49 protein-coding genes and 1 pseudogene (1 of these 50 only partly in view) are annotated in these 57,311 nt (G+C 70.6%); 17 read left to right on the top strand and 33 right to left on the bottom strand.

All coding sequences use genetic code 11. The features are described from left to right. Positions 1-36 precede the first annotated feature (36 nt). Positions 37-894 carry an alpha/beta fold hydrolase gene (locus CW362_RS09440; RefSeq protein ID WP_103548924.1) on the top strand — a complete coding sequence of 286 codons (858 nt, stop codon included), beginning with the start codon at positions 37-39 and terminating at the stop codon, positions 892-894. Between the two features lie 150 nt (positions 895-1,044). Here CW362_RS09440 and CW362_RS09435 read toward each other — a convergent pair whose 3' ends face one another. Then, positions 1,045-1,920: a LysR family transcriptional regulator gene (locus tag CW362_RS09435; RefSeq protein ID WP_103548923.1), complete on the bottom strand. Its 876-nt coding sequence runs from the start codon at positions 1,918-1,920 to the stop codon at positions 1,045-1,047. A gap of 70 nt (positions 1,921-1,990) precedes the next feature. On the opposite strand from CW362_RS09435, the gene CW362_RS09430 reads away from it, so the two are divergent. Continuing rightward, positions 1,991-2,356 (top strand): nuclear transport factor 2 family protein, encoded by a 366-nt coding sequence (locus CW362_RS09430; protein WP_103548922.1) that lies wholly within the window; start codon positions 1,991-1,993, stop codon positions 2,354-2,356. Positions 2,357-2,591: 235 nt separating this feature from the next. On the opposite strand, the gene CW362_RS09425 is transcribed toward CW362_RS09430, so the two are convergent. The 3 genes from CW362_RS09425 to CW362_RS09415 form a co-directional block, all read right to left on the bottom strand. Continuing rightward, positions 2,592-3,812, bottom strand: coding sequence for an esterase/lipase family protein (locus CW362_RS09425; RefSeq protein ID WP_103548921.1), 1,221 nt, complete (start codon positions 3,810-3,812; stop codon positions 2,592-2,594). Positions 3,813-4,356: 544 nt separating this feature from the next. Next, the gene (locus tag CW362_RS09420; RefSeq protein WP_162684020.1) at positions 4,357-5,043 is read right to left on the bottom strand and encodes a DUF4232 domain-containing protein; all 687 of its coding nucleotides are present in this window, start codon (positions 5,041-5,043) and stop codon (positions 4,357-4,359) included. 191 nt (positions 5,044-5,234) lie between these two features. Next, positions 5,235-7,370, bottom strand: coding sequence for a glycoside hydrolase family 6 protein (locus tag CW362_RS09415; RefSeq protein ID WP_103548919.1), 2,136 nt, complete (start codon positions 7,368-7,370; stop codon positions 5,235-5,237). Between the two features lie 749 nt (positions 7,371-8,119). Between CW362_RS09415 and CW362_RS09410 the strand changes: the two genes are divergently transcribed. Beyond that, entirely contained in the window at positions 8,120-9,937 is a 1,818-nt protein-coding gene (locus CW362_RS09410) for a cellulase family glycosylhydrolase (protein ID WP_103548918.1), read from the top strand. Between the two features lie 190 nt (positions 9,938-10,127). Here the strand turns inward: CW362_RS09410 and CW362_RS09405 are convergent, their stop codons facing one another. Beyond that, on the bottom strand, positions 10,128-10,808 hold the full coding sequence (locus CW362_RS09405) for an SMI1/KNR4 family protein (protein ID WP_103548917.1): 681 nt from the start codon (positions 10,806-10,808) through the stop codon (positions 10,128-10,130). Between the two features lie 84 nt (positions 10,809-10,892). Here CW362_RS09405 and CW362_RS09400 point away from each other — a divergent pair, with 84 nt between their 5' ends. Continuing rightward, complete coding sequence (locus CW362_RS09400; protein ID WP_103548916.1) at positions 10,893-11,822, top strand: ADP-ribosylglycohydrolase family protein; 930 nt, start codon at positions 10,893-10,895, stop codon at positions 11,820-11,822. 205 nt (positions 11,823-12,027) lie between these two features. On the opposite strand, the gene CW362_RS09395 is transcribed toward CW362_RS09400, so the two are convergent. Beyond that, positions 12,028-12,402 carry a VOC family protein gene (locus CW362_RS09395; RefSeq protein WP_103548915.1) on the bottom strand — a complete coding sequence of 125 codons (375 nt, stop codon included), beginning with the start codon at positions 12,400-12,402 and terminating at the stop codon, positions 12,028-12,030. Positions 12,403-12,548: 146 nt separating this feature from the next. Between CW362_RS09395 and CW362_RS09390 the strand changes: the two genes are divergently transcribed. After that, positions 12,549-13,085 carry a GNAT family N-acetyltransferase gene (locus tag CW362_RS09390; protein ID WP_103548914.1) on the top strand — a complete coding sequence of 179 codons (537 nt, stop codon included), beginning with the start codon at positions 12,549-12,551 and terminating at the stop codon, positions 13,083-13,085. A gap of 232 nt (positions 13,086-13,317) precedes the next feature. On the opposite strand, the gene CW362_RS09385 is transcribed toward CW362_RS09390, so the two are convergent. From CW362_RS09385 to CW362_RS09375, 3 genes are all read right to left on the bottom strand, one after another. Continuing rightward, positions 13,318-13,713 carry a hypothetical protein gene (locus tag CW362_RS09385; protein ID WP_103548944.1) on the bottom strand — a complete coding sequence of 132 codons (396 nt, stop codon included), beginning with the start codon at positions 13,711-13,713 and terminating at the stop codon, positions 13,318-13,320. A gap of 191 nt (positions 13,714-13,904) precedes the next feature. Continuing rightward, entirely contained in the window at positions 13,905-14,945 is a 1,041-nt protein-coding gene (locus CW362_RS09380; protein ID WP_103548913.1) for a CU044_5270 family protein, read from the bottom strand. Continuing rightward, positions 14,942-15,559, bottom strand: coding sequence for an RNA polymerase sigma factor (locus CW362_RS09375; protein ID WP_103548912.1), 618 nt, complete (start codon positions 15,557-15,559; stop codon positions 14,942-14,944). The genes CW362_RS09380 and CW362_RS09375 overlap by 4 nt, the downstream gene beginning before the upstream one ends. A 388-nt stretch (positions 15,560-15,947) precedes the next feature. Between CW362_RS09375 and CW362_RS43230 the strand changes: the two genes are divergently transcribed. Further along, positions 15,948-16,253: a hypothetical protein gene (locus tag CW362_RS43230; RefSeq protein ID WP_162684019.1), complete on the top strand. Its 306-nt coding sequence runs from the start codon at positions 15,948-15,950 to the stop codon at positions 16,251-16,253. Between the two features lie 84 nt (positions 16,254-16,337). Here the strand turns inward: CW362_RS43230 and CW362_RS09360 are convergent, their stop codons facing one another. From CW362_RS09360 to CW362_RS09325, 8 genes are all read right to left on the bottom strand, one after another. Then, the gene (locus CW362_RS09360) at positions 16,338-16,940 is read right to left on the bottom strand and encodes a sarcosine oxidase subunit gamma (protein WP_103548909.1); all 603 of its coding nucleotides are present in this window, start codon (positions 16,938-16,940) and stop codon (positions 16,338-16,340) included. Beyond that, positions 16,933-20,190, bottom strand: coding sequence for a sarcosine oxidase subunit delta family protein (locus CW362_RS09355; RefSeq protein ID WP_103548908.1), 3,258 nt, complete (start codon positions 20,188-20,190; stop codon positions 16,933-16,935). The genes CW362_RS09360 and CW362_RS09355 overlap by 8 nt, the downstream gene beginning before the upstream one ends. A gap of 11 nt (positions 20,191-20,201) precedes the next feature. Then, positions 20,202-21,452: a sarcosine oxidase subunit beta family protein gene (locus CW362_RS09350; RefSeq protein ID WP_240657730.1), complete on the bottom strand. Its 1,251-nt coding sequence runs from the start codon at positions 21,450-21,452 to the stop codon at positions 20,202-20,204. Between the two features lie 30 nt (positions 21,453-21,482). Continuing rightward, entirely contained in the window at positions 21,483-23,945 is a 2,463-nt protein-coding gene (locus CW362_RS09345; protein ID WP_103548907.1) for a GcvT family protein, read from the bottom strand. Between the two features lie 216 nt (positions 23,946-24,161). Then, positions 24,162-25,130, bottom strand: a complete 969-nt coding sequence (locus CW362_RS09340; protein ID WP_103548906.1) for an ABC transporter substrate-binding protein — start codon at positions 25,128-25,130, stop codon at positions 24,162-24,164. 13 nt (positions 25,131-25,143) lie between these two features. Next, the gene (locus CW362_RS09335; protein WP_103548905.1) at positions 25,144-27,153 is read right to left on the bottom strand and encodes an ABC transporter permease; all 2,010 of its coding nucleotides are present in this window, start codon (positions 27,151-27,153) and stop codon (positions 25,144-25,146) included. Continuing rightward, a complete protein-coding gene (locus CW362_RS09330; RefSeq protein WP_103548904.1) occupies positions 27,153-28,241 on the bottom strand; it encodes a quaternary amine ABC transporter ATP-binding protein in 1,089 nt (362 codons plus the stop codon). The genes CW362_RS09335 and CW362_RS09330 overlap by 1 nt, the downstream gene beginning before the upstream one ends. 20 nt (positions 28,242-28,261) lie before the next feature. Further along, complete coding sequence (locus tag CW362_RS09325; RefSeq protein ID WP_103548903.1) at positions 28,262-29,731, bottom strand: aldehyde dehydrogenase family protein; 1,470 nt, start codon at positions 29,729-29,731, stop codon at positions 28,262-28,264. Between the two features lie 124 nt (positions 29,732-29,855). On the opposite strand from CW362_RS09325, the pseudogene CW362_RS45585 reads away from it, so the two are divergent. After that, positions 29,856-30,053 (top strand): annotated as a pseudogene (locus tag CW362_RS45585) (hypothetical protein); the annotation flags it as partial. 27 nt (positions 30,054-30,080) lie between these two features. On the opposite strand, the gene CW362_RS09320 reads toward CW362_RS45585, so the two are convergent. Then, positions 30,081-30,917, bottom strand: coding sequence for a methylenetetrahydrofolate reductase (locus CW362_RS09320; RefSeq protein WP_103548902.1), 837 nt, complete (start codon positions 30,915-30,917; stop codon positions 30,081-30,083). Between the two features lie 3 nt (positions 30,918-30,920). Then, positions 30,921-32,588, bottom strand: a complete 1,668-nt coding sequence (gene betA / locus CW362_RS09315) for a choline dehydrogenase (RefSeq protein WP_103548901.1) — start codon at positions 32,586-32,588, stop codon at positions 30,921-30,923. A 201-nt stretch (positions 32,589-32,789) separates the two neighbouring features. Between betA and CW362_RS09310 the strand changes: the two genes are divergently transcribed. Then, positions 32,790-33,536, top strand: coding sequence for an IclR family transcriptional regulator (locus tag CW362_RS09310; RefSeq protein ID WP_103548900.1), 747 nt, complete (start codon positions 32,790-32,792; stop codon positions 33,534-33,536). 6 nt (positions 33,537-33,542) lie between these two features. Here the strand turns inward: CW362_RS09310 and CW362_RS09305 are convergent, their stop codons facing one another. From CW362_RS09305 to CW362_RS09295, 3 genes are all read right to left on the bottom strand, one after another. Next, entirely contained in the window at positions 33,543-34,676 is a 1,134-nt protein-coding gene (locus CW362_RS09305) for an aromatic ring-hydroxylating oxygenase subunit alpha (protein ID WP_103548899.1), read from the bottom strand. A gap of 130 nt (positions 34,677-34,806) precedes the next feature. Then, complete coding sequence (locus tag CW362_RS09300; protein ID WP_206300908.1) at positions 34,807-36,009, bottom strand: NAD(P)/FAD-dependent oxidoreductase; 1,203 nt, start codon at positions 36,007-36,009, stop codon at positions 34,807-34,809. Next, positions 36,006-36,368 (bottom strand): bifunctional 3-phenylpropionate/cinnamic acid dioxygenase ferredoxin subunit, encoded by a 363-nt coding sequence (locus CW362_RS09295; protein ID WP_103548897.1) that lies wholly within the window; start codon positions 36,366-36,368, stop codon positions 36,006-36,008. The genes CW362_RS09300 and CW362_RS09295 overlap by 4 nt, the downstream gene beginning before the upstream one ends. Positions 36,369-36,871: 503 nt before the next feature. On the opposite strand from CW362_RS09295, the gene CW362_RS09290 reads away from it, so the two are divergent. Both CW362_RS09290 and CW362_RS09285 read left to right on the top strand, forming a co-directional pair. Next, positions 36,872-37,918: a hypothetical protein gene (locus CW362_RS09290; protein WP_103548896.1), complete on the top strand. Its 1,047-nt coding sequence runs from the start codon at positions 36,872-36,874 to the stop codon at positions 37,916-37,918. A 293-nt stretch (positions 37,919-38,211) separates the two neighbouring features. Then, entirely contained in the window at positions 38,212-38,532 is a 321-nt protein-coding gene (locus CW362_RS09285; RefSeq protein WP_162684018.1) for a hypothetical protein, read from the top strand. A gap of 120 nt (positions 38,533-38,652) precedes the next feature. Here the strand turns inward: CW362_RS09285 and CW362_RS09280 are convergent, their stop codons facing one another. Continuing rightward, a complete protein-coding gene (locus CW362_RS09280) occupies positions 38,653-39,303 on the bottom strand; it encodes an HAD family hydrolase (protein ID WP_103548894.1) in 651 nt (216 codons plus the stop codon). 200 nt (positions 39,304-39,503) lie between these two features. Between CW362_RS09280 and CW362_RS09275 the strand changes: the two genes are divergently transcribed. The 3 genes from CW362_RS09275 to CW362_RS09265 all read left to right on the top strand — a co-directional run bounded on the left by CW362_RS09275 (position 39,504) and on the right by CW362_RS09265 (position 42,681). Continuing rightward, positions 39,504-40,409: a hypothetical protein gene (locus tag CW362_RS09275; protein ID WP_162684017.1), complete on the top strand. Its 906-nt coding sequence runs from the start codon at positions 39,504-39,506 to the stop codon at positions 40,407-40,409. After that, positions 40,406-41,857 carry a hypothetical protein gene (locus tag CW362_RS09270; protein WP_103548892.1) on the top strand — a complete coding sequence of 484 codons (1,452 nt, stop codon included), beginning with the start codon at positions 40,406-40,408 and terminating at the stop codon, positions 41,855-41,857. The genes CW362_RS09275 and CW362_RS09270 overlap by 4 nt, the downstream gene beginning before the upstream one ends. Positions 41,858-42,030: 173 nt before the next feature. Beyond that, the gene (locus tag CW362_RS09265; RefSeq protein WP_162684016.1) at positions 42,031-42,681 is read left to right on the top strand and encodes a hypothetical protein; all 651 of its coding nucleotides are present in this window, start codon (positions 42,031-42,033) and stop codon (positions 42,679-42,681) included. Positions 42,682-42,883: 202 nt separating this feature from the next. Here CW362_RS09265 and CW362_RS09260 read toward each other — a convergent pair whose 3' ends face one another. Both CW362_RS09260 and CW362_RS09255 read right to left on the bottom strand, forming a co-directional pair. Beyond that, positions 42,884-43,528, bottom strand: a complete 645-nt coding sequence (locus CW362_RS09260; protein ID WP_103548890.1) for a GAP family protein — start codon at positions 43,526-43,528, stop codon at positions 42,884-42,886. A gap of 423 nt (positions 43,529-43,951) precedes the next feature. After that, positions 43,952-45,187, bottom strand: a complete 1,236-nt coding sequence (locus CW362_RS09255) for an FAD-dependent oxidoreductase (protein ID WP_103548889.1) — start codon at positions 45,185-45,187, stop codon at positions 43,952-43,954. 138 nt (positions 45,188-45,325) lie between these two features. On the opposite strand from CW362_RS09255, the gene CW362_RS09250 reads away from it, so the two are divergent. After that, positions 45,326-45,901, top strand: a complete 576-nt coding sequence (locus CW362_RS09250) for a TetR/AcrR family transcriptional regulator (protein WP_206300909.1) — start codon at positions 45,326-45,328, stop codon at positions 45,899-45,901. Between the two features lie 176 nt (positions 45,902-46,077). Here the strand turns inward: CW362_RS09250 and CW362_RS09245 are convergent, their stop codons facing one another. The 3 genes from CW362_RS09245 to CW362_RS09235 form a co-directional block, all read right to left on the bottom strand. Continuing rightward, positions 46,078-46,476, bottom strand: a complete 399-nt coding sequence (locus CW362_RS09245) for a hypothetical protein (protein ID WP_103548887.1) — start codon at positions 46,474-46,476, stop codon at positions 46,078-46,080. Between the two features lie 260 nt (positions 46,477-46,736). Continuing rightward, on the bottom strand, positions 46,737-47,411 hold the full coding sequence (locus CW362_RS09240; protein ID WP_103548886.1) for a response regulator transcription factor: 675 nt from the start codon (positions 47,409-47,411) through the stop codon (positions 46,737-46,739). Continuing rightward, entirely contained in the window at positions 47,408-49,360 is a 1,953-nt protein-coding gene (locus CW362_RS09235; RefSeq protein ID WP_162684015.1) for a sensor histidine kinase, read from the bottom strand. Before CW362_RS09235 ends, CW362_RS09240 begins: the two co-directional genes overlap by 4 nt. Positions 49,361-49,764: 404 nt before the next feature. On the opposite strand from CW362_RS09235, the gene CW362_RS09230 reads away from it, so the two are divergent. Then, positions 49,765-50,070, top strand: coding sequence for a hypothetical protein (locus CW362_RS09230; RefSeq protein ID WP_103548884.1), 306 nt, complete (start codon positions 49,765-49,767; stop codon positions 50,068-50,070). Positions 50,071-50,287: 217 nt separating this feature from the next. Here the strand turns inward: CW362_RS09230 and CW362_RS09225 are convergent, their stop codons facing one another. Further along, positions 50,288-51,223 carry a LysR family transcriptional regulator gene (locus CW362_RS09225; protein ID WP_103548883.1) on the bottom strand — a complete coding sequence of 312 codons (936 nt, stop codon included), beginning with the start codon at positions 51,221-51,223 and terminating at the stop codon, positions 50,288-50,290. A gap of 203 nt (positions 51,224-51,426) precedes the next feature. Here CW362_RS09225 and snpA point away from each other — a divergent pair, with 203 nt between their 5' ends. Further along, positions 51,427-52,107: a snapalysin gene (gene snpA, locus CW362_RS09220; protein ID WP_240657729.1), complete on the top strand. Its 681-nt coding sequence runs from the start codon at positions 51,427-51,429 to the stop codon at positions 52,105-52,107. A gap of 350 nt (positions 52,108-52,457) precedes the next feature. Next, on the top strand, positions 52,458-53,651 hold the full coding sequence (locus tag CW362_RS09215; protein WP_103548881.1) for a cytochrome P450: 1,194 nt from the start codon (positions 52,458-52,460) through the stop codon (positions 53,649-53,651). 49 nt (positions 53,652-53,700) lie between these two features. On the opposite strand, the gene CW362_RS09210 is transcribed toward CW362_RS09215, so the two are convergent. The 4 genes from CW362_RS09210 to CW362_RS09195 form a co-directional block, all read right to left on the bottom strand. Then, positions 53,701-54,162, bottom strand: a complete 462-nt coding sequence (locus CW362_RS09210) for an SHOCT domain-containing protein (RefSeq protein WP_206300907.1) — start codon at positions 54,160-54,162, stop codon at positions 53,701-53,703. 199 nt (positions 54,163-54,361) lie between these two features. Further along, positions 54,362-55,279, bottom strand: a complete 918-nt coding sequence (locus tag CW362_RS09205) for an RNA polymerase sigma-70 factor (RefSeq protein ID WP_103548880.1) — start codon at positions 55,277-55,279, stop codon at positions 54,362-54,364. Continuing rightward, a complete protein-coding gene (locus CW362_RS09200; protein ID WP_103548879.1) occupies positions 55,276-56,469 on the bottom strand; it encodes an NAD(P)/FAD-dependent oxidoreductase in 1,194 nt (397 codons plus the stop codon). Before CW362_RS09200 ends, CW362_RS09205 begins: the two co-directional genes overlap by 4 nt. Before the next feature lie 685 nt (positions 56,470-57,154). Next, positions 57,155-57,311, bottom strand: partial view of a hypothetical protein gene (locus CW362_RS09195; protein WP_103548878.1) — the final stretch only. It continues 641 nt past the right edge of the window; only the last 157 of its 798 coding nucleotides appear in the window; the start codon falls outside the window, past its right edge; its stop codon occupies positions 57,155-57,157.

Genomic DNA, 57,311 nt, shown 5'->3' with positions numbered 1-57,311 from the left:
GAGAGAATACGTCATGCGATCTCCCGAGGAGCCGGTGTGTCCGAGACATTCTTCGCCGCCTATGACGCGCTGCTGGCCCGTTGGCCGGCCGGTACCGCCGAGCTGACGGTGTCCACGCCGTACGGCCCGACCCGGGTGCACGCCTACGGCCCGCCGGACGGCCCGCCGCTGGTCCTGCTGCACGGCGGAGGAGCCACCGGCACGGCCTGGTTCACCAACGCCCCGGCGCTGGGTGCCCGGCACCGGGTGTACGCGGTCGACATCCTCGGCGACGTCGGCCGCAGCGAACGCGCGGGCCTGCCGCTGCGCGCGCCGCGGGATCTCACGGCGTGGCTGGATGCCGTGCTGGACGGGCTGGGGCTGCCGACGGCCGCCCTGTGCGGGCACTCGTACGGCGGCTGGGTGGCCACCGCGTACGCGCTGCACGCGCCGCGGCGGGTGCGGCGCCTCGCGCTGCTCGACCCGACCCAGGTGTTCGGTGGGTACCGGCCGGGCTACCTGCTGCACGTGCTGCCGATGCTGCTGCGGCCCACCGCGCGGCGGGTCGGCGCGTACCTCGACCGGGAGACCGCGGGGACGGGCGTGGACGAGGACTTCAAGCGCCTGTACGTGCTGGGTGCGACCCTGCGGGGGCGGGGCCGGCCGGTGGTGGGGCGGACGCTCGACCCGGCACCGCTCGCCATGCCGGTGCTGGTGCTGTTCGCCGGGCGCAGCCGGGTGCACGACGCCGGAGCGATGGCGGACCGGGCTCGCCGGCTGCTGCCGGGGGCCCGGGTCGAAGTGCTGCCGGGGCTGGGCCACCACGTGCTGCCCACCGCCGGTGCCGCGGCGGTGGACGCGATCGTGCTGGAGTTCCTCGGGGCGCCGCCCGCAGGGTGCCGTCCGCCCCGTTGAATTCCCCCTTCGGCCGATCGGCGGCTTCGGGTCCATGAACTCCTTTTCCGCATCCGCCGGTTGCGCTCGCTCGTACAGCCCGGCGCGCTGGATCGAGATGCGGCGAGAGAGGAAGGCCCGCAGGTCGGCCACCGTCCGGCACATGCACACCTAGCCGGTCCGCAGAGCGGCGAGGAGCCTGGCCAGCAGGAGTTGCACGGCCGGGGGGTGCTGACCCCGGCGGGTGACGAGTCCGAGCCGGGCGTGCGTGGCGGCGTCGGTGAGCGGGGCGGTCCGCAGGCCGGTACCCCGCGCGGAGGACGCGCTGAGGACGGCGACGCCCGCGCCGCGCTCGGCGAGGCGGAGCAGGGTGACCGGGGAACTGGCGTCGATGTCCACGCGCGGGTCGAGACCGATCCTGCGGCAGGAGTCCTCGTAGGCGGCGCGGATGCCCGTACCCGGGGAGAGGCAGAGAATCTTCTCGTCCCGCAGGTCGCCGAGGCGCAGTTCCGGCCGGTCGAGGGGGTGTCCGGCCGGGACGACGGCGGTGACCGGCTCGTCGACGACGACGCTCACCTCCAGGCCCGGGACGACGTCGCCCGCGTAACCGATCAGGGCGAGGTCGAGAGAGCCGACGAGGACCTGGGCCTGGAGGTCCTCGGAGTAGCCCTCGTGAAGGCTGAGTTCGATGCCGGGGTGGGTGCGGCCGAGACCGGCGACGGTGTCGAGGAAGGGCGGGATCGAGCAGCCCATGATCATGCCGAGACGGACCCGGCCGCGGACGGCGTCGGCGAACTCGGCGGCGGTGTGCTTGATGGCCTCGAGAGCGGCGAGGACGTTCTTGGCGAGGGGGAGAACGGCCTCACCGACCGGGGTGAGGCGGACGTGACGGCCGGAGCGGTCGAACAGCTGCTGGCCCAGTTCCAGTTCCAGCTTGGCCACTTGGGTGCTGATGCCGGACTGACTGACGTGCAGGCGATGGGCGGCGGCGGTGAAGGTTCCCTCGTCCACGACCGCGGCGAAGTAGCGCAGCTGATGCATCTCCATATTCAGAAATGATAGATATCATCCGATCTATCTGTTGGACTGATGGGTGAGATGTCCGGAGGATGGAGGCATGACGACGAAGACCGCGCGAGAGCTTGCCGAGACCTACTTCACCTCCTGGGAAGCGGGCGACTTCGACACCTTGCGGGAGTTGCTGGCCGAGGATGTCGACTTCGTCGGAGCGCTGGGAACGGCGTCGGGGGTGGAGGAGGCGCTCGCCGGGCTGAAGGGGCTCGGTCAGGTGCTGGAGAAGATCGACGTGAAGGTGCGGGTGGCGGAAGGCAGTGAAGTGATCACCTGGTTCGACCTGTGCACGAGCGTGGCGCCGCCCACCCCGACGGCGAACTGGATGCACGTGGAGGACGGGAAGGTCGCCCGGATCCGGGTGACCTTCGACCCCTGCGCGCTGCTCGCGGGGTTCGAGAAGCGGAGCTGAACAACACCCCGCCAAGCCTTCGACTTGCCGATGAGTCACTCGACCGCCGGATCACTCCCCCGAACCGTCCCCGCGGCCGCTCCGAGTACGGTGCCTGCCTGTCGATCGACAGGCAGGCACCGGTCGACTTCCGCTGTTCGTCCGCGAGTTGTCCGCACGTCACACCGGGCGTCCTACCGGATCCAGCCCCCGTACCGGAACCGAGCCCAAGGAGTGATCACGACATCGCGCGGGTCTAGAACCGGTCCATCAGCCAGGTGCACAGCTCTTCGGTCGGGAAGGTGTGCGGGGTCGTCACGGACGAGCAGTGGAACTCGTCCAGACCGCTCTGGGAGGGGTCCAGACCGTCGATCTTCGCGTACAGGTCCTCCTGCCGTGCGAAGTCCAGGATGTCGACCGCGCTGACCGACGGGACGAAGCACACGTGCGGATACCGCAGGTCCGCCTCGCCGCCGGCCTCGATCATCGAGTTGGCGAGGATCTGGTACGTCGCGAGTGTGCCGCCCGGTGCGCCGTCCAGCTCCGGGAAGCCGCTGGTCGTGATGGTCCGCTCGGTCGCCGGGAACGCCCGCTTCAGGTAGGCGACCGTCACGTCGTCGCCCTGTGCCTGGGCGTAGAAGGTGGTGCCGGGGTAGCGGACGTCGAGCCGCAGCGCGACCTTGCCCGGATCGACGTCGGGCAGGCCGACGCCGTCGCCGCGGCCGTTGGCGACGGCCAGCTTGCGCGGGATCCGCGGCCACCGGCCGACCCGGTCCAGCTCGTTGAGCAGCGCGATGCGCTCGGAGGCCACCCCGATCTTCTGGGTCTTCTTGTCGTAGTGCTGCCACAGCATCTGCCGCGCGGCCGGGCTGTTCATCTGCTGCTCGAAGGGGTGGGGCTTGAGGTCCAGGCCGTACGGGAGCAGGTAGGCGAACGCCTGGACGCCGACGGGGATGGAGGCACCGCGGTGCGGGGTGTCGAACGAGAAGTACACGCCCGTCTGGTGCTCGTCCTCGTGGAAGTCGGTCTCCATCCGGGCGAGGGTGTAGCGCGCGATGAGGCCGCCCATGCTGAAGCCGCCGACGATCAGCCGCTCGCTGCCCGTGCGGCGGCGGATGGCCTCACGGATGGCCCCCTCGACCGCCTTGGAGTTGGTCAGGATGGAGTCCGTGCGGTTGTCGAAGCCGAGCAGGACGACGTCCATGCCGCGGCGGCGGAGTTCGCTGATGAGAGGGTAGTCCTCGCCCTCCAGGAACTCGTAGAGCTCCTTGAGCTTGCTCTTGCCGTGGTTGAAGCCGTCAGCGATGATCACCGGCCGGGTCAGGGTGGTGTTCTCGTTGCCGTAGAAGACCCAGGTGAATCCCTTGTCGACGGTCCACTCCTCGTCGAAGTCCGGTACCTCGACCGGGTGGGAGGGGGAATCGAGCGGGTCACCGATGCTGAACGGAGTGACGGGAGCCTCGGTCGTTTCGGACATGGTCGTACTCCTCGTGGGAGGGGGAGAGGGGGACGGCAACATCATGTGGCATATTTCAGGCAAATCGCCTGTCGGGTACTCCCTGGAAGCCGTGGAACCCTCCCCGGCCCTCGTACGCCCTACGTGACGTCAGGGCCTTTGGAGGAAGGGGGGTTCTGGGAATCGCGGGGCCGGAACAGCCGGAGGGGACAGACCGAGGGACCCGGTCGACAGACCAGGCCCCTCGAAGCATTTCGCAGCATTTCCACAGCTCAGCGATTCAGAAGAGCACCCCCACACCGCAGCACATGCGTGTACGACCGCGCCTCACCCCCGCGCGCCACCAGCCGCGCGCCCACCGGCAGCTCCTTCGGTTCCTCGCACGAGACATACGCCGGTCGGGTGAAGCCTCCGGTCCACCAGAAGAAGCGGAAGCCATAGAACCCAAAGAGTGATCACAACATCACACAGGCCCTGGCCCTCGCCTGCTCGCGGGCCGCTGCGGCCGGCCCGCCTCGGTTCGGTCACCGCCCCCCTCACCCCGGAAAGGCGCCGCTGAAGACCCTCAGTAGGTCAGCGCGTCCTCGGCGGTACCGAAGAAGCTGGTGACCTGGCTGTCGTTGACCGTGATGGGGCCGTCGCCGACCGGAACGGTCGTCGGGCTCTCGGAAGCGGTGAGCGCCACCTCCACCTTGTCGGCACTCTTGCCCCCCGCGGTGTCGGCGCGCGAGAACATGATCCCGGCGTACGCGCTCTCGCCGGGCTTCAGGATCCAGTCCTTGCCGTCGGGTCCCATGTGCTCGGCGGCGCCGTCGAGCCCCGGAATCGTGATCACCAGCTCGTTCGCCGGCAACAGGCAGGAGTCGCTGCCCTTGTTGCTCGCGGTCAGCAGGGCGTGGTTGACGGGCCTGGACGCGACGGTGACCTTGTAGGTGAGATCGGCCGTCTCGCACATGCCGACACCTCCGTCCTGATCGTCGTCGGCCCCGGGCTTCGACGACGACGCCGGGGTGCTGGGGCTGCTGGAGGGCTTCCCGCCACCGTCGCCACCTTCGCCCGGGGCAGCCGACGAGGGCGTGCCGGTGCCCTTGTCCGTGCCCTTGCCCGCACTCGTGGCGGAAGGGCTCGCGTGCTTGCTCGGGGCGGCCACGTCGTTCTCGGCGTCGCCGTTGCATGCGGTCAGGGCCAGGACGCCGATCGACAGAGCGGCGAGGGCGGCGGTGGTACGGCGTGAACGGGCTGTGTGAGCCATGAGAAGTCCCCCGGGATTCGGAATGTCCCGGTGATCGTGCCTCATGGGAGCGCTACCGCACCCCGATCACACCGAGCGGGAGCGGTCTTCGAACAGATTCGTGACATTGCGGCGGTGCCTGTGACAAGGGAGTATCCGGCAGCGCAGGGGCCGGAGCGTCGCCGCCCCGGCCCCCGTCCACTCCGTCCGTTCTACGGCTCGGTGCCCCAGACCAGGGCGCCCGACACGTACACGGTCACCTTCGCCGCGTCCGCGTAGGAGCTGCCGGTGCCGCGGCTGTAGTCGTCGGACTCGTTGAAGTTCGACCAGTCCGACTTGGCCATGCGCAGCTGGAGATCACCGCTGTCCGCTCCGGCCGCCAGGGAACCGGAGTTGAAGCCCACCTCCAGGTAGTGGTCCGCGCCCGTGCGGCTCGGGGACACGGCGCCGACCGAGGTCTTCACCGTGGAGCAGCCGAGCTGCGCCCAGTCGCAGAAGGTCTGGTAGCCGGCGGAGGAGGACTCCCCGGTGAACCAGTAGCGGACGGTCACCTTGGACAGATCGACCGCGGCCGAACCGCCGTTGACCAGCTTGAGGCCCGGCTTGACCTGGTTGTCCGCGGTGGAGGAGTCGTTGTTCTTGTACTGGACCTTGAGGCCCGTCGAGCCTCCTCCCCCGCTGGATGCCTTGGTGGTGGCGGACACCGCCGTGGAGGAGGCCGAGACGTTGCCGGCCGCGTCCTTGGCCTTGACGGTGTAGCTGTAGGTGGTGGAGGCGGTGAGTCCACTGTCGGTGTAGGACGTGGCGGTCGCGCTGCCGACCTTGGTGCCGTCGCGGTAGACGTCGTATCCCGTGACCGCGGTGTTGTCCGTGGACGCGCTCCAGCTCAGCGAGACGCTGCTGCTCGTGGTGGAGCCGACCGCGAGGCCACCGGGAACGGTGGGGGCCTGCGTGTCGCTTCCTCCGCCGCCACCCGATCCGCTCAGCGGCGGGTTGGCGTTGGCGAGCAGCTGACGGAACTGGGCCGAGAACCAGTGCCCGGCGAGCGGGGAGTTCGGCAGGGCCCCGGTGAGGTTGTTCCCGTTGCGTCCGTTCCCGGTGTACGTGGGGTCGCACATCCGGTCGAAGCCCTTGCCCTCGTCGTTGTCGACGGCCTGGCTGGCCCCGTCCGACTCCCCCGGAGGCTTGGCCCACACGTAGGCGTCGATTCCGGTGTCGGGTGCGGTCGCCGGGCGCTCGCCGAGGCCCGCCCCGCTCTGGTTGCACCAGTTTCCGGCGTGGATGCGCCGGTCGATGCGGCCACCGTCCACGTATGCGTCGACGCTGGTCGTCGGGCCGGGACCGGTCGGCCGGGCCGAACCGCCCCAGCCGTTGCGCGAGGTGTCGATGAGCATGCCGATGCCGGAGTCGAAGCCCTGCGCGACGAGCGCGGTGCGCAGGCCCTGCGCGTACGAGCTCTCGTCGTCGTACTGGTTCCAGTCGATCCACTTCGACTGCCGCACCGTCTGGCCGTTCACCGTGTCCGTCACCTTCACGTACGGCTCTTTGGTGGCGGAGTAGTTGGCGGTGTTCACGATGAAGCCCGCCACGTCGTTCACGGTGGCGCCGCTGGTGGTGGCGGCCTTCTTGAACTCCTGGGCGGACGGGTTGAGGTTGCTGTCCCAGCCGAGCCAGCCGTGGTGGCCGGCGTCGATGTAGTTGTAGGTGTTGGGCAGAGCGCCGAGCGTGTGGAGGGCGTAGCCGACGCCCTTCTCGTAGTTCCCGTTCGCCTTCATGGTGGCGCACTGGGTCGTGGAGCCGGCGGTGCCGCCCGCGTTGGTCACGAGGTTGGGGAGCGAGTCGGGCTCGATGAGGTTGACGATCCGAAGGCTCGCGTAGGCCGGGTCGGCGAGGATCGAGGCGATCGGGTCGATGTAGCTGCTCTGGTAGGTGGCCAGGTCGTCGGGACCGAGTTCGCCGTTGGAAGCGAGGGCCGCGCAGTCCCGGCCGGGCAGGTCGTAGATGACCAGCTGGACGAGGTTGGCGCCCTGGGCCTTGGCCGCGTCGAGGTGGGCTCGCAGACCACGGGCGTCGGCGGTGCCCTGGATCGCGGCCATCCGGTCCAGCCAGACGAAGGTGGGCTGGTCGGAGATGGCCGAACCGCCCGGTTCGGCCGCGGCCCTGGCCGACCAGTCGGGATTCACGTACGCCTTCGCACCGACGTAGGGATTGTCGAGTTTGGCGGCCGCGTTCGCGGTGGCCGGGAGGGCGGTGACGGACAGGGCGCCGAGGAGGGCACTGACGGCCAGAGCGGCGGTCCGCTTGGATCCGCTTCGGCGCACGGTGGAATCGGGTCTACGGGAAGGCATCGGCCATCTCCTGGGGAGAGCAGGCGAGTACGGATGGTGTGCGGGGCGCAGGCGGCCGTCCGGTGTGCCACGTTCGGGCGCACCGGAGGGAAGCCCGCCGGACGGGCGTCGCGTTCAGGCATGCGGATGGTGCGACCGCATGCGTCGCGCGACGTGGAGCTGGTACCGCCGGGCGCGAGCGTGCAGCGGCGTCGTCCGGGTACGGGTCCGGACTTCTCGCCGCCTCGCGCGGACGGTGACCGGTCACCGAGGTGGCGGCGGGACAGGACACTGCGGTGGGAGCGCTCCCAAACTGCGGCGTTCGGACTGTGAATGTCAACACCCGTGCACGGAGTGTGTTTCTGACGCCTCACCATCCGATGACTTCAACGCATGGATCCACCGCAACCCCCGCGGACGCACGCCAGGTGGCGGCATGCGGAAGGCACCGGAGGGAGCACTGCCGGCGTCCGGCGAGGAAACCGAGGGCCGGATCGACCCCTCCGCGACCGGAGCGGCGCGGGCCTGGCCGAAACGGAGCGCACCCGTGACCGACAAGCCTCGAAGGAACGCGATCCCCGCGCGAGGTATTGACGCGAACACGCTTAGTGGCTTCCATGTGCGCAGTCCGGCTTCGACGAGCCGGCCGCCGGGGGCGGGACACTCCCGGCGGTCCGCGGGAGCCGCCATGCCGGATGCCCATGACCCTGCCCGCCCGGAGACGCGCGCCCGCGAATGGGAGCGCTCCCACCCGGAGAGGACCCCCCACCATGCGTCACCCACCCTCATTCCGTGCCAGGCGCGCCCTGGTCTCGTTCCTCACCGCGGCCCTCGCGGCTCTCGTTCCCTTCACGGTGGCGGTGCCCGCGCGGGCGGCCGTCGCCCCCTCGCCCTCTTCGGCCGCGGCGGCCGCAGCCGGTGCCGGATACTGGCACACCGACGGCCGCAAGCTCCTGGACGCGCAGAACCAGCCGGTGCGCATGGCGGGCATCAACTGGTTCGGGTTCGAGACGTCCAACTACGTCGCGCACGGCCTCTGGTCACGCGACTACAGGTCGATGATCGACCAGATGAAGACCCTGGGCTACAACACCATCCGCCTGCCCTACAGCGACGACATCTTCAAGGGCACCCAGCCCAACGGCATCTCGTACGCCAACGGTCTGAACGCGGATCTTCAGGGTCTCAGCTCGCTCCAGGTGATGGACAAGATCGTCGACTACGCGGGCTCGGTCGGGCTCAAGGTCGTACTCGACCGCCACCGGCCCGACTCCTCGGCCCAGTCGGCGCTCTGGTACACCTCCGCCGTCCCCGAGACGACCTGGATCGCCGACCTCAAGACCCTGGCGGCGCGCTACCAGGGCAACACCGCCGTGATCGGGATCGACCTGCACAACGAACCGCACGATCCCGCCTGCTGGGGATGCGGCGACACGAGCACCGACTGGCGGCTCGCCGCCGAGCGGGCCGGCAACGCGGTCCTGTCCGTCAACCCCAGCCTGCTGATCTTCGTCGAGGGCGTCCAGACGGTGAACGGCCTGAGCGGCTGGTGGGGCGGGAACCTCGCCGGGGTCGCCGCCGCGCCGGTGCGCCTGAACGTCGCCGACCGCCTGGTCTACTCGGCCCACGACTACGCCACCAGCGTCGCGCAGCAACCCTGGTTCAGCGACCCGTCGTTCCCGGCGAACATGCCGGCCGTGTGGGACAAGTACTGGGGCTACATCTTCAAGCAGAACATCGCCCCCGTCTGGGTCGGCGAGTTCGGCACCACCTTGCAGTCGACGGTCGACCAGAAGTGGCTCGCCGCGCTCGTCGACTACCTGCGCCCCACGGGCACGTACGGAGCCGACAGCTTCAACTGGACCTTCTGGTCGTGGAATCCGAACTCCGGTGACACGGGAGGGATCCTCAAGGACGACTGGCAGACCGTGGACACCGTCAAGGACGGCTACCTCGCGTCCGTCAAGGCCCCCGGCTTCACCGGTGGCGGGGGCGGCGGCGGAGACACGACCGCGCCCTCGACACCGACCGGACTGGCCGTGACCGGCACCACCGCGTCGAGTGCGTCCCTGTCGTGGAAGGCGTCCACCGACGACACCGGGGTGACCGGCTACGACGTCTACCGCGGCACCACCAAGGCCGGTCAGGTCACCGGCACGTCCTTCACCGACACGGGCCTCACCGCCGGAACCCGGTACGACTACACCGTGCGGGCCCGCGACGCGGCCGGCAACACGTCCGCGGCGTCAGCGTCGGTCACCGCGACGACGACCGGCACCGGGGGCTCCAGCGGATGCAAAGCCACCTACAAGGTGAGCAGCGACTGGGGCAGCGGGTTCAACGCCGACATCACCGTCACCAACACGGGCACCTCGACGACCAGGTCGTGGCAGGTCACGTGGGAGTGGCCGGGCAGCCAGACCATCTCCTCGATGTGGAACGCCTCCTACAGCCAGGTGGGCAGGACGGTGACCGCGAGCAACGCCGACCACAACGGAACCATCGCGGCCGGCGCCTCGACCGGCTTCGGGTTCGGTGCGGCGCCGGGTGGCGCGGGTTCGCCGGTCCTGAGCTGCCGGGCGGGCTAGAGAAAGCGCCCGGGCCCGTCCCGACGCGACCGCAGCACGCCGCACGGTGCGGCAGACGGCATGGCGGGCCTCGCCGTGCGGCGGCACGCGTCCGTAGCGGGCGATCGTCCTGGCCGGCAGTCGCTCGTTGTCGGTGGTGGTGGAACCGGGGGGCGAGGTCGTCCGACGCCATGGCAGTCGGCCAGGTCCGTCACTCGTTCTGTTCGACCGTCCGGAGCGCTTCCGCCAACCAGTCCCGATACCAGCGAGAGAAGGTGATCGGCTCCTGTTCCGGCCCGAGCAGCGGCTCGAGGTCCCGCTCGTCGACCCGGTCGTCGGACCAGATACGACCGCGTTCGGGGCCGCTCACGACGAGCCACTGGCGGTAGGCACAGCCCAGATGACAGATGACGACGGCGCCGACCGTCCGCTCGGGGTTCCACATCACCGCGTCCCACTTCTCGTCCCAGGCCTCGTACGCCTGGTCGAAGTCCTCGATCTCCTCGAAGTCCTCTTCCTCCGGGCATTCCTCCAGGAGCGCGAGGACCAGCGCGGGATCGGGCCCCTGGACAGGGAACGGCTCGGAGAGCCGGGTGAGGTCTGCCAGATCCGCGCCGTCCCCTTCCCAGCGCCATCGTCCGTCCACCCGGCGCACCGGGAAGAGTCCGTACTCGGGGCCGGCACCGCCCGCACCGACCTGGGTCAAGAACTCCCGGTAGTCCTCCGGAAGCCGGACGCCCAGTTGTTCCTCCAGCTCGGCCAACTCGCTCTCGTCGAGAGGATCCTCCAGCAAGAACCCGTGCCCCTTGATGCCGTTCACCACATCGGCACCCGGTACCTTCGCCAGTCCCTGTATCTGCTCGCGGACGCCCGCCCATGACCCTGCGCTCATGGCCGCAGGATACGGAGCGGCTCTGACATCCACCGGCCGGCCGTCATCGGATCCGGCCCCGCACCGTGCGGATAGCCTGCGCGGATGAAGCGGATTCAACGGACCGTCGGCGCAGTCGTCGGATCAGCGGTGGGTGACGCGCTGGGTGCCCCCTTCGAGTTCGGCCTCCCGGGAACGTTCACCGCACGGTTTCCCGTGCCGGGCGCCGGCGACGAGATGAGCGGAGGCGGCGGCTGGGACCCGGGGGAGGCCACCGACGACACGCAGATGGCCGTCCTGGTCGCGGAGTCCCTGCTGGAGCGGGGCGGACTGGATCTGCCGGACATCTTCGCCCGCTTCCAGCGGTGGGCCGCGTCGGACCCCAAGGACATCGGCTTGCAGACCGAAGACGTCCTCACCAACGGCATGCCCTGGGACCTCGCCGCCGCGATCCATTTCCAGGTCAACCAGCGAGCCGCCGGAAACGGCTCCTTGATGCGGGCATCGACGTCCGCGGTCCACTTCGCTCCCGCGGGCCGAGAAGCCACCATGGACGCGGCCCGCCGCATCGCCGCTCTCACCCACGGCGACCGCGCGGCCTGGGAAGGCACCGCGATCTTCCACGAACTCGTCCGCGTCACGCTCGAAGGCGCCGACCCCCTCGCCGCGCTCCCGGACATCCTCGCTCTCGTCCATCCCGGCCACCGCGGACGCTACGCCACAGTCCTCGCGCCCGACTGGCACCCCGATCGGGCGACCGAGTTCAACGGCGCCGTCTGGCCCTGCCTGGGTTCTGCCGTCTGGGCCCTGCGCACCACCACCGGCTTCGAAGACGCGGTACGCGCCGCGATCGACCTCGGCGGTGACACGGACACCGTCGCCGCGGTGACCGGAGGTCTCGCGGGGGCGTACTACGGGCTGGACGCGATCCCCGCCCCCTGGACCCAGCGCCTCCATGTCCCCCTCCCCGGATTCGACGGGCGGGTACTGCACCTGGCGGATCTGCTCCGCCTCGCGCACCGCCTGGGCGGATGACACGGTTCTCACCGACTCGGGACATCCGATTCCTCCGAGGCCACCGGTGAGACCGAAAAGCGCCGGCCTCGCGCTCGCCGTCCGCGGCGCGGGCACGGACGCCCCGATGAGGTCCGGCCGGGCCGCGATTCCTCGGGCGCGTGGTGGTGGGCCGCCCCGTGTCCAGCCCCGGATCCAGTTGCGCGTCCGCCGGCGGGCACCGTGTTCAGGCGCCTGGAAGGAACAGGCAGAAGAGGTGGCCGTGAGGATCGCGGAGGACTCTCACGTCCTTCTGGGGCTGATGGTCCTCCAGCGTCGCGCCCAGGGCGCAGGCCCGTGCGGTCTCCGCTTCCAGGTCGTCGACCTGCAGGTCCAGGTGCGCCTGCATCTGCTGGGTTCCCGGGCGCTGCGGCCACACCGGCGGAGTGTGGTCGGTCTCCAACTGGAAGCTGAGTCCGGGGCGTTCTCGCTCCGGATGCCTCAGGCGGACCCACCGCGGTTCGCGATCGACTTCCTGCCAGCCCAGCAGGGCCCGGTAGAAGTCGGCCAGGGCGGGCGGGTCGGGAGTACCGAGCACAAAGGCACCGAGCGTCGTGGTCATGCCTTCAGCTGTTCCCCCCCACATGCGCTCTGACTCGGATGAAGAAGGCGAACCGCCCTCGCTCGGCCTGAACCCCCAGCTCAGAGCGGCGCGGATCGGCTGAGAATCACTTGGCCCGTGCCCGGCGGAGAGATCATCATGTGGGAATGTCCGAGAACCCGTCCCCGGTGGCACCGACCGTGGTGCGACTTGCCCAGTACACGAAGGCGGACCAGGAGGAGATCCTCGGCGACAGCGACGATCCCTTCGGTGTCGCCTGGACCGGTCTGACCTGGCTGCCGAAAGAAGACCACTTCGGCATCAGACACGACGGCAGGCTCGTGGCACACGCCGGCCTGCTGCGGCTGCCCGTCGCGATCGGCGGCACCGGGACGGAAGTGGTGGGTGTCGGCGGGGTGGCCGTCGCACCCGGGATGCAGGGGCGAGGCCTGGCCCGGCTCGTCCTCGCGGCCACGCTGGAGCACGCCCGCACGACGGGCCCTCGACACGCACTCCTGTTCTGCCGGCCTCCCCTCGTACCGCTCTACCGGCGCCTCGGATGGCACCCGCTGGACAAGGACGTGCTCGTCGAACAGCCCCGGGGCCGCCTGGCGACCATGCCGCTGCGGACCATGGTGACGCCCCTGCATGACGACGCCCACTGGCCCCCGGGACCGGTACGGCTCTTCTCGTTCCCCATGTGACGGGCCCTTCGACGAGAGCCGCCCGGCGGGTCGGCCCCGTCTCCCAGCTCATGGAACCGGAGCGCTCCTCCTCGTCGCGGGCTTCCCGTCGCTTCTGTTCCGGAGCCGGTCGCCCGCTTCTCGAAGTCCTGGTCGGCCTGCTCGCACATGGTGGACCGCCCGGATGCGCCGTCGTGCCGGGGCGCCCGACGGCGTACCCGCCCAGGTGGAGAGCGAGCGTCCCGACGCCTGGTCAGGCGGGAGCGAAAGCCTCCTCGGGGACGTCGTCGAGGACGAATCCGTTGTCGAGCCGGACACGGACCGTGACGCGGAGCATCCGGCGCCGGTAGGCGTCCCACTGCTCCTCCAAGGCCCCCACCTGTTCCTCCAGCTGCTTTCTGCTCGCCGGCGGCATCTGGTCTCCGAAGTCGTCGAGGAGCGACTTGAGACGCAGGTACTCACGGACCTCGTGGCTCTGCTGCCGGTGGTGCTCGTCCACACGCTCGACGGTGCCCTCGATGCCCGCCGCCAGGGCCACGGAGGCGGTGAAGGCACCCGTCTCCTCCGGGGGCTCCCCGGCCGGGGTCACCGTCCCGTCCAACCGTAGATCCGCCGCCAGCCGCACCCGTCGGCCCACGCTCAACGTCATCGATCCTTCGTCTTCCTCGTCGGTCACCGGCGACCCGGAACACGTGGCGACGCCAGGCGCACCGGAGAGGACAGGATCATCCCACCCTCGTCTCTGGTCCCGGCACGATCGAAGCCCTTGCGAGCCCCGGCGGGCAGGGGGCGGACCCGAGGTGGGCCTGCTGAGCCCCCACCGAGTTCGCCCCCTGCTGCTCAGTTGTCGGTCCCCGCGGATTTCCCGCCGTGCCGGTCGACGACGGCGCACCGCAACACGGCCGTGCTGCCCGTCAGCGTGTCGGACGTGATGCCCTTCTGCTTGTCGTGGGTGATGAAGCCGCGCGCGCCGAGGAACGCGAGACTGCGCTTGTCGAAGATCCACTCGTCGCGCGTGGCGGAGGAGGCGTCCTCGCGTGTGATGGCGATCCCGTGCCGGCCGGCCACGTCGACGGCGTCCGGAATCTCCTTGACCCCCGGTATCCTCGCGGCCGCCTTGTACAGCGCGGCGGCGTTCCGCGGCGGCATGAGCGTCTGACTCAGCAGGTCGCCGATCAGGGAGAAGACGGCCTGCTCCCTGGACTCTCCGTCGGACACGCGGACGTCGCGGCGCAGCAGGGTGAGCAGGGCGTCGGGGTCCGTCGGCAGCGAGGACAGCCACGCGTACGTGGGGTGGTCGATCCCCGCCGGGACCGCGTCGGTGGACTCGATGGGGATGGTCTCGTCGGGCATGACGGCGTCCTTGCCGGACTCGCGCATCCAGCCGAGGGTCTTGAGGGGCCCGGGGTCCTGCGAGGTCCACGTCTCCACCGTGTGCGGGGCTCCGAGTTCCACGGGCCCCTCGAAGGTTCCCTTGTTCTCCACCGTCAGGCTCCTGACGTACACGAACTGGTCGTCCCTGACCGGCGTGGCGTCACTGGTCATGGCGGCGACGGCGATCCGGTTCAGGGTGACGGAGGCGCTCCGGGCGCGGGCGCTGCCCGTTGCGGTCCGGTCCGTCGGCGCGGGACCGTGGCCGCCGGCGACGGTGAGGGTGACGGCGAGTGCTCCGGCCAGCACCGTCGAGGCGAGGGGCACCAGGACGGCCGGACGCGTCAGCCGGCGGCGCGGGGCCGGGGCGGGAGCGTGGCCGAGGTCTTGGTCGATCTGCTGCATCAGGATGTCCTTGTAGTGGAGGTGTCGTCCCGGCGGGAGCTCCCATTCGGCCGGCGCGGACAGCAACTCCAGCGCGTCCTCGGTCCGTCGACCGTCGGCGTTCATCGGGTCTCCTCCTGCAGGAACAGGGCCGCGAACGCGGCCTCACTCTCCATCTCTCCACGGGGGCCGGGAGGTTCCGTCCTCGCACCGTCCTGCTCTGAGCTGAGCCGGGCGAGCCGGGCCCGGGCGCGCGACAGCCTCGACCGTACGGTGCCCACGGGGACACCGAGCGTCTGCGCGGCCTGCCGGTAGTCGAGGCCGGCCGACACGCACAGCGCGAACACCTCACGCTCCTGGCGGCGCAACCGGCCCAGCGCCTGGTGGACCAGCGCGAGCCGACGGGCGTCGTCGATCCGCCCTGCCGTCTCCTCCGCGAAGTCCTCCACGGGACGCGGCTGTGGGCTGCGCGCGAGGAAGGCGAGCCGTCGACGCAGACTCCGGTTGGCGTTGCGCGCCTTGTGCGTGGCGATGCCGAGCAGCCAAGGGCTCAACGAACCACCCTCCGGCTCTACCCGTTCCCGGCCCCGCCAGGCGGCGAGGAACGTCTCGGACATGACCTCCTCGGCCTGTGACCAATTGCCGGTCAGCCTCAGGGCATGGTTGTAGACCGCCCGCGCGTACTGGTCGTAGAGCTCGGCGAACGCCGCCCGGTCCCCCGCCCGTATGCGCGCGCGCATGGATTCCGCTGGTTCTTTATCACTCACACTCGGTACTCTCCGTGCCCCGCCCGAAGTTCCTGTGGCGCGCGTCACGCCCCGGATGCGACGGGCGACCGCACCGAACAGGGTGCACGTGACCCGGGTGGGGGCCGCTCTCGGGGGCAGGGTCGACCACCGGTGCGAGCCCTGTCGGGTCGGCGAGGCGCGGAAACCGGCTGGCGCCGCATGAGCGGCCTCGGCCGTGATGCGCGGTGTTGCCCGGCCGAGGCGAGCACGCCGGGGTCGATGCCACAGAAGGCCAGTTGCCTCAGCCGGCTTGCCAGTACGGTGACGCCGAGCGGTGGCAGCTCCGGGCGGGTGACTCCCGCTCCGGATCGGTGAGTTCATGGCGGCGTATCACTCCACCATGATCCACCAACCGATGGTCTTTGAAGACGGACCCTGCTGCGGCCGCTGTTCGGAGTTCGCCAAGTTCCCCATCAGGTCGGTGGAGACCGTCAGCGATACCCTCCCGGTTGCACGGAAGCGAACCGACAAGAGCGATGCGGCGGACGCGCCCGCGACCACGAGATCGACGACCTGGAGGAAGTCAAGGGCGGTCGTGGAGGAGTTCTCGCCGATCCCGGTGTGCGAGGGCGGCGACCTCGGCCCGCATGGTGTGGACACTGACATGAGTCGTGGTGGTCACAGGGTTCCAGCCTTCGGAGCGTAGGACGCGACTCGCTGTGCAAAGCCCTGTGGGAGCCCCGTCGAGAGGCTCCCACGAGAGCGACGGGGACAACCCCGCCGAGGTCGCTCAGACGTACTCCGTCGCCGCGTCCAGCAACCAGTCCGCCAGATAGCCGGCGAAGGACGAACGGACCAGTACCCAGAACCCGGCCCTGGGTTCGTCCCGGGCGACCAGGACGACCTGCGCGCGGCCCAGGGTCGTCTGGGCGCAACGGCCGGAGCCGAAGGCCCTCGGATGCAGGTCCAGCGCGCAGCCGTGCGCCAGCAGATCGCGGGCGCGGGGACCTGTCACGAGGAGCGTGGTGCGCTGGGCGGAGACGTCGGTGACGGAGACGGGTTCGTCTCCCGCCGCCTCCCGGATCCGGCGCTCCAGGTCCCGTTCGCTGCCGGTCGGGCCGGCCACCAGCCATTCGTCCGGACCGAGCCACAGCACGGTCAGTTCCCCGGCGCGTACGACGGTGTCGGGTTCGAGGGGCAGTTGCAGGCCCAGTGCGAGCCCGATGGCGTCCGCCGCCGCTCCTTTTACGTCGAGGCGCACGTTGATCTGGGCCAGGAAAGGCACTTCGGCCAGCCGGATCGCGCCCCTCGACGTGCGGGTCGCGGCGGCGAGGCGGGCCGCGACCTGCGACAAGGGGCTGCGGAGCGGGGCGGTCAGGGCGGTGTCAGCCATCGCGGCGGGCTCCCTCGGGGTCGTAGAGGACGGGGCTCGCGACGGTCACCGGGACCAGTCGGTCACCGACGGGGGCGTACAGCCGCTCGCCGATGCGGTCACGGCCGCCCTTGATCAGGGCGAGCGCGAAGGTCCGGCCGAGGGTGGCACTGCGGTAGCTGGAGGTGACGTGGCCGAGCATCGGGACGGGCGGTGCGGGCAGCTCGCTGTCGGCGACCAGGTGGGTGCCCTCGGGGAGGAAGACGGCCGGGTCCACGGGGAGCAGGCCGACGAGGTGCTTGCGGTCGGGGCGGACGGTGTCGGCGCGGGAGTAGGAGCGCTTGCCGATGAAGTCGGGCTTCTTCTTCGACACCGCCCAGCTCATGCCGAGGTCCTGCGGGGTGACCGTGCCGTCGGTGTCCTGACCGATGATCGGGTAGCCCTTCTCGGCGCGCAGGACGTGCATGGTCTCGGTGCCGTACGGGGTGATGCCGTACGGGGAACCGGCCTCGTGCAGTGCCTGCCACAGGGTGAGTGCTTCCCAGGGTGACACGTTGATCTCGTAGGCGAGTTCGCCGGAGAAGCTGATCCGGCACACCCTGGCCCCGATGTCCGCGACGGTGGTCTCACGCCATGCCATGAACGGGAAGTCGTCTTTGGCCACGGCCAGTCGGGGTGCCAGCGCGCCGAGGACGTCGCGGGAGCGGGGGCCGACGAGGGCGACGGTGGCCCACTGTTCGGTCACGGACGTGCAGTGGACCTGTAGTTCGGGCCACTCGGTCTGCAGCCACTCCTCCATCCAGTCCAGTACGGCGGCGGCGTTTCCGGTCGTGGTGGTGACCAGGAAGCGGTCCTGGGCGAGGCGGATGACGGTGCCGTCGTCGAGGACCATGCCGTCCGGGCGGCACATCACGCCGTAGCGGATCATGCCGACCTTCAGGGTGCTCATCATGTTGGTGTAGAGCAGGTCGAGGAAGACGCCCGCGTCCGGACCCTGTACGTCGATCTTGCCGAGGGTGGAGGCGTCCATGAAGGCCACGCCGCCGCGGGCGGCGGCGCACTCGCGCAGGACCGCGGCCTCCATGTCCTCGCCGTCCCGCGGGTAGTACCAGGGGCGCTTCCACTGGCCGACGTTCTCGAAGAGGGCGCCGTGCGCGGCATGCCACTCGTGGAGGGCGGTCGTGCGGACCGGGTCGCTCAGGACGCCGCGGTCACGGCCGGCGAGCGCCGCGAAGGAGACCGGCGTGTACGGCGGCCGGAACGTGGTCGTGCCGAGCGCGGAGATGTCCACGCCGAGCAGTTCGGCGACGACGCCGCCGGCCAGGAACCCGGAGGTCTTGCCCTGGTCGTTGGCGGTGCCCGCCGTCGTGTAGCGCTTGGTGTGCTCGACCGAGCGCAGACCGGCGCCGGCCGCCCGGGCCAGGTCGTCGACGGTGACGTCGCGTTGGAGGTCGACGAAGCGGGGCGCGTCCGGGGCACCGGGGACGGTGTACACGTGCATCGCCGGCGTGGGCCGCGGTCGTGCGGCCACCGTCGGCAGGCTGGGCTCCTGCGGGGTGTAGCCCTCGGCCTCGACCGCGCGGGCACCGGCGGCGGCGCCCTGGGCCAGGACCTCGGCGAGATCCAGGGCACCGCTCGCGCTGCCCGCGACCTCGACCGCCTGCCGGCAGGTGTCCGGCACGAAGGAGCCCAGTGCCTCGTCGTACCGCAGCCTGCCGCCCGACTGGCTGAACAGGTGGGCCACCGGGTTCCAGCCGCCGGAGACCAGCAGCAGGTCTGCGATGAACTCCCGCTGTCCTTCGGACTCTCCGTACGGGGCGACGGTCACCGCGGTGAGCCGCGGGTCGCCCCTCGTGCCGGTGACGGCGTGCCCGGCGAGCACCTCTATGCCCGCCTGCCGGGCGCACTCCGCCCACTCCCCCGGTGCGGGGCGGGTGTCGACGATCGCCGCGATGTCCACGCCCGCGGCGGTGAGGTCCAGCGCCGCGTCGTAGGCACTGTCGTTGGTGGTGAGGACGACCGCACGGCGGCCGGGCAGCGCACCGTGACGGTTGACGTAGGTGCGGGCCGAGGCGGCGAGCATCACGCCGGGGCGGTCGTTGTCCGCGAACGCCAGCGAGCGCTCGTGGGCGCCGGTGGCCAGGACCACGCGACGCGCCCGGATGCGCCAGACGCGCTCGCGGGAGACGTGCTCGGGGGCGTCGGCACCGAGGTGGTTGGTGCGGCGTTCGACGGCGAGGAGGTGGTTGTCGTCGTAGTGGCCGAAGACGGTGGTACGGCGCAGGAAGCGCACCTCGGGAGCGTTGTCGAGCTGCCCGGTGACGTCCGTCACCCAGTCGAGGTGTTCGGCCGTGCCCAGAAGGCTGCCGCCCGGCTCCGGTTGGTCGTCGGCGAGGATGACACGGGCTCCGCTGCGGACGGCGGCCGCCGCCGCGGCGAGGCCGGCCGGTCCCGCTCCGACGATCAGCAGGTCGCAGTGGGCGTGTACGGCGTCGTAGCGGGCGGGGTCCGGTTCACCGGCGAGGCGGCCCTGGCCGGGGAGGGTGCTCGCGACCAGGCCGTCGTAGAGCTCGACGGTGGTCGCGGGGAGCATCGGCTCGGGGAAGGGCGCCTCGATCTGGACGACCGCGTTGGGCTCCTCCACTCCGGCCGAGAAGATGCCTCGGGGGCGGCCGAGTCTGATGCTGGTGCCGGCCTCGATGAGGCCGTTGGCGATGAGGGCGGAGGCGAGGGTGTCGCCTCGAAGGCCCTGGTACTCGGTGCCGTCGAAGGTGAAGGTGAGGGGGGTGTCGCGGTGGATGCGGCCGCGGGTGGGGTGACGGAACGGCCGGCCCGCGGCGGAGCCGCTGATGGGGGCAGTACCGCCACCGCTCTCGCCCGTCCCGTCCAGAAGGGGCTCTGTCCCCTTCACCGCCGACGACGGTGAAGGGGACTTGTCCTCGGACTCCCCCGGAGGGGGTACCCCGGGACAGGCTGAGCGCACCGGGCGGGGCCCGGGCGTCGCCGGGCGTTCCTCACCCGACCGGTACACCGCCAGGATCTCGTTCGTGGCCGTGTCCCGTACCGCGTTGAACCACTTGCGGCAGCCCGCCGCGTGACTCCAGCGCTCGGCGAACGGGCCCTTCGGATTGTCGCGGAAGAACAGATAGCGGGCCCACTCCTCGTCGGTGAGGGCCGAGGGGTCCTCGGGGTAGGGCACGTGGGCCTGGCCACCGTAGTGGAACTCGGTCTCGTCGCGGGGCCCGCACCACGGGCAGGGGATGAGCAGCATGGTCGGGCTCCCTAGTGGGCCACCGCGGCGGCGCCGTGCTCGTCGACGAGCGCGCCGGTGGTGAAACGGTCGAGCGAGAAGGGGGCGTTGAGGGTGTGCGGGGCGTCGTGGGCGATGGTGTGGGCGTAGACCCAGCCCACGCCCGGCGTGGCCTTGAAGCCGCCCGTGCCCCAGCCGCAGTTGAGGTAGAGACTGTCGACAGGGCTGAGCCCGACGATCGGTGAGGCGTCGGGGCTGACGTCCACGATGCCGCCCCAGGTGCGCAGCACGTGGGCGCGGGCGAAGACCGGGAAGAGCTCGAGGGCCGCGGACATCTGCTCCTCGATGATGTGGAAGGCGCCGCGCTGGGTGTAGGAGTTGTACGCGTCGATGCCCGCGCCCATCACCAGCTCGCCCTTGTGGGCCTGGCTGACGTAGACGTGGACCGCGTTGGACATGACGACCGTCGGGTGCACCGGCTCCAGCAGCTCCGACACGAGCGCCTGCAACGGATGGCTCTGGACGGGGAGTTCGATGCCGGCCATGGCGGCGAGGACCGAGGTGTGGCCCGCCGAGCAGAGCGCGACCTTGCCCGCCGCGATGGGGCCGAGGTTGGTCCGGACTCCGACCACGCGGTTGCCGACCAGCTCCAGGCCGGTGACCTCGCAGTTCTGGATGATGTCGATGCCGGCGGCGTCCGCCGAGCGGGCCAGGCCCCAGGCCACGTGGTCGTGCTTGGCGATGCCGGCGCGCGGCTGGTGGGTGGCGCCCAGGACCGGATAGCGCACGTCCGGCGAGATGTTGACGATCGGGCAGATTTCCTTGACGCCGTCCGCGTCGAGCCACTCCGCGTCCACGCCGTTGAGGCGGTTCGCCTCGACGCGGCGCACGCTGTCGCGGACGTCCTGGAGGCTGTGGGCGAGGTTCAGCACACCGCGCTGGGAGAAGAGGATCGGGTAGTCGAGCTCCTCCGCGAGCCCCTCCCACAGCTTGAGCGCGTGTTCGTAGATGCCGGCGCTCTCGTCCCACAGGTAGTTGGAGCGGATGATGGTGGTGTTGCGGGCCATGTTGCCGCCGGCCAGCCAGCCCTTCTCCAGCACGGCGACGTCGGTGATGCCGTGGTTCTTCGCCAGGTAGTGGGCGGTGGCGAGGCCGTGGCCGCCGCCGCCCACGATCACCACGTCGTACGAACGCTTCGGCTCGGGTGTGCGCCAGAGGAAATCCGGGTGGTCCGGGAGGTCGGCGCCTGGGGTCGCCTTGCCGTCCGGCAGCTCAGCGGTCACCGGCAGTGCTCCTTGTCTCGAGGTCGGCGCTCAGCCACGGAGGCGGGACATGGTCGGGTCGAACAGGGGCTCCTCGGCGACGACCGCCTCGACACGCCGGTCGAAGTAGCCGATGTGCACGGTGGTGCCGGGGGTGGCGAGTTCCGTCGGGAGCCAGGCGTACGCGATGCCCTTGCCGATCGTGTAGCCGTAGGCGGCGCTGGTGACGTGGCCGACGGCGCGGTCACCGTCGTACACCGGTTCCTTGCCCATGACGACGGACCGCGGGTCGTCGATGGTGAGGCAGGTCAGCCTGCGGCGGACGTCGGTCCTACGGCGCTCGAGGGCGGCCCTGCCGATGAAGTCGCCCTTGTCGAGCCTGACGGCGAAGCCCAGGCCGGCTTCGTAGGGGTCGTGCTCGTAGGTCATGTCGGCGCCGAAGGACCGGTAGCCCTTCTCCAGTCGGAGGCTGTTGAAAGCGCCGCGTCCGGCGATGATGCCGCCCAGCGGCTCGGCCGCCTGCCACAGGGTGTCCCACAGCTTCCGGCCCAGGTCGGCGGTGGTGTACAGCTCCCAGCCCAGCTCGCCGACGTAGGAGAGGCGCATCGCGGTGACGGGGACGGAGCCGATGTGGGCGCGCCGGGCGCGGAAGTACTTCAGGCCGTCGTTCGAGAAGTCCGTGTCGGTGAGGGGCTGGATGACCTTGCGGGCGAGCGGGCCCCACAGGCCGATGCAGCAGGTGCCCGGGGTGATGTCACGGACCTGGACCGCGCCTCCCCCGGCTACCGCTGGGAGATGCCCCCAGGAGAGGTGGCGGGTGAGCCAGTCGAGGTCCAGGTTGCCGTTGGCGCCGACCTGGAAGAGGTCACGGGCCAGCCGGGCGACGGTGACATCGCTGCGGATGCCGCCGTCCTCGTCCAGCAGGAGGGTGTACGTGACGGAGCCGACGGACTTGTCGATCTTTCCGGTGGACAGCCCCTCCAGGAATGCGGCGGCACCGGGACCTGTGACCTCGAGGCGCTTGAGGGCCGTCATGTCGTACATCGCGACGCCCTCGCGGGTGGCCTGCGCCTCGGCGCCGACGATCGGGGACCAGTAGCGTGCGGCCCAGTCGTTCGGGGTCGGGATGGAACGGCCCTCCAGCAGGCTCGCGTTGGCCTCGTACCACTGGGGGCGCTCCCAGCCGTTCGCCTCCAGGAAGAAGGCTCCCAGCTCCTGCTGACGGGCGTGGAAGGGGCTCGTGCGGATCGGGCGCGGGTCCCCGGACGGCTGGAGCGGGTGGAGGATGTCGTAGACCTCGACGAAGTTCCGGCAGCTGCGGGCCAGGACGTACTCGGGGGCGAGCTGGTGCGGTTCGAAGCGGTTGACGTCGCACTCGTGCAGGTCGAAGGACGAGCAGTGGCCGTCGACCAGCCATTCGGCCATGGCCCGGCCGACGCCGGCGGAGTGGGTCACCCAGACGGCCTCGGCGACCCAGAAGCCCTTGACGTCCGGGGACTCGCCGAGGAGCGGCTGGCCGTCGGTGGTGAAGGAGAACAGGCCGTTGATGCCCTCCTCGATCTTGGCCTCGCGCGTCGCGGGGAGCAGGGAGTGGGTCTCGGTCCAGGCGTCCTCGAAGTCGTCCGCGGTGAACTTCAGGACCGACGGCATCTCGTCGGCCTCGTCCACGGACAGGATGTCGTCCACGGAAACGGGCATCGGGCGGTGACCGTAGGAGCCGATGCCGATGGCGTCGAAGCGGTCGCGGTAGTAGAGGTCGGCGTCCTGGTGGCGCAGGATCGGGCGCACCGCCTCCTCGGTCTGGCCCGCGAGCGCCGGTACCGGGCCGGTCCAGGCGAGTTGGTGGCCGAGCGGGGTGAGCGGGAGGTTCATGCCGACCATGCGGGCGATCTTCGGGCCCCAGATACCGGCGCAGCACACGACGACGTCGGCGGGGATCTCCCCCTGGTCGGTGAGGACGCCGGTGACGCGGCCCTCGCTCTGCCGGACGTCGAGGATCTCGTGGCGGGCGAGGAAGCGTACGCCGCGCTCGGTGGCCCGGCGGATCTGCGCTTCCACCGCGAGGACGGCCTTGGCGAGGCCGTCGGTCGGGACGAGGAGGCCGCCGAGGACCTTGTCCGGGTCGACGAGCGGGTGCTGCTCGACGCATTCCTCGGGGCTCAGCAGCCGGGCCTCGATGCCCCAGGCGGTGATCCAGCCGTGGCGGCGGTGCAACTCGGCGACGCGCTCGGGGGTGGTCGCCACTTCGAGGCCGCCGACCTGGAGGAAGCAGGGCTTGCCGTCGACGTCGAGGGAAGAGAACTTCTCGACCGTGTAGCGGGCCAACTCGGTCATGGTCTTGGAGGGGTTCGTCTGGAAGACCAGGCCCGGGGCGTGCGACGACGATCCCCCGGTGGCGGGCAGCGGGCCCTGGTCGACCACGGTCACCTCGGTCCAGCCGCGCGCGGAGATCTCGTCGGCGAGGGCCGCTCCCACGACGCCCGCTCCGATGATCACCACTCGGGGTCCCGCCATCGCCGCACCTCCGAAATCGAAACTTCGAGTTGCTTTCTGCGCAACATAATTCAGGTTGCGCAACTCAATGTGCCCGCCGCGAAGTGGGGGTGTCAAGGGCGCCGCGACGTCGGAAAACAGGCCGAAACACCGCCCGGAACACGGCGATGCCCGGCGGGCGGCGCGCACCTGCACGCACCGCCCGCCGGGCATGTCCGACCGGCTTGTGGCCCCGGCCTACTTGATCCAGGCGTCCACCTTGTCCTTGTTGGCGTCCACCCACTTCTTCGCCGCCGCCTCGTGGGACAGCTTGTCCTGGGCGATGTACTTGGCGACCGTGTTCTGGTCCTCGTTCGTCCAGTTGAAGTTCTTCACCAGGTCGTAGGCGGGGCTGCCCGACTTGGCGAACTTCGAGCTGACGATCTTGTCCAGGTCGTAGACGGGATAGTCGCAGGCGACCTTCTCCGCGACGGCGTCACAGCCGGTCGTGTACTTCGGCAGGGAGACCTTCTTCAGCGGCACCTCGGACAGGAACCACTGCGGCTCGTAGAAGTAGCCGATCATCCACTTCTTGTTCTTCTCGGCGTCCCGGAAGGACTGGATGAGCGCGGTCTCGCTGCCCGCGTACACCACCTTGAAGTCCAGCTTCAGGTTCTTCACCAGGGCCTCGTCGTTCGTGACGTACGACGGGTCGCCGTCGAGGAGCTGTCCCTTGCCTCCCGACTCGGACGTCTTGAACTCGGCCGCGTACTTGTCCAGGTTCTTGTGGTCGAGGATGTCGGGGTGCGCCTTGGCCAGCCATGGCGGCACGTACCAGCCGATGATGCCCTTGTTGCCGGTCCCGCCGGCCTCGACGGCGGTCTTCTGCTGGGTGATGTACTTCTTCTTCAGGTCGTCGTGGCCCCAGTTCTCCAGGACGGCGTCGACCTCGCCGGTGCCGAAGCCCTGCCAGGCGATCTCTTCCTTCAGGTTCTTCTTGTCGACCTTGCAGCCGAGTTCGTGCTCGGCGACGTACGCGACGACCGCCGCGTCGGCCTCGTAACCCACCCAGGGGTTGACCGCGAGGTTGAACGTGCCGCACTTGCCCGAGCCGCCCCCGCCGTTCGAACCCGAGGAGGAGTCGCCGACCTTCGCCCCGCCGCACGCGGTGAGGGTGAGGCCGAGGACGGCCAGGCCGGCCGTGCCGGCTCGCCAGTGTCTTGCCATGGTGTCGTGCTCCTTATGCGCCCACGCGACGCGCCGCTGCCTGAGTGATCCGGTCGAACATGACTCCGAGCAGGACGATGGCGCATCCCGCCGCCAGCCCCTTGCCGTACAGCTCTCCCTGCGAGAATCCGGCCACGACGTCGTAGCCGAGGGCCCCTGCTCCCACCAGGCCGCCCACGACGACCATCGACAGCACGTAGATCAGGCCCTGGTTGGTCGCGAGCGTCAGGGCACCGCGCGACATCGGCAGTTGGACCTTGGTGATGATCTGCCAGGTGTTGCACCCGGCGGAGGCGGCCGCCTCCACGGTGGTCTCGGGCACGGCCCGGATCCCGTCGGCGATGATCTTCATGGCGACCGGCGCACCGTAGACGACCGCGGCGACGATGGCCGTGAAACGGGTGGCACCGAACAGCGCGAGGAACGGCACGAGATAGACGAACGGCGGCATGACCTGGGCCGCGTCCAAGGTGGGCCGGATCAGTCGGTCCACGAGCGTACTGCGCCCCATCCACACGCCGAAGACGACGCCGAGCACCATCACCAGCACCGTGGCGACGAGCGTCGAGGCCAGTGTCGTCATGCCGTCCGACCACACGCCCGTACCGACCAGCAGGCCCACGCACACGGCCGTGGTGACCCCGGCCCTCCAGCCGCCGAACACCACGCCCAGTGCGACCAGCACCGCGCCGACGAGCCACCACGGGGAGTCGGTGAGCAGCGTCTGGAACGGGTTGAGCAGGCCGTTGGTGACGGCGTCGCGGAAGGCGTTGGTCACACCCGACAGGTTGTCCTGCGCCCAGTCGGTCGCGGTGTCCGCCGCACTCGCGATGTGGTGGCCGATCGTGCCGTTTCCGGGGAAGTCCGCCGCCCACACATAGGTGTGCGACAGGTGGATCAGGACCGCCGTGACCACGGCGCCCGCGCCCAGCAGCGGCCGCCGCCACTTCACGAAGCGGTTCATGGAACGCCGTGCGTTCTCCTCGCGGGCGCCGGCCGCGGTCGTGACCCGGTCCAGGACGATCGCCATGACCACGATGGCCAGACCCGCGTTGAAGGCCGTGCCGACGTCAAGCGACTGCAGCGCCTGGAGGACGTTCACGCCGAGGCCCGGCGCGTTGATCAGGGCCGCGACGGTCACCATGGCGAGGGCGGCCATGATGGTCTGGTTGACACCCATCACCACGGTCCGCCTGGACATCGGCAGCAGGACTTTGAACAAGGACTGACGGCGGGTGGCACCCAGGGATTCGGCCGCCTCGACGGTCGTCCTCGAGACGTTGCGGATGGCGTGCGCGGTGATGCGGATCGTCGGCGGGGCCGCGTAGATCACGGTGGCGATGGTGGCGGACGCTCCGCCGATGAGGAAGAACAGGGTCAGCGGTGCCAGGTAGACGAAGGTCGGCATCGTCTGCATGAAGTCCAGGAAGGGCGTCATGATCCGGTTGAACCGGTCCGACAGCCCGGCCCACACCCCGAGCGGGATCGCGAACAACAGGGCCACGAACACCGCGGAGAGGGTCAGGGCGAGGGTGTCCATGCTCTCCTGCCACAGCCCCTGCAGCCCGAAGAAGGTGAAGCCCGCCACGGCCAGCAGCGCGACCCTCCAGTTCCCCACGGCCCAGGAGACGTACCCGGCGATGCCGACGACGCCGAGCCAGCCGACCTGCGGGACCGGGCGGGTCCCGGACGGCTGGGAGATCAGGTGCTGGACGAAGGTCACCAGGTTGTCGATGACCAGCCGGATCTCGTTGAAGAAGTACAGGAAGAGCGGGTTGGAGTTGCGGTGGGCGCCGATGGAGTCGTTGAAGTCGTTGATCCACCGGTGCAGATCGGTCAGATCCGCCGCCGCCAGCGGTAGGGTCTGCTTCCCGCGCAGGAGGGCGAACAGCACCAGCCAGGCGACCAGGACCGCGCCGATCACCATGGGCCGGCTGACCTTGCGCGCGCCCCCGGCGGGCGCGGCCGGCTCCAGGGCCTCCGCTTCTCCGGGTTTCCGGGATTTCTCGACGGCGACGCTCATCACGCGCCGCCTTCCCGCCCGGCGACCACCGCGAGGATCTCCTCGTCGCCGACGATGCCGAGCAGCTTGCCGTTCTCGACGACCTTGACGGGCTTGTCGGCCGTGAGCACCGCCCGAGTGGCCTCCTTCACCACGACGTCCGGGCCCAGCTCGGGGCCGTCCAGTTCGTCGGCGTCCTCCCGCGCGCGCATGATCCAGCGCAGGGTGAGTACGTCGCCGCGCGGCACGTCCTTGACGAACTCGCGTACGTAGTCGTCGGCGGGGGCGCCGACCAGCTCGTCACCGGTGCCGCACTGGACCGTCCTGCCGTCGCGCATGATGAGGATGCGGTCACCCAGCTTGAGCGCCTCCGAGAGGTCGTGGGTGATGAACACCATCGTCTTGCCGACCTCGTGGTGCAGCCGGACGACCTCGTTCTGCATGTCCCGGCGGATCAGCGGGTCCAGCGCCGAGAACGGTTCGTCGAAGAGGAGTACGTCCGGGTCGCCTGCCAGCGCCCGGGCAAGGCCGACGCGCTGCTGCATACCGCCGGAGAGCTGGTCGGGGTAGGAGTTCTCGTAGCCGGAGAGACCGACCAGTTCGACGACCTCGAGCGCCCGCCTGGTGCGCTCGGCCTTGCTCATGCCGCGGATCTCCAGGCCGAACGACACGTTGTCGACGACCCTTCGGTGCGGCAGCAGCCCGAAGTGCTGGAAGACCATGGAGAACTTGCGGCGGCGCAGTTCGCGCAGGCGCCTGTCGTCCGCGTCGCGGATGTCCTCGCCCTCGAAGACGATCCCTCCCGCGGTGGGTTCGATCAGCCGGGTCAGACACCGCACCAAGGTGGACTTCCCGGAGCCGGACAGGCCCATGACGACGAAGACCTCGCCGGGCGAGACGTCGAAGCTCACATCGCGTACGGCAGCGGTGCATCCGGTGCGCTCCATCAGCTCGCGACGGGTGAGCCCGCACAGCTCCTCGGAGCCTGGTACCTGGTCCGCCTTCGGCCCGAACACCTTCCACAGCTTGCGCACGGATATGACCGGAGTGGGGGCCGAGTCCTGGGGCGTGCCGCGCCGCTGCGGAGCCTCAGTCTGTGCTGGGGTCACGATCGACCTCTCTTCGGCGTTCAGCCGCGGAACCAGTGCTGCGGCCGGGGTTGGATGTTCTGCCAGATGTGCTTGGGCTCCCGGTACTCGTCGAGGCCGGTCGGTCCCAGCTCCCTGCCCACGCCCGAGTGCCCGAAGCCACCCCATTCCGCTTGCGGCACGTAGGGGTGGTAGTCGTTGATCCACACCGTGCCGTGGCGCAGTCGCCGGGCGACCCGCTGGGCCTTCCCGGCATCCTGGGTCCAGACGGCGCCGGCGAGTCCGTACTCGGTGTCGTTGGCGATGCGTACGGCGTCGTCCTCGCCGGTGAAGCGCTCGACGGTCAGCACGGGTCCGAAGGACTCCTCGTGCACCACCCGCATGTCCTGGGTGCACGCGTCGAGGACGGTCGGCGGGTAGTAGTAACCGTCCGCGAGGGCGGGATCGTCCGGCCGTTCGCCGCCGCAGCGCAGTACGGCACCCTCCGCGAGGCCGGCCGCGACGTACGCCTCGACCTTCTCCCGGTGCCGCGCGGAGATCAGCGCGCCGGTCTCGGCCTCGGGGTCGAAGGGCCCGCCCAGTCGGATCCGCCGGGCGCGACGGACGACCTCGTCGACCAGGGCGTCATGGACCGAGTCCTCGACGATCAGCCGGGCGCCGGCCGAGCAGACCTGGCCCGAGTGCAGGAAGACGGCCGTGAGGGCGAAGTCGACGGCCGTCTCGAAGTCGGCGTCGGCGAAGACCACGTTGGGGTTCTTGCCGCCGAGCTCCAGCGCGACCTTTTTCACGGTCGCGGCGGCGGTGGCCATGATGCGCTTGCCGGTCTCCAGGCCTCCGGTGAAGGAGACCATGTCGACGGCCGGGTCCTCGCAGAGCGGTGCGCCCACCTCGGGGCCCGTGCCCAGGACGAGATTGGCGGCGCCGGCCGGGAGCCCGGCCTCCTCCAGTGCCCGCATCAGCAGGATCGAGGTGGAGGGGGTGAGCTCACTGGGCTTGAGGATGATGGTGTTGCCCGCGAGAAGCGCCGGGGCGACCTTCCAACCGGCCTGCAACAGAGGGTAGTTCCAGGGAGTGATGAGCCCGCACACGCCGATCGGTTCGTACACGACACGGCTGACGGCGTCATCACGACCGGTGTCGATCACCCGGCCGGCGCCTGTGCCGGCGATCCCGCCGTAGTAGCGAAAACAGGAGACGACGTCGGCGATGTCGTACTCGCTCTCCACCAGCCGCTTGCCGGTGTCCAGCGACTCGGCGCGGGCGAACTCCTTGGCGTCGCGCTCGACGAGGTCGGCGGTGCGCAACAGCAGCGCACCGCGCTCCCGCTCGGGGATGTGCGGCCAGGGACCTTCGTCGAAGGCCCGGCGTGCCGCCGCGATCGCCGCCTCGGTATCCGGACGCGTCGCCTCGGACACGGTCACGGCGAGCGTGCCGTCGGCTGGACAGCGGATCTCCCGGCGGCCACCGGCCACGGCGTCGCGCCATTCCCCAGCCACGTACAGGTCTGCCACTCGCCAAGCCCTTCAGCCGTTACGCGTTGCGCATCGTGCATTCAATTGCTTGTGGTGGAACACCATGGCGAACGCCGCAGACCTACGTCAAGGGGTTGGCGGATGACGATTTCACAAGGGCCCCATCGACCCGACTCTCTTGACCGATGATCCCGTCCAGCCCCACCAAGTCGTCAGAAACTCGGGAAACATCCTGGAGAGCCGACAGTTCGACGATCGACTCCAGGGCCGCTTCTTCATGAGGGTTCACTTCGACGTCTCCGCCCCTGACGCGAATGCGAAAACTCTGCGTTACCGATTACGAACCCGGGCGTCCTCCTGGACGAAGTGCCCCGCTCCGGCGATCGGTTCAGTCGCCCGACCGGGCCAGCAGTGCGCGGCGCCACCGTTCGGTCTCGGCGATCTGGTTGAACGTGAACACGTGCAGGCCCGCCACCTCGGCCGAGGGCGCGGTCAGCGCCTTCGCGCCGCGGGCGAGCAGCCGGTCGGGCGCGTAGCCACCCGGGGTCGCGAACCGCAGGAACCACGAGGCGTGCCGAGTGAGGAAGCGCGTCGACTCCCCCACCCCGATCTTCGCCGCCATGGCCAGCAACTTCGCCCGCTGCACGGGCCCCGCCACGCCCACATGGACGGGCAGGACGACGCCGCGGCGCCGTATGCGGCCGACCCAGTCACCCAGCACGCGCGGATCGAAACAGAGGTTGCTCACGATGTACGTGGCGTGCGCGCGCTTGTCCCACATGGCCTGGATGGTGAGGTCGTCGTGGATGAGCGGATGGCTCTCCGGATAGCCGGTGATACCGACGCGCGCGAACGGGCCGCCCAGCTCACTCAGCCTGCGCAGCACCGGCAGCGCCCCGTCGAAGGCCCCGGCCGGAGGATCGGCGTCGCCGGCCGGGACGAAGACGTCGTCGACACCCGTCTCCCGGAGCCGGTCGACGACATCCTTCAGATGCGTGTCGTCCCGCAACAGCCGCGCGGGCACGTGCGGGACGACACGGTAACCGTGCGCAGCCAGCCGGCCGACGAGGCCGAGCGTGGGCTCCAGGCCCTTGACCGGCGACGCCGTCACGGTGACGACGACGTCACGCGGTACATGGGCGAGGACCTGGTCCACGGTCGCCTTCGCGGGCAGCACCTCGTAACGGACGCCCGACAGCAGCACCCCGAGCCCCTCGGCGTCCACCCTCTACCCGGCCTGCTTCTGGGCATCCCGGTAGCGGTAGTAGGCGGCCTCGGAGGGGGGCAGCGGCTCCTTGCCGAGGATGAGGTCGGCCGCCTTCTCCGCGATCATCATCACCGGCGCGTAGATGTTGCCGTTGGTGACGTAGGGCATCACCGACGCGTCGACGACGCGCAGCCCCTCCACGCCGTGCACGCGCATGCTGGTGGGGTCGACGACGGACATCTCGTCGGTGCCCATCTTGCAGGTGCAGGAAGGGTGCAGGGCGGTCTCGCTCTCCTTGGCGACCCAGGCGAGGATCTCCTCATCGCTCGCCACGGACGGTCCAGGTGAGATCTCACCGTCGTTGTACGGGGCCAGAGCGGGCTGGTTGAGGAGTTCGCGGGCGACCCGGATCGACTCGACCCACTCGCGGCGGTCCTGCTCGGTGGAAAGGTAGTTGAAGCGCAGCGCCGGGTGTTCCTGCGGGTCCTTGCTCTTGATCTTCACCGAGCCGATGGCGTCGGAGTACATGGGGCCGACGTGCACCTGGTAGCCGTGGCCGCCGGCCGGTGAGGAGCCGTCGTAGCGGACCGCGACCGGCAGGAAGTGGAACATCAGGTTGGGGTAGTCCACGTCTTCGTTGCTGCGGGCGAAGCCGCCGGCCTCGAAGTGGTTGGTCGCGGCGGGGCCCTTGCGGAAGAGCCACTGCAGGGCGATGAAGGGCGCGCGCCACTTCGCCAGGTACGGCTGCACGGAGACGGGCTGCTTGCAGGCGTACTGGATGTACACCTCCAGGTGGTCCTGCATGTTCTCGCCGACGCCGGGAAGGTCGTGGACGACGTCGATGCCGAGCGCGCTCAGTTCCTCGGCGTTGCCTACTCCGGAGAGCTGGAGCAACTGAGGGGAGTTGATCGCACCGCCGCAGAGGATGACCTCGCGGGCGCGCACCTGCTGGACCTTGCCGCGGCGCCGGTACTCGACGCCGACGGCCTTCTTGCCCTCGAAGAGGACGCGGGTGACCAGGGCACGGGTGGTGACGGTGAGGTTGGGCCGCTTCCTCACGGGCTTGAGGTACGCCTTGGCGGCCGACAGCCGGCGGCCGCGGCTGACGTTGCGGTCGAAGTGCGCGAAACCTTCCTGCCGATAGCCGTTGACGTCGTCGGTGGGGGCGTGGCCCGCCTCCTGGGTGGCCTTGAGGAAGGCTCCGAACAGCGGGTTCGTGGCGGGGCCGCGCTCGAGGACGAGGGGACCGTCGTGGCCGCGGAACTCGTCGTCGGGTGCGGCCGCGAGGCAGTTCTCCATCCGCTTGAAGTACGGCAGACAGTGCGCGTAGTCCCAGGACTCCATGCCGGCCCCGGCCGCCCAGCGCTCGTAGTCCATGGGGTTGCCGCGCTGAAAGATCATGCCGTTGATGCTGCTGGAACCGCCCAACACCTTGCCGCGCGCGTGATAGACGCGTCGGCCGCCCATGTGCGGCTCGGGTTCCGACTCGTACTTCCAGTCGTAGAACCGGCTGCCGATCGGATACGTCAGCGCCGCGGGCATGTGGATGAAGACGTCCCACGGATAGTCGGGCCGGCCCGCCTCCAGGACCAGCACCTGGTTGTCGGGGTCGGCGGAGAGCCGGTTGGCCAGTGCGCTGCCGGCGGATCCACCGCCGACGATGACGAAGTCGTAGTGCAGGGGAGCCATGGTGCCTCGTCTCGCTCGCGCCATAGATACCCGAGGCATGCTAATACGAGCATCGCCATACGCACCAGGTTGCGAACAGCGCAACCACAAGGCCTATGTTTCCGTGCCGTTACTTGCGCTGCTGTTGTTTACTACGCGTATAGTTTCGCTGTGAGCAACTACAGTCCAGACGCCGAAACGGCAGGTTCGCAGTCCGGCGGCGTGCAGTCCGTCGACCGCGCCATCAGCGTGCTGGAGATCCTGGCCCAGCGCGGCGAGGCCGGCGTCAGCGAGGTGGCCGCCGAGATCGACGTCCACAAGTCGACCGCCTTCCGGCTGCTCGGCGCCCTGGAGGCGCGCGGCCTGGTGGAGCAGGCGGGCGAGCGCGGCAAGTACCGCCTCGGCTTCGGCATCGTGCGCCTGGCCGGCGCGGTCACGGGGCGTATCGACATCACCCAGCAGAGCCGCCAGGTCTGCGAGCGGCTCGCCGAGGAGATCGGCGAGACCGTCAACATCGCCGTGATGCAGGAGCAGTACGCGATCAACCTCTACCAGGTACGCGGCCCGGGGGCCGTCGCCGCACACAACTGGGTCGGCCAGCTGACCCCGCTGCACGCCACCTCCAGCGGCAAGGTCCTGCTGGCGCATCTGCCCGCCGAGGAGCGCACCGCACTGCTGGCCGAGGCCGGCCTGAAGAAGGAGACCCCGCACACCCTGACCTCGAGGACGAGGTTGGAGAAGAACCTCGCCGAGGCCCGGGAGCGCGGCTACGCCTGGACCCTGGAGGAGCTGGAGGTCGGGCTCCACGCCATGGCCGCGCCGGTGCGCGACCGCAACGGCGAGGTCATCGCGGCACTCAGCGCCTCCGGACCCGCATACCGGTTCACCGAGGAGCGCCTGCACGAACTCGCTCCGGTGCTGGTCAAGGGCGCGGAGGAGATCAGTCACCGGATGGGTTACCTGGGCTGACCCGCCTCACTGAGGCCGAGGAGTGCCGAGGCGCTCGTTCACCCAGTCGTGGAAGGCGGCGATGTGGTGTTCGCTGGGCACCAGCACCCCGCCCTCGGCGTACATCCGTGAGCTCATCCCGGGCTGGGTGCGCTCGCACGCGTCGAAGTCCTGGCGGTTGACCCGGTCGAAGAGCTCCACGGACCGGCTGACGTCCTTGCCGCTCTCGACGACGTGCGGGAGGTAGAGCCAGTCGCACTCGACGATCGTGCGGTCGGCGGCCACCGGGTACATCCGATGGAAGATCACGTGATCGGGGACGAGGTTGATGAAGACCTGCGGTTTGACGGTGATCGCGTAGTAGCGGCGGTCCTGGTCGTCGGGCACGCCGGGTATGCGGTCCAGGCCCTCGGAGCCGTCGACGGTGAAGCCCTGGACCTCCTCACCGAACTCGGCACCGTGGCCGACGTAGTACTGAGCGGCGTAGCCGTCGGCGAACTCGGGGAGCACCTCGGTCAGTTCGGGGTGGATCGTGGCGCAGTGGTAGCACTCCATGAAGTTCTCGACGATGAGCTTCCAGTTCGCCCTGACGTCGTAGACGATCCGCCTGCCGACCGCGAGGTCGCCGATGCCGTAGTGCTCGATGGCCTCCACGTCGCCGAGGCGGGTGATCACCTCGCCGATGACGTCCTCCTCGAAGGAGGGGGGATTCTCGGCCAGGCAGACCCAGACGTAGCCGAGCCATTCGCGGGTGGCCACGCCGACCAGGCCGAACTCCGTGCGGCCGACGTCGGGCATCTTCGTGAGGTTGGGCGCCGCGACGAGCTTGCCGTTCAGGTCGTAGGTCCAGGCGTGGTACGGACACTGGAAGGCGCGCTTGACCTCTCCGGCCTCCTCCGCGCAGAGCCTGGCGCCGCGGTGCCGACAGACGTTGAAGAAGGCACGTACGGAGTTGTCCCGCGCCCGTGTGATCAGGATGCTCTCGCGGCCCACCTCAACGGTCCTGAAGGCACCGGGCGTCGCCAGCTCCGAGGAGCGCACGGCGCAGAACCACATCGTCTCGAAGATGTGCTCCTGCTCCTGGGCGAAGCCCCCCGGATCCGTGTAGGAGGAGCCGGGGAGGGTGGCGATCAGACTGTCCGGCAGGCTGGTCGGGATCACGGTGCACTCCTCGGGAAACGTCGTGGAGGGGCCATTCACGTGCCGAGAGGAAAGACTCCGGGCAGTGTTGTGTACGGGGCAACGCCGCGCGCCATGCACAACCGTGGCACGAGATGACTCGGGGGTCGCGTCAAGAGCTCACGGCCGCGAGCTGCTTGCGCCAGCGGGTGAACAGCCGAGGCTGGTTCATCCCGAGCACGGCGACCGGAACCCCGGCTCGCCGGTAGACGGCCAGGACGTCGCGGTCGTCCGCCACGCCCGCCTCGATGGTCACACTGTCGGCGGCTGCCGCGTGACCGGCGAACTGGATCTTCACGCCGTACTGGTCGGACCAGAAGTACGGCGGCCGGGGCACACCCGGTTCCACCGCACCGCCCGCCAGCAGTGCGGCGATCGCGGCGTCGGGACGCTCGCGCGCTCCGGTCCAGTGTTCGACGCGGCGGTGGGCGCCCGCGCGGGCGTCGTACCAGTTGGCGCAGTCACCGACCGCGACCACGCCGGCCAGGCTGGTGCGACCGTCGGCGCCGCACTTGACGCCGTTGTCGAGTTCGACGCCGGACCCTTCCAGCCACTCGACGCACGGGCGGGCGCCCACACCGACGACGACGATGTCGGCGGGGATACCGCGGCCGTCCTCGAGCAGGACGACGTCCACCCTCCTCCGGACTCCGTCCGGGGGGACCCCTGTCTCGCGTCGCTCGTCCCCCCTCAGCCCCTTGACCCCCACACCGCACAACAGCCTTACGCCGTGGTCTGCATGGAGGGCGGAGACGATGCCGCCCATGGTCGCGCCGAGCGGTCCGGCCAGGGGCGTCGGGGCCGCCTCCACGACCGTCACGTCCAGCCCCAGGGCGTATGCGGTGGAGGCGACCTCGGCGCCGATGAAGCCGCCGCCGATCACCACCAGCCGTCCGCCCCGGGCCAGTTCGTCCCGCAGGGCGCGGGCGTCGTCCAGGGTGCGCAGGGTGTGCACTCCGGCCAGGACCTCGGCCCCGGGCAGAGTACGCGCCGCGGCGCCGGTCGCGATGACGACGCCGTCGGCGCGGACCTCCCGCCCGTCGGCGAGCCGGACGGCTCGCCCGGTGCGGTCGAGTCCGGTGGCACGAGCACCGAGCAGCCACTCCGCACGCAGGTCCTCGTCGTCCGCCTCCAGCGAGAGATCCGCCTCTCCGAGGGCGCCGGCCAGGAACTCCTTGGACAGCGGGGGCCTGTCGTACGGGCGGTGGAGTTCGTCACCGATGACGACCAGCTGCCCGCCATAGCCCTGTTTCCGCAGCGAGCGCGCCGCCGACAGACCGGCCAGCGAGGCGCCGACCACGGCGACGGTCCTCACCCGGAACCCTTGGCGAGCCGGGCTGCGCCACAGGGCGGCAGGTTGGGGGCGGCTGCGGACAACCGGACGTGGATCACGCCGTCCTCGACGACGACCTCGTGCGTCCGGACCGGGAGCTTGGCCGGCGGAGAGTCGACCGCGCCGGTCCTCAGGTCGAACTTCGAAGCGTGCAACGGGCATTCCACCTCGGGGCCCTCCAGCCAGCCGTCGGCGAGTGAGGCGTCCTGGTGGGTGCAGGTGTCGTCGATGGCGAACAACTCGCCGTCCTCGGTATGGAAGACCGAGACCGGCGGATCGATGTCGAGCCGGTGAGCCTCGCCTCGCGGCAGATCCGCGAGACGGCACGCGGGAATCATCATGACACCTCGGTGCGTATAGCGAAACAGATTGCGATAAGCGCAACGACAGTCTGAGGTCGGCCAGAACCCTTGTCAAGGCATCCACAGGGCACTCCGCGGCGTCCATCATGGTGCGCAACACGGAACTCGATTCATGGGAAACAACCACGGCCCGCTGCCTCGGCTCGCGACGGACGCGGGCCGAGGGTGGGCGATCGAGGGGTGCGAGCGGGCGTCAGAAAGGGCGAACGATGCCTGTCGCGGCACTAGTTGTCGTCAGCCCGGCACCCTGACCAGACGACAGTTGTCGTGCAAATACGACACCCGTCGTGCTCAAGCTCATCCCAGATCCCCGACAGCGTCACCTCCTCAGGCATCCGCCGCGGCGGTCACCAGGTCAGCGAGCCGGGGCTCTCCCAGGCCCGATGTTGACCATTTGCCGACCTGAGCAGCATCATCACGTCTTTGACACCTGCACAGATAACCAGACGTCAGATCTTGTCCACACAGAGGCGGTTGCCAAGTTGACGCTGTCCCCGGCCACACAGGCCATACTCGACCGGTGCGCCGCCGATGACGCCACGGAGGCGGCGTGGCAGTGGGAGTCCATGGCCGCCGGGGCCGTGCTCCGGCACGGCGGCCCGGCCGATGCGGAGGCGCTCCTCCCGCTGTTCCTCTCGGCGCCCGCCGCGCACGAGGCGCTGGTGCCGGTCCTCGCCCGCCATGGTGACCGGCGGCTGGCCGCGCGCCTGCTGGAGGCGACGGTCGACGGGGGCCGCCTGCGCGACGGCGTACCGTCCGGCGTGCTCCATGCCGTGGGCCGCCTGGGGTACGCCCCGGCCACGTCCCTGCTGTGGGAACACGTCGACGACTCGCACTACGTGTCGAGGGACGCGTGTCTCGGCCTGCTGCACCTGCCGTGCGGGGATCTGCGGGACGCGATCACCGAGGCGCTGGAGAAGCACGAAGGGTCCGCGCTGTTCCCCGAGTTCCTTCCCGTCCTCGCCCCGAGGACCGGAGACCCGGCGTGGCTGGACAGGCTCGTCGCGTGGGGTGAGAACCACGCCTCGGTCGACTGCAACGGCGGCCTGATCCTGGGGATCTCCCTGTACGGCGACCGTGCGCGCCCCGCTTTCACCCGTCTGTTGTGGGACGGCCGTTGGGAGGCCTGTGGCACCGGCACCGGATCGGCGCTGTGGACCTACGCGGGTACGCGCGTCCTGGGCCTCGGTCTGCCGCAGCTGTACGCCGACCTGCGGGCACGGCTGCGCACCTGCGCCGACCCGGACGTCCAGTCGGACGCCCTCCGGTCGTTCGTCACACTGCTGCGGCTCCGGTGCGCGGACGTCCGGACCGGCGTGGAGGCGGCCGAAGTCCAGCCCGAGAACTTCGACACGCTCTACAGCGTGCTGTTCACCCCGGCTCCCGACGGCGGCGACACGCTCGCCGAGCTCGCCGACCGCGTCTTCGGCAGCGACGACCCCCTGTCGGACGAGGTCCGCGACCTGGAGGACGCCCTCCGCGTCGCGGCGGAACACGAGTGGGCGTTGCGCGCGGTCACCTCGCGCTGACGGACACCGGTTGACGCCGCATGCCGCTCGGCTCGTGAAGGTGAAGTACTTCCACGCGCCGGACGGCGAGCAACACCGTCTCCTCCCACTCGGGATGGCGCACGAGACACCGGACGTCAGGCGTGTCCCCGACGTCGCGGTGGACCGCATCGTCTTCTTGCTGCGGACCGCGCCGCTGATGTCGAAGTCGCGCATGAGGCGTTCGACGGCGCGGTGGGCGAACAAGATGCCTCGGCGGTTCAAGTGCACCTTTGCAAAACGAAGTTCAAAGCTGTTCCAGTACGCTCCCGGTCATGGCCGCGTCCCCGACAGACTCCAGGACAGCCCAGCGCCCGACCGCGTTGTGGGGCGTCTCCTTGGCCTCGCTGGGCGTCTTCCTCGTCAGCTGGGTGCTGTGCTGGACGAATGCGTACGTCGTCAATGACGACCTGCCGAACACCTGCGGCGACCTGCGTCGGCGAAGCTTCCCGCCGGAAGTGGCCTGCGCCTCCGCCGACGGCACGCTCGTCGGCGCGAACGCCGGCTGGCTCGTGGCCCTGTTCTTCGCTTCCCTCGTGGCCTCCCTCTTGCTCACGAGCATGCTGGTGGCGCTCGCGGTCGTCCGCAGGAAGTGAAGCGTACGTCTCCGAGCACGGGCCCACGGGAGACCGGCCCGCCAACCGCCCCGGCTCTGTGCCGACCGCCCTGCTTCGCAGGGGATGGGCGGCTGTCGGTTCTTGTGGATGGCGGGACGGCTACCGCTCCGCGATGAGTGCCGGCAGTTCGCGCATGTCGTGGAAGACGGTGGTGCCTCGGCCTTCGAGGCGTTCGGCCGGGGTCAGCCCGCCGGCGTAGCCGAAAGATCGCATGCCGGCGGCCCGGGCGGCGTGAACGCCGGGCCGGCTGTCCTCGACCACGGCGCAGGCCGCCGGATCGACGCCCATCTGCCGGGCGGCGTGCAGGAACAGGTCGGGGGCGGGCTTGCCGTGGGAGACCTCGGTGGCGCTGTAGATGCGGCCCGCGAAGTGTTCGTAGAGTCCGGTGCGGCCGAGGGTGTGGCGCATCTTGTCGTGGGTGCCGCTGGAGGCGACGCAGGTCGGCAGGGTGAGCGCTTCGAGGGCTTCCGGCAGGCCCTCGACCGGGGTGAGCTCGTCGTCCACGGCCTCGCGGTGGAGCTGCTCGAACCTCTCCGCCCAGATCACGGCCCTGTCCTCGCCGAGCCGAGCCGCGACCTGCTCGCGGATGGCGGCGTGCGAGCGTCCGATGAACCGGTCCACGACCTCGCCCTCGGTCAGTGGCCAGCCCAACTCCGCACCGAGGAGGACCTGTACACGTGCGGCGATGCGCTCGCTGTCGACCAGCACCCCGTCGCAGTCGAATATGACGAGTTCAATGGGCTTGATCATCTCCGTAGCATAGGACCTCACCCGTTGGGCGGCCGTGCCGCGCCCGGGGCGTTCGGTCAGGACGTCGTCGACGGACGTGACGCCGCCCGGGCCCGTACAACCTTCGTACGACGATCTCGATCTCATGGTGCAAGCATCCGGTCCGGTGAGCCGGCCCCTCGGGGTCGACCCGCCGGCGTTCCACGACGTAGGGAGGGTTCGTGTCCTGTCGAGAGAGTCGCGGGCGCGGGCGGCCGTCCGCTCGCGCCCGGTCGCTGTCCCTGGTGGCCGGTCTGCTGCTGGCCCTCGGGACACCGCACCTCGCCGCCGCCGAGCAGGACGGTCCCCGTTCCGGCCGGGCGGTCGACGGGGGCGCCGAGGTTCCAGGGGCGACGTTCGGCCTGCCCGGCGGATCGACCAACGGCACGGACCGCCCGCCGGCCTTCGGCGAACGTGACCGTGCGGACCGGTACGTCCGGTCCGCTTCGGCTTCGTACGACGTGGTGTCGACCCGTCCGGACGTCGACGGCTCCGTCGACCTCTCGGTCAACGAGGTGACCCTGCGCGGCAAGCCGGGAGACAACGTCAAGGCCGACTTCTTCTTCGTCAACAACGGTCCCGCGGGCACGCCGGCCGTCTTCGACGACGAGGAGGACAACGAGACGGCGGTCGTGGTCGACCTGACGGTGCCGCCCGGACTGACGGCCGTCCAGGTCCCCGACTTCTGCCGGGGCACGAAGGAGGGGCACGAGGGCAAGGACGTCCCGAACTCGTCCCACTACTACTGCTGGCAGAACCGTTTCGACAAGGGCCTGACCATGTACCCGGGGCAGTTCGAGCACTTCCCCTTCGTGTTCCGCGTCGACCGGGCCGACAACAGACCCGGCAGGATCGAGATATCGACGTCCGTCCACCTCGACGACAGCGACCCGTCGAACGACTCGGCCGCCATCGAGGTCGACATCGTCGGCGCCCCGGCCGTTCCGTCGGCCCCGAGGAGCGGCGGCTCCTTCACCCACCCCTTCATCGGCGGCGGCATCGTCGCGGCACTGGCCCTGGGCGGTGGTGCGCTGTGGCTGCGGCGCCGGTCCGAGGCCTCACGAACCCTCCGGGGGGAGTCCCGATGAATCGTGCCTCCCGGCGCCCCTGGCACCTCACGCTCGCCGGCACGGCTCTGGTGGTCGGCGCCCTGCTGATCACGACAGCCACCGACGCGGGCACCACCCGGCCGGACGCCGTCACCCGTCCCCTGGTCCTGGTCGTCGACACACCGCGGGAAGAGATGTTCCCCATGGACAAGGACACCTCCTCCAACGGCATCTGGGTGTCCAACGTGGGACGGGCCTCCCTCACCGACGTCACCGTGACGATCGACGCCTCCGCCCTGAAAACCGTCTCGGACGACGTGGACGTGCCCTGCGATCCCGACGGCGATCTGATCGGTTCCTGCCGCGGCATCGGCCCGGTCCGGCGGGGCGCGCCCGTCCGGGTCGGCGCCGTGCGCGTCGGTCACCCGAAGACCTCGGCCACGGGCCTGTCACGCCAGGTGCGGATCACGGCCTCCGCCGGAGACGGCTCGCACGGCACGCAGCGGTACACGACGCTGGTCCGAGAGGCCGGGCAGGTGTTCGACCGGGCGGCGGGCACCCGTGAACGGCTCGCTCCCGGCGGGACGCTGCCGTTGCCGGGCGGCTTCACCAACTTCACCCGCACCACCCTCCCCTCGGTCGAGGTCCGGCTGACGCTCTCACCGGGCCTGTCGCTCACCGAGCGGTTCCGCAACTGCACGTGGGTGCGCGAAGAGACCCGTCGGACGACGGTGAAATGCGAGGTGGAGGGCCCCTTCGCCCCGCTGTCCTCGTACGACCTCGACCTCGGGGCGGTACGGGCGAGTGCCGACGCCCTGCGGGAAAGCATCGGATACGAAGTGGGCGCGTGGCCGACCGACGCCGTCGGGTCGTTGCCCCTGGACGACGAACGGACGGGCGACGGACCCGGCGAGCTGACGGCCCTCCCCCGGCCCTCCACCACCACGCACCTGCGCGCGGACGTAGAGGCCCGGCGTCCGCTGCGCACCGCTGTCGGCGTGGCCAACACGGCGGACTTCGCCGTCACCGGGACCACCCTGCGGGGCAGGCCCGGCGACGTGGTGCGGGCGGAGTTCACCGTGCGCAACCTGGGCCCCGGGAGCAGGGAGGGCACCCAGAAAGAGGGGCTGGGCAACTACGGTCCGTTGTGGCTGTCCGTGCCTCCGGGCGTGACCGTCGTCCACGCCCCGCCCACCTGCTTCGGACACAGGACCGGTCGGCTTCCCAAGGGCTACCCCCCGAGGGAGCCCGGCCTCGGGGGATCCGAGGGGCGGGGTTACAGCTGTGGGGGCACCTCAGGGCAGTTCCTCGCGGCCGGAAAAGAGCTGCGGTACGCCTTCGAGTTCCGCCTCGACGCATCAGGGGACCTGCGGCCCGGTTTCGTCACCACGATGTACCAGGAGGACGACCCCCACCCGGAGAACAACACGGCACGCGTCGTGGTCAAGGAGCGTCAGGGAGGGCGGAGGTCGCCCCCGCGTCCGTGACCGCCCGGGGGCGCGGCAAGGCGTCGGCGTTCTCGGTCTGGCCTGCGGCGTCAGGAAATGACGGTGATCATCTTCACAATGAAGGAGGAGTTGTGAAGATGATCGTGAAACCCTACGCTGAGGCGGCTCGTGACCGACCGGCGAGCGGCATCCTCTTACTCCCGGAAAGTCCCGTGCGCAGAACTCTGTTGTCAGGAACCGTCGTCGTAGCCGCGCTGCTGTCCGCCTGCGGGCCCGGGGCCGGAGGCACGGCCTCCGGTGGTGGCCAGGACAGCGCGAAACCGCCCGTGTCGGCCTCGGCCTCGGACTCGGCGTCGGACTCGGCGTCGGGATCCGTCGCACCCGGCACCACGGAAAAGGCCGCGGGCAAGGACACCGGCACAACCACCGCCGCGACACCCTCACCGGCCCGGCCGCGCACCGCGATCGCCCTGCTGGAGTCGATCAGCGGGACCAGGGGAGGGCACTCGGTCGCCTATCACCTCGCACGCCTGTGTCCGCCGGACGCCGAAAGCGCCGACTCCTGCACGGACACCGTGCCCGAGGAGGGGACGGACGACCTGCTGGCGATCGACGACACGAAGGTCGCCGATCTACAGGTCAGACCCCTGACCGAGGACTTCACCGCCTGGTACTGGCAGGGTTCCGGCCACCGGGTGAACATCACCCCGGCCGTCCTCGCGGACGCGGACGAACACGGAGGCCTGGGCTGGGACGGCGAACTCGTCCCCCGCCCGGCCGTCCTCCTCGCGTTCGCCCCGTCCGGATCGATCGCGTCCATCCGTGGCATCGCCACCCTTCAGGTGGAGTCGGACCTCTCCTGACTCCCCGGCTCCGCCCGCCGGGTCCGGCCTCGGGAGTCACCCCTCGGCGTTCTCCGCCTGCTTTGACCTGACGCGTACGTCGGACGGCTGAGGGCGGGCAGACCGGAGCGGGTGGCGGGTGCTTCCGCTCATGGTGCGGGGGAGGTCGTGCGTGTGGGCGACGGCCTGGACCGCGCGAGGTCCAAGTACCCACCGTCCGGCGTCAGGTCACGAGTTCGTAGATGCTGCGCGCCGTCAGCCACAGTCCGACGAGCACCGAGAGCGTGACGATCAGCTGCTCCTGGTGTCGGTCCATCCAGCCGTGCAGGGCGTTCAGCCGGGCGTTCGCGGCCGCCGGGGCCCGGAGCGCGTACGCCTCCATGACGATGAGACTGAGCGTGGCCAACAGACAGTAGCCGGTCAGCGCGAGCCAGTCGGCGGCGGTGGAGAGGTTCGCGTCGACAGCAGTGGCGGCACCGGCTCCGACCAGGGCCCAAGGCTGCAACACCCACGCCAGGCCGGCCGCGGTGGCCGGGGACGCGTCGTCGATCCGAGCCCTCCAGCGCGGCGGTCCGTGCGGGCGCGGTGGCCGGCGGTGCCGGTACGCGCCGTAGACCACCAGTGCCACGCCGATGGCGAGCTTCGCGGCGATCGAGGCGGTCGAGGGCGTGGTGTGGAGGTCCGGGGGCTGACCGCCGGTCAGCAGCATCACACAGGCGATGACCGCGATCAGGTTGGCCAGCCACGACAGGAGGAACGCCAGGCCCTGGCGAACCCCGCGCCGTGAGGAGAGCAGCAGGATGTAGGCGCTGTTGTGCAGGGGCCCCAGGGTGATGGCTGTACCGATCACGAGGAGGTCGAGGACCATCGGATCAGTCGCTCCTGGATGTCGGGACGGTCTTCCGCCCGCGCCGGGCAGGCCTGTCGGCAGGATCCGGCGGCTCCGGCACGGTGCCGCATGCCGACTTTGCAGGGGCCGATACGGCAGGTCAAGCAGGCTGTGTCCGTGTCCCCGCATAGCCGGTCCCTGTTCGAGTCCGGTGTCGGGCAACCGGGTGTCACGACCGCGTGAGCGCTTTCGAGCACACCACCGGCCGCGTCGGCACCGTCGTCGATGCCCACCACAGCGCCGGCCACCGGCCGGCTACGGCTACGGCTACGGCTACGGCTACGGCTACGGCTACGGCTACGGCTCAACCATGGGCAGGCCCGCAGCCGTCGGCTCGCTGCGGGCCTTCCACGTCGACACCTCCGGGACCGCGGGCCCTTCGGCACTCACTCGCTCGAAGACTTACGAATCGGTGCGCTCGTCCGCCCGCCGGGCCCGCTCCTGGCGGTAGGCCTCCGCCCGGGCGAGGTAGTCCCGGTGCTCCTGCTCGGGGTCCGGCGGCAGGTCCGGCACGTCGGTGGTGGCGAAGAACTGCAGCAGGGCCTCGTTCGAGCTCACGGCCAGGTCTCCGGAGCGGGCGAACATGTCCGACTCGTAGCGGGTGACCGCCTCGTCGAGGCCGGTCGCCGGGTCGGGACCGCTCGCCCGGCTGACGGCGTGTGCGAGTTCCGCGCCGTCCAGCATCGCGAGGTTGGCGCCGTGACCGCCGAAGGGCGCCATCAGGTGGGCCGCGTCGCCGATCAGCGTGACCCCGGGCACGTGTTCCCAGGTGAGCGGGGCGGGCAGGGCCTGGAAGGACCGTGGCACGTAATCGCCGTCGTTGCGGACGATCAACGCGCGCATGACCGCCGACCAGTGGCCGAACTCCCGCGTCAGGTGGGAGCGGATGCTCTCCCGGTCGGTGAGGTCCACGCCGGCCCCGACGTGCCAGTCCGGTGCGGCGCGGAACGCGATGTAGCCCCGGACCACGCCGTCGCCGTTGCGCTGCAGGATCACCGCGCGGCCGTCGTTGTCGTTGGAGAACATGTGGCCGGCGCCGACGATCCCGGCGACCTCGGGGTGACGGGAGTCGACCTCGTCGAACCGGGCGTCCAGGAAGCAGACCCCCAGGTGCCGCGGGGTGGCGTCGCTGACCAGGGGGCGGACCTTCGACCACGCCCCGTCGGCGCCGATCACCAGATCGGCCTCCACGGTGGTGCCGTCCGCGAACTCCAGGCGGTGCCCGCCGTGGACGGTCCGGGTCGCGCGGACGAGCCGGTGGCCCCAGCGGACGGTGCCGGGCCGCAGGTGGTCGAAGAGCAGGCGGCGCAGCCGGCCGCGGTCGATCTCCGGAGCGGCCTCGTCGCCGGGGCCCGGTGTGAACTCCGCCAGGACCGTGCCGTGGTGGTCGCGACGGGTCTTGGCCTGCCCCTCCGGCCGGGCCCGCGCCATGAAGGCGTCGAGCAGCCCGGCGTCCGCGAGGGCGATCTGTCCGGAGTCGGCGTGCAGGTCGAGCGTGCCGCCGGGGTCGCGGGAGTCCACGGAGTCGTCGGCGTCGTACACGGTGACCTCGATGCCGTGCCCTTGCAGGACACGGGCGCAGGTCAGGCCGGCGGGGCCGCCGCCGACCACGCAGATCCGGGGTGTGCTGTTCGTCATCGGGACCTTCCCCTCCTGGGCGGCGCGGGTCGCGAACGGGTCGCGGCGACGCCGGTCTATGTGTAACTGCTAAAAAAGCGTAACAGCTAAACTTTCTGAGTCGATCCATGAACGCGGTAAGGTGGCCGGGTGACCGAGATGGGGCGCCGAGAGCGCAAGAAGGCAGCCACCCGCCAGTCCCTCGCGGACGCGGCCCTGCGGCTGTTCACCGAGCGGGGCTACGACGAGGTCGGGGTGCGCGAGATCGCCGACGCGGCCGACGTCTCGGTGACGACGCTCTTCAAGCACTTCCCCGACGGCAAGGAGGCACTGGTCTTCGACCAGGACGTGGACCGTGAGGCGGCCCTGGTCGCAGCGGTCCGCGAGCGCCCCGCCGGCCAGTCCGTCCCGGAGGCCCTGCACCGGATGCTGCTGGGCGAACACTCCCGGCGGGTCCACACCGACCCCCGGTTCGACGACTTCCTGCGCCTGGTCGACACCACCCCGGCGCTGCGCGAGTACGCCCGCCGGATGTGGCTGCGGCACGAGCACGCTCTGGCCGCGGCGATCGCCGACGACGCCGGACTGGCCACCGACGACCCGGGCTGCCGGGCGCTGGCCCACTTCGCCCTGGAGGCGCCCGTCCTCGTCCGCGGGTCCCGCGACCCCGACACCGCCCTCGACCGGGTCTTCGACCTGCTCGGAAACGGCTGGAGCGGCACCCGCGCCGGCTGACCCGGCACCGGCACCCTGGCGTCACGTCGCCGACGCGTCGGACGCCCGACAGGGGAGGCCACACCCCTCCCCTGTCGGGGTGTGGCCTCCCCTTCTCCTCAATTCGGCCGTGCGCCGTCCGGTCTCTTCATCTGGCTGTGCGTCATCCGGACGGGTGCGCGGGTGAGGGCGTTTCGTCAGTCCACGGCGATCGTCGTGTCGGACCGGGATGTGTCGTGGTCCGTGTTGACGCCTGCCGTCACCCGGTAGGAGCCGGTGGCTCGCAGGACATCACCGTCGGAGACCCGAGTGGCGTCCAGAGCCGCGAAGTCGATGACGCGCTGCTCCCGGCGTACGGTCGCGGAGGGCTGGAGCGCGGTCGGCACGGTCAGGGTCTGGACCACCTGGTTGGTGGTGAGGTTGGTGACCGTGACGACGAGCCTGTCCACGGTGGCGAAGCTGTTGAGCGATGCGCCGATCTCGACGTCGGCGATGATGTCGTACTCCTTCCCGATGGTCAGGGTGTCAGCCGTGAACAAGGTCTGGTCGTCGGCGAAGCAGAGCTGCTTGAGACTTGCGTCCCAGGGTCCGGGCATGATCGGTTTTCCTTCCGCACGGTGTGTTTCTCAGCGCTGCGGTTCTCGGCTGAGGCATCTCCACTGTCGGCCGCCCGGGAGGTGGGCCACATGAGACGACGGTCCTGACCGGGGTGGGCGCGGTGCCGGGACGAGGGAGCGGATTCCTGGATGGGCCGTGGAGCTCCGGCAGGCCGTGAGGCCGGCCCGCCGGTGGAAGTTCGACCCGTGCGGTGCGCCCCTTCCGTCGGCACCGGTGCGCGGTCGCCGAAGGAGAGTTCTCAGTGCTCGCCGATCGAAGGCTGTCCGAGGCCGGCGTCCCGGGCTTTGGCCACGGTGGCGGCGCGGTTGTTCGTGCCGAGTTTGTTCATGATGGCGGCCACGTGGTTGCGGACGGTCTTCTCGGACAGGAACAGCCTCCGGGCGATCTCGTCGTTGGTGTGCCCTTGGGCGACGAGTTCGAGGAGTTCGCTTTCCCGGCTGGTGAGTTCGGGGAAGATCTGAGCCACGTAGTCACGCCTGGCCTGGGTGAAGAACGCGTTGATGCGCTGCGCCGTGGCTTCGCCGTAGACGGCGCTGCCGGAGGCGACGGCGAGGACGGCGCGTACGATCTCGGTCCGGTCGGCGCCTTTGAGGAGGTAACCCCGTGCCCCTGCGCGCAAGGCACCGATGAGCGCCTGGTCGTCGTCGTGCATGGTCAGAACCATTACGCCGATTCCCGGATGACGTGACGTCAGTTCGCCGACGGCTTCGGTTCCGTTGAGGTTGGGCATGGCCAGATCGGTGAGCACGACGTCGGGGCGGGTGTGTTCCACGACGCTCAGGAGCTGCTCTCCGTCGGCGGCCTCTCCGACGACGGTGATGTTCTCGTGGCCGTCCAGAGCCGCCTTGAGGCCGAACCGGAACAAGGGGTGGTCGTCGGCGATGACGACGGTGACGGCAGGGCCGGCTGTCACGGTTCCTCCAGCGGCAGTGTGGCGGTGACGGTCGTCCCGCCGTCCGTTCCGGCGAGGGTGAAGCAGCCGCCCAGTTCGTGGGCCCTGCGCCGCATCGAGGCGACGCCGATGCCTGCGGGGTGTCCGGTGGGGGTGCCGATCCCGTCGTCCGCGACGGTGATCCGCAGGTGTCGGCCGGCGGTGGTGAGGGTGACGTCGACGTGTCGGGCACGCGCGTGCCGGGCGGCGTTCGTCAGTGCTTCGGTCAGGATGCGATAGGCGGCGCTCTCCACCGCGGGCGGCAGCGGCGGCAGGGTGTCGATGCGGACGTCGACGTTCAGGGCCGGGGTGAGGGAGCGGGCGTGGCGGCGGGCCGCTTCGGCGAGGCCGAAGCGGTCGAGGACCAGGGGCCGCAGGCCGTCGATGATGCGCCGGATCTCCGCGACCGCCCCGACGGCTTCCTCCCGGATGCGTTCCAGGAGTGCCGAGACCGTGGCGGTGTCGTTCGCGGTGAGTCCGTCCATGGCCGCTTGCAGGCCCAGGCCGATCCCCGCGAGGGAGGGCCCCAGGCCGTCGTGGAGGTCCGTGCGCAGGCGGTCGCGCTCGGCTCGGGTCGCTTCGACGACCCGGTCGCGTTCCGCTGCGACCGCCTCACCGAGCTCGAGCGCCCTCACGATCACGGCGAGTTGCTGGGCCAGGGCCGCCAACAGGCGTTTGTCGTCCCGGCCGTACGGCTCACCGGGAGTACGCTGCGCCACTGTCAGCGCGCCCAAAGAGCGTCCCGCCAGGCGGAGTTCGACACGGTGGGAGGCGCCGAGCGGCGTGTCGGGGGCGACGAGGGCCTTGCCCTCCGCACTGGTCACACCTGCCGCCGGGGATCGGACAGCGCTCTTGACCGCCTCCAGCGCGGCGGGAAGCAAGGCGTGCTCCCCCACGTCCGCCATCTGGTCACCGAGCTGGATCAAGGCCCGCAGGGGGTCGCGGCGGCCGCCGTAGATCCACCAGTCGACGGCCCGTTGCAGTCGTTCGCGGGCGGGGGCCAGTCCGATCGCCACCACCGCGGCGGCGAGGACGCCGGGCAGGAGGCTGTGCGGCCATACCGCCCCCATGCCTGCGCTGGCCAGGAGGTAGACACTCACGATGACGGCCGTCAGCGTTCCGTAGACCAGCGTCCGGCGCAGCGCGATCTGCACGCCCAGCATCCGGTAGCGCACCACACCCACGGCCACGGCGACCGGAAGCAGCGCGCCGAGCAGGGTGTGGACCGGACGGGGTGCCAGGAACAGCGCCGTCAGCAGCAGGGCGAGGACGCTCACCATCCAGGCCAGCTGCTGCCGTTGCGGAGGCCGGGAACGCACCAGGCGCACCACGGTGTGGACGGTGATGACGAGGGCGCTCGCCACGACGACCAGCAGGCAGACACCGTTGACGAGGCCGATCGTGGCGGCCGGCAGGGACACGGGTGGCGTGCCGCCGGGAACGATGTCGTCGTAGGCCTGGGCGTCGAAGGGGGCGGCCAGGGTCAGTACGGTGATGGCCGCGGCGGCTGCGGTGACGGGCCACCGGAGTCCGCGCGCGGAGAGCCGGCCCTCGGGGTAGAGCGCCAGGACGACGGTGGGCAGACAGAACAGGAGCGGATAGTGCGCGCCACTGGCCACGGCGGCGACGGCGGAGGCCGCGGGCCGGTGGTGTCCGCTCAGTACGGCGTCGGCTCCGTAGGCGGCGAGGCCCGTCTGCCAGGATCCGCTCGCGCCCAGCCCGAGGAACAGCCAGCCCAGCGGATTGCGCGGCCGCAGGCAGACCAGGACCGCTCCCGTCACGGCCCAGGACACCAGGACGGTGCCGAGCAGCAGGAGATGGAGCAGGCTCTCCCCGACCGGCATGCCCCGGGCGACGTGCGTGGCCGTCCAGCCGGCGAACGCCACGGCGAGCACGCTCGACACCACCACCGACCACACTGCTGCGCGCACGGCCACCACCTCATTCTGCGCTGACGACCACCGCCCGTGCCGGGTACTCCTGCGCTTTGCGCGCCCACGTTTCCGCAGGTGTGCGCCCCGGCACGCGCATCCGCCGCAAGCCGTCCCGGGCGCCTCTCCCGCCACGCGGCACCCTGGCCGGCCGGGCGTCCGCCGCCACCGTGCCCTGCCCGTGCGGGCCGGGGCACGGGGCCGGTGTCCCGTCGTCGCCGGGCACCGCGCACGGCCGACTGGGCCGTGCCGGGCGGCACGGTGCCCCGGTGCACCGGCGTGGTGCCCGGCATGAACGCGACGGGTGACTCGGGCGCCCGGCCCGACGGGCACGCCACCGTGATGGAGTCCAGCGGCTCCCGCCGGGAACCGCTCTCGTCCTCTCACCGTTCCAGGAGTGCCCCATGTCCACCCCGGTCCGCCTCTTGACCGCCTCCGGCCTCATCGCCCTTCTCGTGTGGGGAGCAGTTGCCTGCGACGACGGGCCGGTGGAGCCGCCGTCCCCGCCTCTGCCGGTCCTGTGCACGCCCGACGACGCCGACGACTGCTCCGGCGCGCACGACGTCCCGACGTCCGAACCGGTCCCGCAGACCAGCTCCACCCCGCCGACCGCGCCCCCGGCCCGCAGCGGTTGCGCCTACTGGGGGGAGATCGGCTGCCCCGACACCCCCATCTACGTTCCGCCGCCGGACATCGGCCCCTGGTCGTAACGGCCCGGTTCCTGCCCTGACAGGCATCGGTTCCTGCCCTGTCGGTCATCGGTCTCGGCCTCGACGCGCTCGGCGACGCGTTCGACCGTCACGGCACCACGGCGGAGCGGGCGTTCCTGGCCCGTGTCCGGGCCTGGGCCTTCGGGGCCGTCGCCGAGGTACGCCTCCTCATCCGGCCGGCGCGACCGTCGGGGCGCGGGACCACCCGCGCCCCGGCCTACGGCGTGCCCGACCGCTCCAGCCACGCCCGGTAGGCCGGCGCCTGACGGGCCACTTCCCAGTAGGCCTCCACCAATTCGTCGTATCCGTGGTCGAGTTCGGCCTCTGAGCGCGCGGCGAGCAACAGGCGCACTCCTATCGGGTCGCCCTGCAAAGGACGGACCACGACATCGGGGCGCGGTAGCGCGGTGGGCTGGCTGACCGTGACGACGTCGCCGGTGGCGGCCAGTGAGTACGCCGTGAGGTAGTCGCCGTGCAGCATGTCGGGTTCGATCCCCGCGTCACGCAGGACCCGGCAGAGGCCGTCCCATTCGCCGTCCACCGTGGAGTCCACCATCCACTGGTCGTCGGCCAGGTCGGCGAGGCGCACCTCGGACCGCTCCGCGGCGGGGTGGTCGGGGGCGAGGGTGACGAACTGCGGTTCACGTTCGACCACTACGCGCAGACAGAGCCCGGGCGGGACACACAGAGGGCTGCCCTCGACCTCATGCACGAAGGCCAGTTCGAGCCATCCCCCGGCGACCATCCGCAGCAGGGAGTTCGCGGAGACGTCCATCCGGAGTGTGGGATCGGTGCGGGGAATACGGGCACGCAACCGGCGCAGCCAGCCCGGCAGGGCCCGGCTCGCCGTGGCACCGATGTGCAGGGTGTTCTCGTCCGCGGCCCGGGCCACCGCGGCCCTCGTCTCCGTGACGATCGCGGCGAGTTCGGTGACGAGCGGTCTGGCGCGGCTCAGCACCGCGTGACCCACTGGCGTGGGGCGGCATCCCGTACCCGCGCGGACGAAGAGCTGGGCGCCGAGGGCCTGCTCGATCCGGCGCAATTGGGCGCTCAACGAGGGCTGGGCCACGCCGAGTTCACGGGCCGCCTTGTGCAGGCTGCCCGTGTCGGCGATGGCGCACAGGGCACGTAAGTGCCTCACCTCGAGCTCCATGCGGGAAGGGTATGGGAGCCTCCGCATGACACACCAGATGTTCAAATCGCTACGAAGTCAGACGAGTTGACTCCCTGATAGTTTCGCGCTATCCCCAACTGCCATTACCCATAACCCCCTTGGCCTCCGCGAGACTCCTGCTGAACCAATCGTTCACCACCCCACACGAACGAGTAGGAGCACCACACATGCTGTCCTCCCGCATGAGGTCGAAGACATCCAGGAGACTCCTGGCACTCACGCTCGGCTTCGGTCTGGCATCCGCGGCGCTCGGCACCGCGACCCCCGCGAGCGCCCGGCCGGCCGACCCGGCCCCGGCCGCTTCCACCACCGTCGCGAGCGCCCGGTACTCCGGCTCGGCCGAAGACACCGCGGGCAACAAGGCGTTCTTCGAAGCCGTGCTGAAGTCGGTCGCCAAGAAGCAGGCGGCCAACCCCTCCCTGGCGTCGGTGACCGTCTACTACAACGCCTCCCAGGCGCCGACCTTCCGCTCCCAGATAGCGAGTTCCGCCTCGATCTGGAACAGCTCCGTGTCGAACGTCAAGCTCCAGGCGACGACGAGCGGTGCGGACTTCACCTACTACGAGGGCAACGACTCACGCGGGTCCTACGCCTCCACGAACGGCCACGGCCGCGGCTACATCTTCCTCGACTACGCGCAGAACCGGCAGTACGACTCGATCCGTGTCACCGCTCACGAGACCGGCCACGTGCTGGGCCTGCCGGACCACTACAGCGGTCCGTGCAGCGAGCTCATGTCGGGAGGCGGCCCGGGTACGTCCTGCACCAACCGCTACCCGAACGCGGCCGAGCGCTCCCGTGTCAACCAGCTCTGGGCCAACGGCCTCGCGAAGGCCGTCGCCGAGCTGAACAAGACGCGCTGAACATGACGCGCTGAACAAGACGCGCCGACCCGTCGCCCGGACCGCAGCTGCGGGCCGGGCGACCGAGCGACCCGGTCCGGGCCGTGACCCCACACCACGGCCCGGACCGGGCTCGTCCGGGTGCGGACCGCCGGCCGACGGCGCGGCCGCTCAGGCCGTGCCACGGCCGGACACGTCGTTCAGGGCTTGCGTCCGACGGCATCGAGCACGGTCGGCGTCGAGGACGAACCACGGCCCGTGGCCGCCAGAACACTGGCGGCGGGGGCGACCGTCCTGAAGTCTGGTCGCACATGCCTGACACCGGGCTCCTCCCGGGAGGGGCGCCGACATGACGACGGGGGCGGCATTCGATGGACCGAACCGACGACGACGCACGGAAGATCCGCAGGGATCCCACCGGACCCGGCTGCCCGATCGGCCGCGAGGACGACGGCACGTGGCAGGTACGCGGCTACTCGGCGGCGCGCGCCGTTCTGCGCAGCACCGACACCGTGCAGGCGGGTCTGGGCATCGAGACCGTCGAGAAGCTGCCCGCCCGGATCCGGCGGCCCGTGCTGTACCGCGACGGGCCCGAACACCGGGAACACCGCCGTCAGACCGCCCGCTACTTCACGCCCCGCCATGTGGACGAGCACTACCGGGAACTCACCGAACGCGTCACGCAGAAGCACCTGAACACCCTGCGCAGCGAAGGCGAGGCGCAGTTGGAGGACCTCACCTTCGGCGTCTCGATCGATGTGGCGTGCGGGGTCATCGGCCTGACCCACAGCAGACCCGGCATTCAGGGCCGCCTGGAGCGCTTCTTCCCCGAGAAGTTCGGCAAGCCCGGGTTCACCAGTCCGCACGGGATCTACTGGCTGTTCCGCCAGAACACCAACTGGCTGCGGATCTACTTCGCCGACGTCCGCCCGGCCGTCCGCGCCCACCGCGAACGGCCCGCCGACAACCTGATCTCCCACCTGATCGCGGAAGGCTGCTCGAACCCCGAGATCCTCGGCGAATGCCTCACCTACGCCGCTGCCGGAATGATCACCACCCGCGAGTTCATCTCCGTCGCCGCATGGCACCTGTTCACCGACGCCGCCCTGCGCGAGCGCTACACGAACGGGGACGAGACCGAACGCCTGGCGGTGGTCCACGAGATCCTCCGTCTGGAACCCGTGGTCGCCCGGCTGAGCCGACAGACCACCGGCGCCCTCGATGTGCAGGGCGCCGACGGCCCGGTCACCGTGCCCGCCGGCGCGCTCGTCGACATCTTCGTGAACGAGGCCAACACCGACCCGGAGGCCATGGGGGACACTCCCACGGCGGTCTGCCCCGGCCGGCCGGCAACGACCGGGCGGTACGCGGCCGCCCTGTCCTTCGGTGACGGACCGCACCGCTGCCCCGGCGCCGACATCGCGATGATGGAGACCAACGTCTTCCTCGGCCACCTCTTCGACCTCAAGGGCATTCGCATGCTCACACGGCCCCGCGTCACCTTCCAGGACGAGATCGGAGGCTATGTGATCCGCGGGCTCCGCGTGGCCGTCGACCGGCGGTGACACCCCGCCGTCGGCGCCCGACCGACGTCCCGGCCAGGCACGCGTCCGTTCAGCCGCCGAGGAGACGTGCCTTCTGCTGCTCGAATTCGGCCGGGCTGAGTTCGCCCCGGTCGCGGAGCCCGGCGAGCTTGGAGAGTTCGTCGGCGACAGACGCCGCGGGCACGGGGCCGGGGGTCACGATCCGGGGTGTGCGAGGGCCGGCGGCGGTCGGCCGGACGGCCCAGCGACCGGCACCGACGACGACGCCGAGTCCGATCAGCACCGCGCCGAACGTCTTGTCCTCCTCGGCGATCCGTTTGTCCGACTCGGCTTCGAACCGCTGTTCCTTCGCGGCGTGGTCGGCTTCGTAGCCGAGGACGTCACCCCAGTCGGCGGCCGACGCGTCCGCCCGCGCCTGGTCGGCCGTGCCGGAGTCGATGCTCGCCGGGATGTAGATGACGAGGCCGATGGCGGCGACGAGCAGGCCGACGAGGGTGAGGGCGAGGCGGGCGCGGCGTTGTGCTCGGGTCACGTGTGGTTCTCCTGGGCGCGGGCGGGCGGTTGTCGGGGTTGGGGCAGGTCACAGCGAAGCCGGTGATCGCGCCGATGGCAAGCCCGGCCGCGGCGGCCCGTCGCCTCGTCTCCGTGCCGACGGGCCCGGTCGCCGCGCACGGGCCCTTTTGCCCGCGCCGCACCGGCACGCCGGAGGGTGTCGACGACGACCGGGCGGCTCAGGGGAGTTCGTGCCGGGTTCCGTCGGCGACCGCGCGGAGTTTGTCGGGATTGGCCACGTTGTGGATGGCCGAGATGCGGCCTTGCGGATCGAAGTCGAAGGTCAGCGTGGCGACCACGCGGTCCGGGCCGCGGAAGACCACGCCCGGACCGCCGTTGATCCAGGTGAGTTCCGACCGCATCTGCCCGGGCTCGATGCCCTGGTAGGTCGCGGTGCCGAGCGCGGCGAACCAACGGGCCACGGTCTCCGGGCCGACGACCGGCTTGAGGGCCTGGCGGACCTTGCCGCCGCCGTCGGTCCACAGCGTCACGTCCGGGGAGAGCAACTCCATGAGGGTGTTGATGTCGCCGCCCGCCGTCGCCGCGAAGAAGCGCTCGGTGACGTCGCGTTGACGGGCGCGGTCCGCGGTGAAACGGGGCCGGCGGGCCTGGACGTGCTCGCGGGCGCGGTGTGCGGCCTGCCGGACCGCCGGTTCCGAGCGTTCCACCGCCTCCGCGATCTCCGCATGGCTGAAGGCGAAGACCTCCTTCAGCACGAAGACCGCGCGCTCCAGGGGGCTCAGCGTCTCCAGCACGACCAGCAGGGCCATGGAGACCGAGTCCGCCGTGGCGACGCCGTCGGCCGTGTCCGGGCCGGTGAGGATCGGCTCGGGGAGCCAGGGCCCGACGTAGGTCTCGCGTTGGTGGCGGGTCGAACGAAGCCGCTCCACCGCCAGGTTGGAGACGATCCGGGCCAGGTAGGCCTTGGGGTCGGCGACCTGGGAACGGTCGGCCGCCGACCACTTGAGCCAGGCGTCCTGGACCACGTCCTCGGCGTCGACGGCGGTGCCGAGGATGCGGTAGGCGACGGAGAAGAGCAGGGTGCGGTACTGCTGGAAGGTGAGCTGGTCGGGATCGGCCTGCTGCGGCTGGGTCATTCGGCGCTCCGAATCCGGGTGTAGCGGCCGCCGTGCGGCCAGAACGCGCCCGAGGCGGGCATCTTCTTCATACGGGCGAAGGTCGGCCAGGGCGCGGCGGTGACCGTCTCCTTGTACTTCACGGCCCGCTTGCCGGTCAGGACGATCCGGCGCGGGCTGTCGTCGGGGTGGGTGAACTGCACGACGGCGTCGCCGCGGCCCAGACTGACCGGTGTGTGGTAGTAACCGAAACGGAAGGGCTTGGGCTCCTTGCCGGCCAGCACCCGCAGGATCGAGAGGGCCGCGTGCACGCCGGTGGGCATGCCCCCCTGGCAGGTCCCGTGCATCACGCCGTAGCCCTGGCGGATCGCCGCCGCGTCGCCCACGGCGTAGACGTCCGGGTGGGAGACCGAGCGGAGCGCGCTGTCGGTGACCACGCGGCCGTGCTCGTCGACGGCCAGGCCCGCGGCGGCCGCCATCGGTGAGACCCGGGTGCCGACGGTCCACAGCACCGCGCCCGCCTGAATGCCGGAGCCGTCCGCGAGCTCGACACGGTCCGGCAGCACCTTGGCCACCTCGACGCCGCTGCGCACCCGCACGCCGAGCCGGGCGAGCGCCGCGTCCAAGTGGGCCTTGGCCTTCGGGTGCATGTTCGCACCCGGTTCCCGCCGGCCCAGCAGCACCACCTCGAGCTCCGGGTACCGCTCGGCGATCTCCGCGGCCGCCTCGACGCCGGTGAGGCCGCCGCCTCCGACCACGACGGTCCCGCCGTCGAGCCGGGCCAGCCGGTCGGCGAGGAGGGTGGCGTCCTCCGGGCCGTCGAGGGTGTGGGCGTGCTCGTCCGCGCCGGGGACGGCGACGGTGTCCGCGACGCCGCCCAGACCGTAGACCAGGGTGTCGTAGCGCAGGACCCGGTCGTCGTCGATCCGGACGGTCTTCGCCCCGGCGTCCACGGCGGTGACCCAGCCGCGGACGAAGCCGGCGCCGGTACCGTCCAGCAGTTCCGGGATGTTCATCTCGGCCGTCTCCTGGCCGGTGGCGGTCATGTGCAGTCGGAGCCGCTCGGTGAAGGTGTCGTAGGGGTTGACCAGCGTCACCCGCAGGCTCCCACGCTTCCTGGTGCGGGCCGCGAGCTGGATCGCGGCGGAGAGCCCGGCGTAGCCGGCGCCCAGGACCAGGACCTCGTGCTGCTGCGCTGCTGTCGCGTTCATCGCTGTGCTGCCTCTTTCGTGTCGGTCGTTCCCGCCGTGCGGACGACCACCAGACGCAAGCTGCCCTTCCGTTCGTGACATGGGGTCCATATGACCCGCGTCACATCACGAGGAGAGCGGCCGTGCTGTCGGCGCATCCGGTCGAGGACTTGGCGTGACCGCCCGAGCGGGTGCGAACCGGTGAACCGCTCGATGACATCGCGGGCGGACGCTTCGCCGCCCGTGCGCGAGCACGTCGGGGGGTTCTCGGCTCCAGCCGGTGGGCACGGCCACGGCCGGATGCCTCTGCGCCTCGGCTGCCTGACTCAGCTCCGGCAAGGGCCCGCGGCGGATCCGGCGTTTCGCGGCCGATGGGGCGGCCGGCGATGCGGCGCCGGGGATCGTCTTGAGTTCGCGGACCGCGGGCCGGGCCCGAAGGGTGCCGGTTTCGTGGGCGAAGGTCTCGGCACGGCCGATCGGCGCTCACCCGGAGAACGTCCTGGGCAACGAGTCCGGCCAAGGCAGTGCCCCTGCCCGCGCGGGCGAGGGCGTCGAGGCGATGACGACGAAGGCTGGAGAGTGACGGTCGCCGTCCTCGGCCGGCCTCCGAGGGCGGCCCGCCGTGCGGCGCGAGGGCCACCGCGGGGGTCCGGTGGGAGGGCGCGCGGGCCGGTCGGCCGCGCCCGCCCTCCCACCGGGTTCCGGGTCAGCCGAGCTTGGCCGTCTGGGCCTTGATGAGCGCGGCCGGCACGCTGTAGGCGGTCGCCTTGCCGTCCTCGGCCAGGGCCGCGAGGCTGAGCGAGTAGTACGTCGCGACGGTGTTGCCGTGACGCGCGACCTCGGCGTGCACGACCAGCGGAGAT

It is taken from the genome of Streptomyces populi (assembly GCF_002911015.1).
Classification (GTDB): Bacteria; Actinomycetota; Actinomycetes; order Streptomycetales; family Streptomycetaceae; genus Streptomyces; species Streptomyces populi.
This window is presented reverse-complemented; position numbering and strand designations above follow the sequence as displayed.

Bases quoted from the DNA above. Each gene is read 5' to 3' on its own strand.
- CW362_RS09435 (WP_103548923.1), bottom strand. From the start codon at position 1,920: ATGGAGATGCATCAGCTGCGCTACTTCGCCGCGGTCGTGGACGAGGGA.
- CW362_RS09430 (WP_103548922.1), top strand. From the start codon at position 1,991: ATGACGACGAAGACCGCGCGAGAGCTTGCCGAGACCTACTTCACCTCC.
- CW362_RS09425 (WP_103548921.1), bottom strand. From the start codon at position 3,812: ATGTCCGAAACGACCGAGGCTCCCGTCACTCCGTTCAGCATCGGTGAC.
- CW362_RS09420 (WP_162684020.1), bottom strand. From the start codon at position 5,043: ATGGCTCACACAGCCCGTTCACGCCGTACCACCGCCGCCCTCGCCGCT.
- CW362_RS09415 (WP_103548919.1), bottom strand. From the start codon at position 7,370: ATGCCTTCCCGTAGACCCGATTCCACCGTGCGCCGAAGCGGATCCAAG.
- CW362_RS09410 (WP_103548918.1), top strand. From the start codon at position 8,120: ATGCGTCACCCACCCTCATTCCGTGCCAGGCGCGCCCTGGTCTCGTTC.
- CW362_RS09405 (WP_103548917.1), bottom strand. From the start codon at position 10,808: ATGAGCGCAGGGTCATGGGCGGGCGTCCGCGAGCAGATACAGGGACTG.
- CW362_RS09400 (WP_103548916.1), top strand. From the start codon at position 10,893: ATGAAGCGGATTCAACGGACCGTCGGCGCAGTCGTCGGATCAGCGGTG.
- CW362_RS09395 (WP_103548915.1), bottom strand. From the start codon at position 12,402: ATGACCACGACGCTCGGTGCCTTTGTGCTCGGTACTCCCGACCCGCCC.
- CW362_RS09390 (WP_103548914.1), top strand. From the start codon at position 12,549: ATGTCCGAGAACCCGTCCCCGGTGGCACCGACCGTGGTGCGACTTGCC.
- CW362_RS09385 (WP_103548944.1), bottom strand. From the start codon at position 13,713: ATGACGTTGAGCGTGGGCCGACGGGTGCGGCTGGCGGCGGATCTACGG.
- CW362_RS09380 (WP_103548913.1), bottom strand. From the start codon at position 14,945: ATGAACGCCGACGGTCGACGGACCGAGGACGCGCTGGAGTTGCTGTCC.
- CW362_RS09375 (WP_103548912.1), bottom strand. From the start codon at position 15,559: ATGCGCGCGCGCATACGGGCGGGGGACCGGGCGGCGTTCGCCGAGCTC.
- CW362_RS43230 (WP_162684019.1), top strand. From the start codon at position 15,948: ATGATCCACCAACCGATGGTCTTTGAAGACGGACCCTGCTGCGGCCGC.
- CW362_RS09360 (WP_103548909.1), bottom strand. From the start codon at position 16,940: ATGGCTGACACCGCCCTGACCGCCCCGCTCCGCAGCCCCTTGTCGCAG.
- CW362_RS09355 (WP_103548908.1), bottom strand. From the start codon at position 20,190: ATGCTGCTCATCCCCTGCCCGTGGTGCGGGCCCCGCGACGAGACCGAG.
- CW362_RS09345 (WP_103548907.1), bottom strand. From the start codon at position 23,945: ATGGCGGGACCCCGAGTGGTGATCATCGGAGCGGGCGTCGTGGGAGCG.
- CW362_RS09340 (WP_103548906.1), bottom strand. From the start codon at position 25,130: ATGGCAAGACACTGGCGAGCCGGCACGGCCGGCCTGGCCGTCCTCGGC.
- CW362_RS09335 (WP_103548905.1), bottom strand. From the start codon at position 27,153: ATGAGCGTCGCCGTCGAGAAATCCCGGAAACCCGGAGAAGCGGAGGCC.
- betA (WP_103548901.1), bottom strand. From the start codon at position 32,588: ATGGCTCCCCTGCACTACGACTTCGTCATCGTCGGCGGTGGATCCGCC.
- CW362_RS09295 (WP_103548897.1), bottom strand. From the start codon at position 36,368: ATGATGATTCCCGCGTGCCGTCTCGCGGATCTGCCGCGAGGCGAGGCT.
- CW362_RS09285 (WP_162684018.1), top strand. From the start codon at position 38,212: ATGGCCGCGTCCCCGACAGACTCCAGGACAGCCCAGCGCCCGACCGCG.
- CW362_RS09280 (WP_103548894.1), bottom strand. From the start codon at position 39,303: ATGATCAAGCCCATTGAACTCGTCATATTCGACTGCGACGGGGTGCTG.
- CW362_RS09270 (WP_103548892.1), top strand. From the start codon at position 40,406: ATGAATCGTGCCTCCCGGCGCCCCTGGCACCTCACGCTCGCCGGCACG.
- CW362_RS09260 (WP_103548890.1), bottom strand. From the start codon at position 43,528: ATGGTCCTCGACCTCCTCGTGATCGGTACAGCCATCACCCTGGGGCCC.
- CW362_RS09255 (WP_103548889.1), bottom strand. From the start codon at position 45,187: ATGACGAACAGCACACCCCGGATCTGCGTGGTCGGCGGCGGCCCCGCC.
- CW362_RS09250 (WP_206300909.1), top strand. From the start codon at position 45,326: ATGGGGCGCCGAGAGCGCAAGAAGGCAGCCACCCGCCAGTCCCTCGCG.
- CW362_RS09245 (WP_103548887.1), bottom strand. From the start codon at position 46,476: ATGCCCGGACCCTGGGACGCAAGTCTCAAGCAGCTCTGCTTCGCCGAC.
- CW362_RS09230 (WP_103548884.1), top strand. From the start codon at position 49,765: ATGTCCACCCCGGTCCGCCTCTTGACCGCCTCCGGCCTCATCGCCCTT.
- CW362_RS09225 (WP_103548883.1), bottom strand. From the start codon at position 51,223: ATGGAGCTCGAGGTGAGGCACTTACGTGCCCTGTGCGCCATCGCCGAC.
- snpA (WP_240657729.1), top strand. From the start codon at position 51,427: ATGAGGTCGAAGACATCCAGGAGACTCCTGGCACTCACGCTCGGCTTC.
- CW362_RS09215 (WP_103548881.1), top strand. From the start codon at position 52,458: ATGGACCGAACCGACGACGACGCACGGAAGATCCGCAGGGATCCCACC.
- CW362_RS09205 (WP_103548880.1), bottom strand. From the start codon at position 55,279: ATGACCCAGCCGCAGCAGGCCGATCCCGACCAGCTCACCTTCCAGCAG.
- CW362_RS09200 (WP_103548879.1), bottom strand. From the start codon at position 56,469: ATGAACGCGACAGCAGCGCAGCAGCACGAGGTCCTGGTCCTGGGCGCC.